This window comes from Bacillus sp. FJAT-45350 (assembly GCF_002335805.1).
Classification (GTDB): domain Bacteria; phylum Bacillota; class Bacilli; order Bacillales; family NISU01; genus FJAT-45350.
Map to the genome: position 1 here is coordinate 2,447,597 of NZ_NISU01000001.1, position 57,671 is coordinate 2,505,267.

At 36.7% G+C, this 57,671-nt stretch carries 53 protein-coding genes, 1 other RNA gene, 1 pseudogene, 1 riboswitch and 1 other annotated feature (2 of these 57 running past the window's edge); of the genes and pseudogenes, 13 read left to right on the forward strand and 42 right to left on the reverse strand.

Translation table 11 applies throughout. From position 1 onward, the window contains the following. Positions 1–702: the 5' portion of a tRNA threonylcarbamoyladenosine dehydratase gene (locus tag CD003_RS12380; protein ID WP_096201412.1), read on the reverse strand. It extends 60 nt beyond the left edge of the window; 702 of the gene's 762 nt are visible here — the first part of the coding sequence; its start codon is at positions 700–702; the stop codon falls past the left edge of the window. A 274-nt stretch (positions 703–976) separates the two neighbouring features. Here CD003_RS12380 and CD003_RS12385 point away from each other — a divergent pair, with 274 nt between their 5' ends. Beyond that, a complete protein-coding gene (locus tag CD003_RS12385; RefSeq protein ID WP_096201413.1) occupies positions 977–1,156 on the forward strand; it encodes a hypothetical protein in 180 nt (59 codons plus the stop codon). 75 nt (positions 1,157–1,231) lie between these two features. Here CD003_RS12385 and ssrS read toward each other — a convergent pair. Further along, positions 1,232–1,405: non-coding RNA, 6S RNA (gene ssrS / locus CD003_RS12390), on the reverse strand. 148 nt (positions 1,406–1,553) lie between these two features. On the opposite strand from ssrS, the gene CD003_RS12395 reads away from it, so the two are divergent. Next, the gene (locus tag CD003_RS12395) at positions 1,554–1,841 is read left to right on the forward strand and encodes a hypothetical protein (protein WP_096201414.1); all 288 of its coding nucleotides are present in this window, start codon (positions 1,554–1,556) and stop codon (positions 1,839–1,841) included. An 8-nt stretch (positions 1,842–1,849) separates the two neighbouring features. Here CD003_RS12395 and CD003_RS12400 read toward each other — a convergent pair whose 3' ends face one another. From CD003_RS12400 to CD003_RS12460, 14 genes are all read right to left on the reverse strand, one after another. Then, a complete protein-coding gene (locus tag CD003_RS12400; protein WP_096201415.1) occupies positions 1,850–3,088 on the reverse strand; it encodes a homoserine dehydrogenase in 1,239 nt (412 codons plus the stop codon). An 85-nt stretch (positions 3,089–3,173) separates the two neighbouring features. Further along, a riboswitch (SAM riboswitch) is annotated at positions 3,174–3,281 on the reverse strand. 77 nt (positions 3,282–3,358) lie between these two features. Beyond that, positions 3,359–5,149 carry an aspartate--tRNA ligase gene (gene aspS / locus CD003_RS12405; protein WP_096201416.1) on the reverse strand — a complete coding sequence of 597 codons (1,791 nt, stop codon included), beginning with the start codon at positions 5,147–5,149 and terminating at the stop codon, positions 3,359–3,361. 5 nt (positions 5,150–5,154) lie between these two features. Continuing rightward, entirely contained in the window at positions 5,155–6,432 is a 1,278-nt protein-coding gene (gene hisS / locus CD003_RS12410; protein ID WP_096201417.1) for a histidine--tRNA ligase, read from the reverse strand. Positions 6,433–6,595: 163 nt separating this feature from the next. Continuing rightward, positions 6,596–6,827, reverse strand: a binding site (T-box leader). Between the two features lie 94 nt (positions 6,828–6,921). Beyond that, positions 6,922–7,098: a hypothetical protein gene (locus tag CD003_RS21890; protein WP_179295535.1), complete on the reverse strand. Its 177-nt coding sequence runs from the start codon at positions 7,096–7,098 to the stop codon at positions 6,922–6,924. 119 nt (positions 7,099–7,217) lie between these two features. Then, a complete protein-coding gene (gene dtd / locus CD003_RS12415; protein ID WP_096201418.1) occupies positions 7,218–7,658 on the reverse strand; it encodes a D-aminoacyl-tRNA deacylase in 441 nt (146 codons plus the stop codon). 265 nt (positions 7,659–7,923) lie between these two features. Next, positions 7,924–10,110, reverse strand: a complete 2,187-nt coding sequence (locus CD003_RS12420) for a RelA/SpoT family protein (protein ID WP_096201419.1) — start codon at positions 10,108–10,110, stop codon at positions 7,924–7,926. 380 nt (positions 10,111–10,490) lie between these two features. Further along, on the reverse strand, positions 10,491–11,003 hold the full coding sequence (locus CD003_RS12425) for an adenine phosphoribosyltransferase (protein ID WP_096201420.1): 513 nt from the start codon (positions 11,001–11,003) through the stop codon (positions 10,491–10,493). Between the two features lie 4 nt (positions 11,004–11,007). After that, a complete protein-coding gene (gene recJ / locus CD003_RS12430; RefSeq protein ID WP_096201421.1) occupies positions 11,008–13,359 on the reverse strand; it encodes a single-stranded-DNA-specific exonuclease RecJ in 2,352 nt (783 codons plus the stop codon). Positions 13,360–13,436: 77 nt separating this feature from the next. Next, positions 13,437–13,790, reverse strand: a complete 354-nt coding sequence (locus CD003_RS12435) for a LapA family protein (RefSeq protein WP_096201422.1) — start codon at positions 13,788–13,790, stop codon at positions 13,437–13,439. Between the two features lie 33 nt (positions 13,791–13,823). Continuing rightward, positions 13,824–14,738 carry a cation diffusion facilitator family transporter gene (locus CD003_RS12440; RefSeq protein ID WP_179295536.1) on the reverse strand — a complete coding sequence of 305 codons (915 nt, stop codon included), beginning with the start codon at positions 14,736–14,738 and terminating at the stop codon, positions 13,824–13,826. A 293-nt stretch (positions 14,739–15,031) separates the two neighbouring features. Further along, positions 15,032–15,970: a protein translocase subunit SecF gene (secF, locus tag CD003_RS12445; protein WP_096201423.1), complete on the reverse strand. Its 939-nt coding sequence runs from the start codon at positions 15,968–15,970 to the stop codon at positions 15,032–15,034. Beyond that, positions 15,960–17,258: a protein translocase subunit SecD gene (gene secD, locus CD003_RS12450; protein ID WP_096201424.1), complete on the reverse strand. Its 1,299-nt coding sequence runs from the start codon at positions 17,256–17,258 to the stop codon at positions 15,960–15,962. The genes secF and secD overlap by 11 nt, the downstream gene beginning before the upstream one ends. Positions 17,259–17,362: 104 nt before the next feature. Further along, entirely contained in the window at positions 17,363–17,665 is a 303-nt protein-coding gene (locus CD003_RS12455; RefSeq protein ID WP_096201425.1) for a post-transcriptional regulator, read from the reverse strand. Positions 17,666–17,890: 225 nt separating this feature from the next. Continuing rightward, positions 17,891–18,706 carry a DUF368 domain-containing protein gene (locus CD003_RS12460; RefSeq protein ID WP_096201426.1) on the reverse strand — a complete coding sequence of 272 codons (816 nt, stop codon included), beginning with the start codon at positions 18,704–18,706 and terminating at the stop codon, positions 17,891–17,893. A 249-nt stretch (positions 18,707–18,955) separates the two neighbouring features. On the opposite strand from CD003_RS12460, the gene spoVB reads away from it, so the two are divergent. Then, a complete protein-coding gene (spoVB, locus tag CD003_RS12465; RefSeq protein WP_096201427.1) occupies positions 18,956–20,521 on the forward strand; it encodes a stage V sporulation protein B in 1,566 nt (521 codons plus the stop codon). 253 nt (positions 20,522–20,774) lie between these two features. Here the strand turns inward: spoVB and CD003_RS12470 are convergent, their stop codons facing one another. The 3 genes from CD003_RS12470 to CD003_RS12480 all read right to left on the reverse strand — a co-directional run bounded on the left by CD003_RS12470 (position 20,775) and on the right by CD003_RS12480 (position 23,330). Further along, positions 20,775–21,146, reverse strand: coding sequence for a hypothetical protein (locus CD003_RS12470; protein ID WP_179295537.1), 372 nt, complete (start codon positions 21,144–21,146; stop codon positions 20,775–20,777). Positions 21,147–21,241: 95 nt separating this feature from the next. After that, positions 21,242–21,892 (reverse strand): DUF421 domain-containing protein, encoded by a 651-nt coding sequence (locus CD003_RS12475; RefSeq protein ID WP_096201429.1) that lies wholly within the window; start codon positions 21,890–21,892, stop codon positions 21,242–21,244. 148 nt (positions 21,893–22,040) lie between these two features. Next, the gene (locus tag CD003_RS12480) at positions 22,041–23,330 is read right to left on the reverse strand and encodes an ArsB/NhaD family transporter (protein WP_096201430.1); all 1,290 of its coding nucleotides are present in this window, start codon (positions 23,328–23,330) and stop codon (positions 22,041–22,043) included. A 188-nt stretch (positions 23,331–23,518) separates the two neighbouring features. Between CD003_RS12480 and CD003_RS12485 the strand changes: the two genes are divergently transcribed. Continuing rightward, positions 23,519–23,893: a TIGR04086 family membrane protein gene (locus CD003_RS12485; RefSeq protein WP_257008307.1), complete on the forward strand. Its 375-nt coding sequence runs from the start codon at positions 23,519–23,521 to the stop codon at positions 23,891–23,893. 51 nt (positions 23,894–23,944) lie between these two features. Here CD003_RS12485 and yajC read toward each other — a convergent pair whose 3' ends face one another. The 12 genes from yajC to nadB all read right to left on the reverse strand — a co-directional run bounded on the left by yajC (position 23,945) and on the right by nadB (position 35,968). Beyond that, positions 23,945–24,208: a preprotein translocase subunit YajC gene (yajC, locus tag CD003_RS12490; protein WP_096201431.1), complete on the reverse strand. Its 264-nt coding sequence runs from the start codon at positions 24,206–24,208 to the stop codon at positions 23,945–23,947. Between the two features lie 133 nt (positions 24,209–24,341). Beyond that, positions 24,342–25,484, reverse strand: a complete 1,143-nt coding sequence (gene tgt, locus CD003_RS12495; RefSeq protein ID WP_096201432.1) for a tRNA guanosine(34) transglycosylase Tgt — start codon at positions 25,482–25,484, stop codon at positions 24,342–24,344. Beyond that, entirely contained in the window at positions 25,481–26,527 is a 1,047-nt protein-coding gene (gene queA, locus CD003_RS12500; RefSeq protein WP_096201433.1) for a tRNA preQ1(34) S-adenosylmethionine ribosyltransferase-isomerase QueA, read from the reverse strand. Before queA ends, tgt begins: the two co-directional genes overlap by 4 nt. A gap of 165 nt (positions 26,528–26,692) precedes the next feature. Then, a complete protein-coding gene (locus CD003_RS12505) occupies positions 26,693–26,911 on the reverse strand; it encodes a DUF2905 domain-containing protein (protein ID WP_096201434.1) in 219 nt (72 codons plus the stop codon). Next, on the reverse strand, positions 26,908–27,909 hold the full coding sequence (ruvB, locus tag CD003_RS12510) for a Holliday junction branch migration DNA helicase RuvB (RefSeq protein WP_096201435.1): 1,002 nt from the start codon (positions 27,907–27,909) through the stop codon (positions 26,908–26,910). Before ruvB ends, CD003_RS12505 begins: the two co-directional genes overlap by 4 nt. 15 nt (positions 27,910–27,924) lie before the next feature. Beyond that, positions 27,925–28,539 (reverse strand): Holliday junction branch migration protein RuvA, encoded by a 615-nt coding sequence (gene ruvA / locus CD003_RS12515; protein ID WP_096201436.1) that lies wholly within the window; start codon positions 28,537–28,539, stop codon positions 27,925–27,927. Between the two features lie 328 nt (positions 28,540–28,867). Then, entirely contained in the window at positions 28,868–29,449 is a 582-nt protein-coding gene (locus CD003_RS12520) for an intercompartmental signaling factor BofC (protein ID WP_096201437.1), read from the reverse strand. Between the two features lie 195 nt (positions 29,450–29,644). Continuing rightward, entirely contained in the window at positions 29,645–30,745 is a 1,101-nt protein-coding gene (locus CD003_RS12525) for a YhcN/YlaJ family sporulation lipoprotein (RefSeq protein ID WP_096201438.1), read from the reverse strand. A gap of 157 nt (positions 30,746–30,902) precedes the next feature. Next, the gene (gene safA / locus CD003_RS22445) at positions 30,903–32,048 is read right to left on the reverse strand and encodes a SafA/ExsA family spore coat assembly protein (RefSeq protein ID WP_096201439.1); all 1,146 of its coding nucleotides are present in this window, start codon (positions 32,046–32,048) and stop codon (positions 30,903–30,905) included. Positions 32,049–32,427: 379 nt separating this feature from the next. After that, the gene (nadA, locus tag CD003_RS12535) at positions 32,428–33,537 is read right to left on the reverse strand and encodes a quinolinate synthase NadA (RefSeq protein ID WP_096201440.1); all 1,110 of its coding nucleotides are present in this window, start codon (positions 33,535–33,537) and stop codon (positions 32,428–32,430) included. Next, positions 33,537–34,379, reverse strand: a complete 843-nt coding sequence (gene nadC / locus CD003_RS12540; protein WP_096201441.1) for a carboxylating nicotinate-nucleotide diphosphorylase — start codon at positions 34,377–34,379, stop codon at positions 33,537–33,539. The genes nadA and nadC overlap by 1 nt, the downstream gene beginning before the upstream one ends. Before the next feature lie 11 nt (positions 34,380–34,390). Further along, positions 34,391–35,968, reverse strand: coding sequence for an L-aspartate oxidase (gene nadB / locus CD003_RS12545; RefSeq protein ID WP_096201442.1), 1,578 nt, complete (start codon positions 35,966–35,968; stop codon positions 34,391–34,393). Positions 35,969–36,067: 99 nt separating this feature from the next. Between nadB and CD003_RS12550 the strand changes: the two genes are divergently transcribed. Further along, complete coding sequence (locus tag CD003_RS12550; protein ID WP_096201443.1) at positions 36,068–37,195, forward strand: IscS subfamily cysteine desulfurase; 1,128 nt, start codon at positions 36,068–36,070, stop codon at positions 37,193–37,195. Positions 37,196–37,212: 17 nt separating this feature from the next. After that, positions 37,213–37,758 carry a transcription repressor NadR gene (locus tag CD003_RS12555; RefSeq protein WP_096201444.1) on the forward strand — a complete coding sequence of 182 codons (546 nt, stop codon included), beginning with the start codon at positions 37,213–37,215 and terminating at the stop codon, positions 37,756–37,758. A gap of 111 nt (positions 37,759–37,869) precedes the next feature. On the opposite strand, the gene pheA is transcribed toward CD003_RS12555, so the two are convergent. From pheA to CD003_RS12580, 5 genes are all read right to left on the reverse strand, one after another. After that, positions 37,870–38,739, reverse strand: coding sequence for a prephenate dehydratase (pheA, locus tag CD003_RS12560; protein ID WP_096201445.1), 870 nt, complete (start codon positions 38,737–38,739; stop codon positions 37,870–37,872). A 21-nt stretch (positions 38,740–38,760) separates the two neighbouring features. Continuing rightward, positions 38,761–39,210 carry an ACT domain-containing protein gene (locus CD003_RS12565; RefSeq protein WP_096201446.1) on the reverse strand — a complete coding sequence of 150 codons (450 nt, stop codon included), beginning with the start codon at positions 39,208–39,210 and terminating at the stop codon, positions 38,761–38,763. A gap of 339 nt (positions 39,211–39,549) precedes the next feature. Further along, a complete protein-coding gene (gene obgE / locus CD003_RS12570; RefSeq protein WP_096201447.1) occupies positions 39,550–40,833 on the reverse strand; it encodes a GTPase ObgE in 1,284 nt (427 codons plus the stop codon). Between the two features lie 18 nt (positions 40,834–40,851). Beyond that, complete coding sequence (locus tag CD003_RS12575) at positions 40,852–41,388, reverse strand: sporulation initiation phosphotransferase B (RefSeq protein ID WP_096201448.1); 537 nt, start codon at positions 41,386–41,388, stop codon at positions 40,852–40,854. Positions 41,389–41,618: 230 nt separating this feature from the next. Further along, a complete protein-coding gene (locus tag CD003_RS12580) occupies positions 41,619–43,055 on the reverse strand; it encodes a methyl-accepting chemotaxis protein (RefSeq protein ID WP_373558571.1) in 1,437 nt (478 codons plus the stop codon). 363 nt (positions 43,056–43,418) lie between these two features. On the opposite strand from CD003_RS12580, the gene CD003_RS12585 reads away from it, so the two are divergent. The 4 genes from CD003_RS12585 to CD003_RS12600 all read left to right on the forward strand — a co-directional run bounded on the left by CD003_RS12585 (position 43,419) and on the right by CD003_RS12600 (position 46,617). After that, a complete protein-coding gene (locus CD003_RS12585) occupies positions 43,419–43,682 on the forward strand; it encodes a hypothetical protein (RefSeq protein WP_096201450.1) in 264 nt (87 codons plus the stop codon). Between the two features lie 300 nt (positions 43,683–43,982). Beyond that, positions 43,983–44,828, forward strand: a complete 846-nt coding sequence (locus CD003_RS12590) for an ABC transporter ATP-binding protein (protein WP_096201451.1) — start codon at positions 43,983–43,985, stop codon at positions 44,826–44,828. Then, a complete protein-coding gene (locus CD003_RS12595) occupies positions 44,761–45,528 on the forward strand; it encodes an ABC transporter permease (RefSeq protein ID WP_096201452.1) in 768 nt (255 codons plus the stop codon). Before CD003_RS12590 ends, CD003_RS12595 begins: the two co-directional genes overlap by 68 nt. Before the next feature lie 87 nt (positions 45,529–45,615). Next, a complete protein-coding gene (locus CD003_RS12600; RefSeq protein ID WP_096201453.1) occupies positions 45,616–46,617 on the forward strand; it encodes an aliphatic sulfonate ABC transporter substrate-binding protein in 1,002 nt (333 codons plus the stop codon). A 118-nt stretch (positions 46,618–46,735) separates the two neighbouring features. Here the strand turns inward: CD003_RS12600 and hemY are convergent, their stop codons facing one another. From hemY to hemE, 3 genes are read right to left on the reverse strand one after another with little or no spacing between them, the layout of a single operon-like run. Beyond that, positions 46,736–48,151, reverse strand: coding sequence for a protoporphyrinogen oxidase (gene hemY / locus CD003_RS12605; protein WP_096201454.1), 1,416 nt, complete (start codon positions 48,149–48,151; stop codon positions 46,736–46,738). Then, positions 48,151–49,092: a ferrochelatase gene (hemH, locus tag CD003_RS12610; RefSeq protein ID WP_096201455.1), complete on the reverse strand. Its 942-nt coding sequence runs from the start codon at positions 49,090–49,092 to the stop codon at positions 48,151–48,153. Before hemH ends, hemY begins: the two co-directional genes overlap by 1 nt. Positions 49,093–49,112: 20 nt before the next feature. Next, positions 49,113–50,153, reverse strand: coding sequence for a uroporphyrinogen decarboxylase (gene hemE, locus CD003_RS12615; RefSeq protein WP_096201456.1), 1,041 nt, complete (start codon positions 50,151–50,153; stop codon positions 49,113–49,115). 464 nt (positions 50,154–50,617) lie between these two features. Here hemE and CD003_RS12620 point away from each other — a divergent pair, with 464 nt between their 5' ends. From CD003_RS12620 to CD003_RS22840, 3 genes and pseudogenes are all read left to right on the forward strand, one after another. Next, the gene (locus CD003_RS12620; RefSeq protein ID WP_096201457.1) at positions 50,618–51,847 is read left to right on the forward strand and encodes an EAL domain-containing protein; all 1,230 of its coding nucleotides are present in this window, start codon (positions 50,618–50,620) and stop codon (positions 51,845–51,847) included. A gap of 576 nt (positions 51,848–52,423) precedes the next feature. Next, a pseudogene (locus CD003_RS22835) lies at positions 52,424–52,747 on the forward strand (HAMP domain-containing protein); the annotation flags it as partial. A gap of 129 nt (positions 52,748–52,876) precedes the next feature. Continuing rightward, complete coding sequence (locus CD003_RS22840; RefSeq protein ID WP_441296624.1) at positions 52,877–53,686, forward strand: methyl-accepting chemotaxis protein; 810 nt, start codon at positions 52,877–52,879, stop codon at positions 53,684–53,686. A 68-nt stretch (positions 53,687–53,754) separates the two neighbouring features. On the opposite strand, the gene CD003_RS12630 is transcribed toward CD003_RS22840, so the two are convergent. The 3 genes from CD003_RS12630 to CD003_RS12640 all read right to left on the reverse strand — a co-directional run. Beyond that, entirely contained in the window at positions 53,755–54,615 is an 861-nt protein-coding gene (locus CD003_RS12630; protein ID WP_096201459.1) for a hypothetical protein, read from the reverse strand. A 124-nt stretch (positions 54,616–54,739) separates the two neighbouring features. Beyond that, on the reverse strand, positions 54,740–56,899 hold the full coding sequence (locus CD003_RS12635) for a transglycosylase domain-containing protein (protein ID WP_096201460.1): 2,160 nt from the start codon (positions 56,897–56,899) through the stop codon (positions 54,740–54,742). Between the two features lie 201 nt (positions 56,900–57,100). Beyond that, a protein-coding gene (locus CD003_RS12640) for a response regulator transcription factor (protein WP_096201461.1) crosses the window boundary here: on the reverse strand, positions 57,101–57,671 show its 3' portion. The gene runs 62 nt beyond the window's last position; only the last 571 of its 633 coding nucleotides appear in the window; its start codon lies off the right edge, out of view — the gene reads right to left on this strand; it ends in the stop codon at positions 57,101–57,103.

A 57,671-nucleotide genomic window follows, 5' to 3' on the forward strand; every position in this document is an offset into this window, starting at 1 on the left:
GCCTGAAACGGAAGGAACAAAAGCATTTGATGATGGTGGCATTTTTGCCTTTCGAATTGGCCCTTCTTCTGCCTTTTCTGGAACAATTTCTTTGCGAATATCTTCGCGAATTTTAATCGGTTGTTCATCAGAAAACACAACATTAATTCCCTTGTGAATTCTATCTTTTCGAAGCTTTGTACGAATTACCTTTGCAATTGGATCGTAGCTTGTCTTAGAAATATCAGCAATTCTTAGACGTGATGGGTCCATCTTATTTGCCACACCCATACTAGAGATAATTTGAATATCTCGTTTCAAACATTCCTTCATTAAGTGAATTTTATATGTAATCGTATCACTAGCATCTACTACAAAGTCTAAATTATAATCGAAAAATTGCTCATAAGTCTCTTCCGTATAGAACATTTTTAGTGCTACTACCTCACACTCTGGATTGATATCAGCAATTCTCTCCTTCATTACCTCAACCTTTTGGCGACCCACAGTTGAAAGTAGTGCATGAATTTGTCTGTTCACATTCGTTATATCAATATCGTCCTTATCGACTAAAATAAGGCGACCAACACCAGATCTAGCAAGCGCCTCTGCTGAAAATGAACCTACTCCACCTATACCTAACACGGCTACCGTACTGCCTTTTAATATACTTAAACCATCATGTCCAATGGCTAATTCGTTTCTTGAGAACTGATGTAACATGTAAATACCCCTTTCATGCCGTTTACTATAGCTATCTACTCGGAATTGAATATACCATATCAAAATTAAAAAAGGAAGTCAGTTACTTATTGACATTAGTATAAACAACATACGTCGGAGACATGTAGGATTTGAAGGTAATATATTCTTGGCGAAATATTGTCATTTAGGGGTTTAGAGACAATAGAATTGGATAGAACTATAATAAAATGACCTAATGTATGTGAATTTATGAGATAATAGAATTACCCACAATAGAAAGTTGGTATTATATATGAAAAATAAAAACAAATATCAAGTCGATCAAGAAGTATTAATTAAGTCTACTGGTGAGACTGTCACTATTAGTAAGTTCAGTTATGTAGCAAACATGAAACGCTATTCCTATACAGTAAAGGAAAATCCACAAACGTTTTACTTTGAAGAAGAAATCCAGCCTGTTACAAACGAATAACAATTAAATAAAAAAATAAAAGAAGTCTAAGTGGATAATAACTATCCCTTAGACTTCGATAAATGTAAAATTAATAAGAGTCCCAATTGTGCCGTCTCACCTTCGTTTTGAACCTGCTCTCGCAGGGTGGTGCTCTGCTCCATTCTTCATACGTCCTATGAAAGGCATGTATTCCAAACCGAGACTCAAGCTCCGAAAAAAAGGTGTTGGCTCAAAACGTACAGATTCCTACGTACACTTCAGGACTCTTAACTTGTTATATTTATAATATCATCTACGTTTACTTTTTTCAACTATAAAAGAGTATTAATTCTGAAAATTAAAATTGTTGTATCGCTTTTCATACTACTCCTTTCTGTGTTACATTACCGATAAATAAAGCTAATGAGGTGTTTATATGACTATAATAGCCACTCATCCTTGTGTTGAAATAAGACAAGAAATTGGTTGGACAGAAAAACGAGTCGTTGAGGATTGGTATGAACTGGAGCTATACCAGGATAAACTTAGCTATAAAAATAAAGAATTTTGTCTTTCAAAAGTTTTTGACCTTTCTTATCGTCGTACATCCAATTCAATTGGTTTTTTATATTTACATACCGACCATGGTGTTCATTCGTTATATATTAAATCTGAACCAGTTCAATTTATTGAATCATTTCGCCTTCTAAAGAAAGGCTATTAAGATAAATGTTAGACAGATACGATATTCTTGTTCAGTTTAACTATTTCTTCATCCCCAAAGATAGGAAAACAATTAGGAATAGTATCTTGAAAACCTTCTAATTCTACTTCAGATATAGTTATAACCCAAACCAATCTTTCTCCATTACAATAAACTTGTTCTATCTTATGATTAAACTGTTGAAGCTTTTCCTTTAACGGTTTTTCTTCATCTTTATTAGAAAATAAAAGTAATCTCGTCTCGTCAAAATTATTATTTTGTATTGGGGCTTGTAGCTTTACTAAATGACTACTTTTATTGTGAAAGTGAAAAACAAAATCCTCTATCATACTATTCGCCGTTGGCTTCTTTCCTGCACCAGGACCAGTAAAGCTCAAATTGTCGAACCACTCACTAACTACTTGAACAGCATTTGATACACTTTTTATATGTGAAAAACTATGATTCTTCGTTACAAATGCTGGTGCAACACTCCCTTTAATTGTTCCGTTAATCTTCTTGGCTTCCCCAATTAATTTAATCGTAAGCCCTAGTTCCTCTGCAATTGTCACTTTCCATTTTTCGATCTTTGTGATACCAGTGCGTCGTACATTGTATTCCTCAGGCCATTCGCCAAAACAGAGGCGGCTGAGTATTCGAATTTTGTACCAACTGTCAAATCCCTCGATATCATCTGTCGGGTCAGCCTCTGCAAAACCAAGCTCTTGTGCCTCAGTTAAAGCCTCCTCAAACCCTTTTCCCTTTTCATTCATTTCCGTTAGTATGTAATTTGTCGTTCCATTAAGAATTCCTAAAACTTTATGAATAGGGCTCGTAGCTAAATTAGCCTTTAGGGCATTAACAATTGGTATACCTCCAGCAACTGTTGCCTCATATCCTAAAAACGTATCATGTTCATTTGCTAATTCCTCTAATTCCTTCCCATGCTTTGCAACTAACTCTTTATTAGCAGTAATCACAGGAATACCTCTATTTAAAAAACTAGAAACATAGTCCTTTGCTGGTATCGTTCCTCCAATTGCTTCAAATACTAAATCATACTCTTCCTTAAAAAAATCTTCTTCATTATCTGTAAGGAGCGTCTTATCGATAGATAACTCTCTTTCCTTTTCACGATTACTTACTAAGATTTTAGTTATACTAATCTCTTGCTGTAATAAGCTTTCTAACGTCGAACGAGTTTCTTCTATTCTCTCATATACTCCAGTCCCAACTGTTCCAAATCCAATTAAACCTACTGATAACATTATTACTCCTCCTTGATGAACGTGTTTATAGTGTTTCTTGAAAAAAGAAAAAACCTTTCCAGATAAGGAAAGGTTTCTCACGCCTCACTTATCTCTCAGAACTAGATAGCTCTGCTGAAATTAGCACCTTTGTTTGATCCAAACAGGTTGCTGGGCGTCATCGGGTCAGTCCCTCAGCCTCTCTTGATAAGTTCTATATAATTTTTTTAAAACGTCATGTCTTGATGTAGATTATATGTTTTGAAAATTAGAAAGTCAATATTTTTTCAATTATGCGTTAACTTTTTTCTCTTCTTTCCTTGGAACAATTGATAAGTTTAATTCTTTTAATTGAGCTTCACTTACTTCACCTGGTGCATTCGTTAATAAGCAGCTAGCACTTGCTGTTTTAGGGAATGCAATTGTATCACGTAAGTTTGTTTTTCCCGCTAGTAACATAATTAGACGGTCTAAACCTAGTGCAATCCCACCATGTGGAGGTGTACCGTATTCAAATGCATCTAGAAGGAATCCAAATTGCTCTTTTGCCTCTTCAGGAGTAAATCCTAATGCAGAGAACATTTTTTCTTGTACATCACGTTGATAAATACGTTGTGAACCTCCACCAAGCTCATAACCATTAAGAACAAGGTCATATGCTTCTGCACGAACTTTACCTGGTTCTTTATCTAGTAAATCAAGGTCTTCTACTTTCGGACTTGTGAACGGATGGTGTAGTGCCACATAACGTTTTCCGTCTTCATCATATTCAACAAGTGGGAAGTCTACTACCCAAAGGAAGTTGAATTTGCTGTTATCGATAAGTCCTAGCTCTTTACCAAACTTCAAACGAAGAGCTCCAAGGCTATCCCATACAACTTGCTTCTTATCAGCTCCGAAGAATAATAAATCTCCTGGTTCGGCATTTAGCTCCTTGCGAATCGCAGCTGTCTCTTCTTCGTTAAAGAACTTCGCAATTGGCCCTTTTAGCTCGTCTTCTTCGACTTTTAACCAAGCTAAACCTTTTGCTCCATAAATAGCAACAAAGTCTGCTAACTCATCGATCTCTTTACGAGACATTTTCGTTGCAACACCTTTTACATTTAATCCTTTAACAATTCCGCCGTTTGCAACGGCACTAGTAAACACTTTAAAGTTACTATCTTTGACGATATCAGAGAGCTCCACAAGCTCCATGTCGAAACGAGTATCAGGCTTGTCTGAGCCATAACGGTTCATCGCATCATCGTACGTCAAACGTTGGAATGGAAGCTGTACATCTATACCTTTTGTTTCTTTTAAAACATTTACCATCATTTCTTCCATCATTGAAATTAAATCTTCTTTATCCATGAAAGAAGTTTCGATATCGACTTGAGTGAACTCAGGCTGACGGTCAGCACGTAAATCTTCATCACGGAAACAGCGTACAATTTGATAATAACGCTCAAAGCCTGAAACCATTAATAACTGCTTAAATAGTTGTGGTGATTGAGGCAATGCATAAAACTCTCCATGGTGTACACGACTTGGAACTAAATAATCACGTGCTCCTTCTGGTGTACTTTTTGTTAGCATTGGTGTTTCAATCTCTAGGAAACGATTGTTATCTAAGTAATCACGAATCATTTTTGTTGTTTTATGACGTAGCATAAAAGTTTCCTGCATGTCTGGACGGCGAAGATCTAAATAACGGTATCTTAAACGAATATCTTCCGAAGCATCCGTACCTTCTTCAATTTGGAATGGAAGAGCTTTCGAAGCATTTAAAATTGTAATTTTATTAACATGAACTTCTACCGTTCCTGTTGGAATCTTTTCATTAATTGTCTCATCGTCACGCTTTACAACTGTTCCTTCAACATCTAATACGTACTCACTACGAACACGGTCAGCGATTTTCAATGCCTCTTCAGAAATTTCAGGACTGAATACAACCTGTACAATTCCTGAACGATCACGAAGGTCAATGAAAATTACTTGACCTAAGTCACGACGTGTTCGTACCCATCCTTTTAACTGAACCTTTTCCCCAATTGTTTGTTCCGTAATTTCTCCACAGTTATGAGTTCTTCCTATCATTTTACTTACTCCTCCTCGGCTTTTTCTTTCATATAGTTAGCAAATTGGTCAAGGGATACTTCTTCTTTGTCTCCCGTTCCCATTGATTTCACATTAATTTTATTTGCAGCTAATTCATCGTCTCCAATGACCGCTGTGTACTTTGCTTTTAAACGGTCTGCAGCTTTGAACTGACCTTTAACTTTTCTATCTAAGTAATCCTTTTCCGCCGTTAAACCAGCTTGACGAAGCTCAAATAGTAAACTAGCAGCTCGGTCCTTTGCACTTTCACCCATTGCAACAATATAACAATCGATACTTTGTTCTACTGGAATTTCAACATTCTGTGCTTTTAATGCCATTAGCAATCGTTCAATACTTAATGCAAAGCCGATTCCTGGTGTCTCTGGTCCACCTAGCTCTTCAGCAAGACCATTATAACGACCACCACCACTTAAGGTTGTAATCGCTCCAAAGCCTTCTCCTTCAATCATAATTTCAAAGGCAGTATTATTGTAATAATCTAGTCCCCGTACAAGAGTCGCATCAACTTCAAAAGAAATATTCATATCCGTTAAATACTTTTGTACTTTAGAGAAAAATGCTTTTGAATCTTCATTTAAGTAGTTTAAGATGGAAGGAGCTGTACCCATTAATTCATGGTCTCTGTCCTTTTTACAATCTAATATCCGAAGTGGATTCTTTTCTAATCGACTTTGACAATCAGAGCAGAACTCACCAATTCTTGGCTTAAAGTGGTCAATTAATGCATTACGATGAGCTTGTCTACTTTCATCATCACCTAAGCTATTAATCACAAGCTTTAAATTACTTAAACCTAATTCACGATAAAACTCCATCGCCAGTGCAATAACCTCTGCATCAATAGCAGGGTCGTTACTTCCTAATGCTTCAATTCCAAATTGAACAAATTGACGCATACGTCCTGATTGTGGGCGCTCATAGCGGAACATAGGACCAATATAGTAGAGTTTTATTGGCTGACTTGGAGAACCAAATAGCTTATTCTCTACATACGAACGAACAGTAGAAGCTGTACCTTCTGGACGCAATGTTAAGCTTCTATCTCCTCTATCCGTGAATGTATACATTTCTTTTTGAACAATATCTGTCGTATCCCCAACTCCTCGTTGGAACACTTCTGTATGCTCAAATATTGGCGTACGAATTTCACTGTAATTGTATCGTTTGCACAAATCTCGCGCTTTTCTTTCTATGTATTGCCATAACTCTACATCCCCAGGTAAAATATCTTGTGTTCCCCGTGGTATTTGAATCTTCATCTGTTAACTCCCTTTCGTCAAAGTGCAATTACGAATTGCGAATTATGAATTATGAATTATGAATTACGAATTTAAAACAGGTATCTTCTAATTGCCATTTGCAATTCGCAATAGCAATTAATCATTGTTTTTAAATACAAAAAAACTCCCACCCCTGATCATAGTCAGGGACGAGAGTTATACCCGTGGTGCCACCCTAATTGAAGCTATCAATAGCTTCCTCTTTCAAGTAGTTAACGCCTACTACGCTTCTTCCTACTGAGCATGACTGCATTTCAGAAAAAGACCTACAGGGTGTTCATTCATTAAGTGCAATGTAGAAATGCTTACAGCCAAGGCATTTCCTCTCTAAACATGCGTTTCCTTAATTACTATTCCCTATCAAACGGTTTTACTTTTCATCATTTGTTTTCTATCATACGAATCTTCAATCATACTGTCAATATATTTCGATAAAATATAACAGTCGTAACGCACTTTGATAAAAAATTAATTTCTACCTAACTTTTGCTTCAATTGCTTTACTTCACGTAAAGATAAACCAAATTCATCAGCCATTTCTAAGCTTGTCTTTTGATTTTCTTGCTCAATAAATTCATGAAAATTCACGTGGAATAATTGATGGGATTGACTACCAACTGCCTGCTGTCTAAAACCGGATCGCATGTCTCTCTTCCTTTCTTAATCACATTACGATCTAGCTTACCCAAATTTATAAGATTTCTTTCAAATGTTAAAAAAATGTCTGATAATTTATACACTACTCTACTCAGAAATGTCTTTTATTATTTACTCTCCACAATCAACGACACAGGTCCATGATTTACAAGTGAAACATCCATCATTGCACCAAATTTTCCTGTTTCTACGGTAATTCCTTGCTCACGTAGGAGAGTATTAAACTGGTCATAAAGCTTTTCTGCTTGTTCAGGCTTGGCAGCTGACATAAAGTTCGGCCTTCTCCCTTTTCGACAGTCGCCATATAGAGTAAATTGTGAAACAGATAGTATTTCTCCCTCAACATCAAGAAGAGAGTGATTCATTTTCCCATCCTCATCCTCAAAAATACGAAGATTGATAACTTTATCTGCCACATACTTAATATGCTCAATTGTATCCTCATGAGTAATACCAACCAGTAACATTAACCCATGATTTATTTTACCAACAACATCGTTTCCTACAGTAACCGATGCCTGCTTAACCCTCTGTAAAACAACCCGCACAAAAAACACCTCTTAATTGCTAATTGCTAATTGCTAATTGCTAATTGCTAATTGCTAATTGCTAATTGCTAATTGCTAATTGCTAATTGCTAATTGCTAATTGCTAATTTTTTGGCTGTAAACAGCCAAAAAATTAGCAAGCGCTCGTTCTAGCAAAGCTAGAACATCTTTTCAATTCGCAATTTGCAATTCTGAATTCAATTGACCATTAACCATTAAACAATTCATAAAAATTCATAACTCATAACCCATAATTCATAATTAATCAATGAGTAATCCTTCTTACCGAATATATATCTGAAAGCTGCTTAATCCGCTCTACCACTTTATGAAGGTGGTCGATATTATGAATAGAAATTGTCATATGAATTGATGCTACCTTGTTTCTATGGTCTGAACGACCTGATACTGCATTAATATTTGTTTTTGACTCTGTTACTGCCTGAAGTACTTCATTTAATAAACCTCTTCGGTCAAAGGCAGTTATTTCGATATCCACGTTGTAGCTCTTACTAACTAAATGATCCCCTTCCCACTCTACAGGTAGAAGACGGTCTTTTGCTTCATCCGTTTGAAGGTTTGGACAATCGGCACGATGGACAGAAACTCCTCGCCCTTTTGTAATATATCCTGCGATCTCGTCACCTGGAACTGGATTACAGCATCGAGATAGGCGAATTAGCAGATTGTCGACACCTTTCACTCTCACACCTGTACTCGTTCTCTTTTTAGGCGCGATTGCTTGGATTTCTGCAACAGCTTGAGCTAGTGATTTATTTTCTTGTTCTGACTCATTTTGCTTTCTAAACTTTTCAGTTAATCGTGTAGCAAGCTGTTTTGCACTAATTCCGCTATAACCTACAGCTGCATACATATCTTCTTCACCAGCAAAACTGAATTTGTGTGCAACCTCATCAACATTGTCTGGTGTAATAATTTCTTTCGGATCGAAGCCTAGTGCCTTTACTTCCTTTTCAACTGCTTCTCTTCCTTTTTCAACGTTTTCTTCTCGACGCTCTTTTTTAAACCATTGTCTGATTTTATTTTTTGCATGAGAACTTTGCGTAATTTTTAACCAATCTTGACTCGGACCATATGAATGCTTAGATGTTAATACCTCAATGATATCACCAGTGTTCAACTGATGATCGAGAGGAACCATCTTTCCATTTACCTTTGCCCCAATACATCTATTCCCAATTTCAGAGTGAATTCGATAAGCGAAATCTAAAGGTACTGATCCTCTAGGTAACTCAATTACATCTCCTTTTGGAGTAAAAACGAATACCATGTCAGAGAATAAATCAATTTTTAATGATTCCATAAACTCTTGAGCATCGTTAGCATCATTTTGCCATTCAATTATTTCTCGGAACCAAGTAAGCTTGTCTTCTAATGACTTCTTATCATTAGCAACTTCTTTTCCCTCTTTATATGCCCAATGAGCTGCAACCCCGTATTCTGCAATTCTATGCATTTCTTCTGAACGAATTTGCACTTCAAGAGGATCACCATTTGGACCAATAACCGTTGTATGAAGGGATTGGTACATATTGGCTTTTGGCATAGCAATATAATCCTTGAAACGACCTGGCATTGGCTTCCAGCAGGTATGGATTACACCTAAAACTGCATAGCAATCCTTAATGTTCTTCACAATAATTCGAACAGCGAGTAAATCATAGATCTCGTTAAATTGCTTATTTTGTAAAGCCATTTTTCTATAAATACTGTATATATGCTTTGGGCGTCCTGAAATATCAGCATTTACAAGGATATCGGATAAGTTATTTTGTATTTTTGAAATAACTTCATGAATGTATTGCTCTCGTTCTGTTCGCTTGCGTTTCATTAAATTAACAATTCGATAGTATTGTTGAGGATCTAAATAGCGTAGAGCAGTATCCTCAAGCTCCCATTTAATTGTTGATATCCCTAGTCGGTGAGCAAGCGGTGCAAAAATTTCTAATGTTTCATTTGAAATTCTACGTTGCTTTTCTGGAGGTAAATGCTTTAACGTTCTCATATTGTGGAGGCGATCAGCTAACTTAATTAAAATCACTCGAATATCTTTCGCCATTGCGACAAACATTTTACGATGATTCTCTGCCTGTTGTTCTTCTTTTGATTTGTATTTAATCTTACCTAGCTTTGTTACACCATCAACTAGCATCGCAACTTCTGCATTAAAGGCATCACTAATCTCCTCTAATGTAATGTCAGTATCCTCTACGACATCATGTAGAAAAGCAGCTGCAATAGTATCTGGATCCATCTCAAGCTCGACTAAAATTCCTGCTACTTGAATTGGATGCAATATATACGGTTCACCGGATTTGCGATATTGTTCGCTATGAGCCTCTTCTGCAAAATTGTACGCTTTGTCCAAAAAGGCTAAATCCTTGTCAGAAAGATATTTACTTGCTTTTTCTAACACTTGCTCAACTGTCATGGAATCACCTTTTATACTTTCTAATCAGGTACATACTACCCTTTTATATTAGATTTATCTATATTTTTTTACTCATTATAAACATGAGAAGCTTGTACAATATCAACTAACGGAAATACTATGATGTACATAGTTTTACACAAACTCATTAAGATATTTCTTTCTATTATCGTTAAGTTTGGCATCGATGTAAAGGGAATAGGCAGAAAATGTCGATAAAAACAAGTGAAAGGGCTTTCATAGAATAATTATCATTTATCTTTTCCTTTTAAAAGGCTCCCAACCAAATTTTGGACCTCTTTCTTTACCTTATAAAAGAAGGACACTGAAAAAAGATACGATATCCTTTTTCAGTGCCCTCTATCAACTACTCGTACACTTTAGTATTTCATTAATGAAAAAATGTCATGGCCTTTCAGACGTTCACGACCATCTAAATACGTTAACTCGATTAAAAAGGCAATACCGACTACCTCTCCACCTAATTCTTCAACCATCTTTATCGTTGCTTCAATTGTTCCACCCGTTGCAAGTAAATCATCAGCAATAACAACACGCTGGCCTTTTTGAATTGCATCACGATGCATTGTTAAGCTGTCTTTTCCGTATTCTAAGCCGTAATCAACACTTAATACTTCACGAGGTAACTTTCCTGCTTTACGAACAGGAATAAAGCCCTTTTCTAATGAATAAGCAATTGGACAACCAATTACGAATCCACGCGCTTCAGGTCCAACGATTAAATCAGCATTTTTGCTTTTCGCATATTGTGCCATTTCGTCAATAGCAGCCTTATATACCTTACCATCTTGCATAAGTGTTGAGATATCCTTAAAGAGAATTCCTTCTTTTGGATAGTCCTCAACAATTGTAATATGATTTTTAAAATCCATTAGTTCACGTCTCCTTGATTTTTTCCTTTGTTAACACTCGCTCAAACCATTGCTGAAGTTGCTGGTAGGATGAGTATACAAATTCATTTTCTAAGTTAGATTGCTCTGATTTTCTACGATATGTTTTTGAGTCAACTAAATCTTTTTTCTCAGGCTTTTCATTTAGAGTGATTAATCCATTCTCTATTCTAACAAAATCTAATTCAAAAAACACCTTCGTCATAAAATCGACCGTATTTTTGGACCATCCTTTATGTTTTGCCAATTGATGTCCAAATTGGTCTATATTAAAGCTCCCTTTCTTCTTTAAGAACCCATAATACCATTTAAAATTCTCCCTTGTAGGCGCTGTTGAAAAGAAATGTGATTCATTTTGATAAAAAACAGTATATATACGCTCAGGCTTTCTATCATACTCTAGTAAAGACTCTAAACCGCTTGCAGCATCTGGGAGATCTAATAATACCAAATAACGGTCTTCTATGTCTAAATTAGGATATCCTTCATCACCATTAATAATAAGAATCTCATCTTTATATACTTGAAGCATTAGCTGGTCAATCGATTCTTCATGAAAAGCAATAATAACTCTCTTTTCTTTTGGAAGTAGCTCAAGTCGCTCATGTATCCTTTGAACATTTCTCCAATCAAATAGCTGCCACTCATCGACACCCACATCTTCAATCATTAGCTGTGGCTTACAATGTCCATTCCATTCATTGATTGATAGTTTACCAATTGCTGACACTTTAGCAATTGAAGTCACTTCTTCAAACAAATATCCTAAGTGAAATCCAATTCCATCTAATAATGAACCATCCTGTTCAAATGCCACCTTTAAATGATTTTCATCGCTACCGATTCTTCTTATTTGATTTAGTCCAACCTTTTCAATTAGAACCTTAGGTGTTGGGTTACTTACTCCAAACGGTGCTAGCTTGCCCATTTGTTCAATAACATCAATTGATACCTCTTCGATTGGTGTCACTAAATCGACCTTTTGAATCGGAATAAAGTCTTCTTCTGTTAACTTCTCATCTGCTTGGCGATTTAATCTTATACGTAGCTCTTCGATATGTTCGAGCTTCATCGTAAGGCCTGCAGCCATTGGATGTCCTCCAAAATGAGGCAGAATATCCCTACTTTCCGAAAGGTTCTCAAACATATCAAAGCCTTCAATACTTCTAGCAGAGCCTTTAGCTAATCCTTTTTCACTGTCAATGCTCATAACGATTGTTGGTCGATAATATCTCTCAACAAGCCTTGAAGCAACAATTCCGATAACACCAGCATTCCATCCTTCTTTTGCAATTATTAACACATTGTTCTTGTCAGGTGGATAATACTCTTCTACTTCTTGGATTGCTTCTTCAGCCATTTTATTTACTAGACCTTGACGGCTCTTATTTAAGTCGTCAATAAGAGCCGCTATTTCTTCTGCTTCCTCTATACTCTCTGTTGTCAGTAACTCTACAGCTGGATCAGCAGAATCTAAACGACCCGCTGCATTAATACGTGGTCCGATTGCAAAGCCCACATGCTCTTCATTCAGTTGACCATCAATTCCGCAAATCTTTTTCAAAGCACGTATACCTGGCTTAGTTGAAAGATGCAAAGCTTGTACCCCTTTTTTTGCAAATAAGCGATTTTCATCAACTAATGGAACAAGGTCAGCAATTGTACCGATTGCCACAATGTCTAGTAATTCTTCAGGTGGCTTCCCTAATAAAGCATGAGCTAATTTAAAAGCCACTCCAACACCAGCTAGTCCTTTGAATGGGTATGGACAATTAGGCTTTTTCGGATTCACAATCGCATACGCATCTGGCAGAACGGGAGGTGCCTCATGGTGATCAGTTACGATAAAATCTAGCCCAATTTCTTTTGCCACTGACGCTTCGTGCACAGCAGAAATACCCGTATCAACAGTGACAACAAGATTGAAGCCTTCTTCCTTTGCCCACCTTAATGCTGGTTCGTTCGGTCCATACCCCTCCGTAAATCGATTAGGAATATAATATTGAAAATCAGCTCCAAGTTGTTTCATTGTATAAATTAAAACAGACGTGCTACTAACTCCATCTGCATCGTAATCACCAAAAATTAAAATTTTCTCTTGAGTAGCAATACTTTGTTCTATACGTTCTACAGCTTCCTTCATTCCATCAAGTAAAAATGGATCATGATAGCCTGTTTTTTCAATTTCTAAAAATGTTCTCGCTTCTTCTATTGAATTAATACCACGATTTAGTAACAACTTAGCTACAAGTGGCGACAATTGTAATCCTTCTGTTAATTCAACAACCTTTTCTTCATTCGATTGCTGAACTCTCCATCTAGCTTTTGGTTTTAGCATAATAAAAACACCCCTGACCAATCTATTATACTAAAGGCCAACGGGGTGAGCAAAGGTCGATTTTTACCTTTTTTTCTTTATTCTTTTGGTTTTGTTTCTTCTTTGTTATTTGTATCTATCGGTGCTTTTGTTTGACTAGCTAAAGACTTATCAGTTTTATTGTTATCATCTAAGTTAGAATGAGCCTTTTTATCTGCTGACCCCTTCTTCAAACGCTTAATCTCCTGTTGAAGCTGGTAGACCTTCACCATTCCTACAGCACCAACAATTATTCCACCCATTAATACTGAACCTAAAATAACTAAAATTAATGGCCAGTCAGAAACGCCAAACATATAGTTGACACGAACAGGCTCAACATTAATAACGGCAAAAATAGCGATAACTAAAGCTACTACTATTCCAAGAATCAATCCCCATTGTCCTCTCATCGCCAGTTCCTCCTCTTATCCCATCTAAATTTTTTATTCCCTTTTTTTCTCTAAGTAAGGATTAATATGTACACGAACATCCTGTACTAAATTTTCTTCCAATAGCTTTTCCTTTACACGTTTTCCTATTGAATGACCTTCTTGTACAGTTATCATTGGATCGACAGCTACTTTTATATCGATAATAACATAATGCCCATGCTCACGTGCTAAAAACTCATCGACATTGTATACACCTTCAACTGAAGCTGCTACTTTCTTCATCTCAATTGTGTCCTCTTCATGCATCACATGGTCAAGAGTATTATGGATAGAATCTTTTCCAAGCTTATAAGCCATTTTCATAATTAAGACTGCAACAAAAAGTCCAGCAACAGGATCTGCATAGACAAGCCATGGTATTCCGATACTACCACCAATTACTGCTCCACCAATACCTAAAAGAGCTGCAAAAGAAGAAAAAACATCAGATCGATGATGCCAAGCATCTGTCATTAACGCATCACTTTTATACCTTTTACCCAAATTGTACTTATAACGAAACATTAATTCTTTCACAATCATCGAAAAAATTACTGCATAAATAGCAATAACCTTTGGAACTAAAATAGGTTCAAAAAAAGATTTAAAGGCGTTGAGAGCAATCTCAAAACCAACAACAAATAAAATGACTGCTACAATAATTGCCGTTACATTCTCTGCCTTTCCGTGACCATAAGGGTGATCCTCATCTGGTGGCATTTTTGCTGCCCGTACACCGATTAACACGGCAACTGATCCTACAACATCAGAAGCAGAGTGAACCGCATCAGCTATAAGAGCTCTACTATTAGACATAAAGCCTATGACACCTTTGATAATAGCTAAAATAATATTACCTATAATTCCAACCCATGCACCAAAACGAACTTTACGATAGCGTATTTCTTTTTCGTCTAATTCAACCAATAGTCCTCAGCCCCATTTCATTAAATTTGAAATGTTAACCACTAACACCTTTACTACTTTATATTACCCGAGCCATATTGGAATATTCTCGTTATTATATGTATTGGTCTTAAGAACAAAACCGCAAAAGCGGTATTTGTTTGATGCAATGTGCGGAGCCATTACTGTGTGTTAAGCGTGTAGTGTGCGCAGCTATTGCTCTTCTTTGGTTATCCACATAAATGTATTTTATAGTTTCTAAACCACAAAAGAAAAACAGCTCCTCTAATCTATTCTAGAGGAGCTGTTTCATATTATGCCTCTCCCTCAGCTTGAGGTTGAGCATTAAATTTCTTTTTTTCAAGCTGTTTCGATTTCCACACAAGCCAAAGCTGAGAAGCTAAGAACAAGGAAGAATACGTACCAGCTATTAAACCAAGTAGCAATGCAAAGGCAAATGGACGAATAGCTTCTCCACCGAATACCATAATTGCTGCCGCAGCAAACACTACTGTAAGAACCGTATTAATTGAGCGAGCTAAAGTTTGTACTAAACTTCTATTTACAATTTCTGCCAAATCATTAAAATCCTTAACCCTCTTAGACAATTTTACATTTTCCCTAATTCGGTCAAAGGTTACAATCGTGTCATTTATCGAATAACCGACTATCGTTAGGACCGCTGCAATAAATGGAACATTAACCTCCATTTGAACAATACTAAAGACCGTAATGATAAAGAACGCATCGTGAAGTAATGCAACAATTGCCGCAACACCATATAAAAATTCAAAACGAATCGTTACATAAATGATAATCCCCACTGAAGCAATCGCAACTGAAATTAATGCGTTACGCGCAAGCTCTGTCCCGACTGTAGGTGATACAGTACTTATATTTGGTTCAGCACCATATTTTTCAACGAAATAACTTTGTATCTCAGAGATTTGGTCAGGACTTAACACACCGATAAAGCGAGCATAACCTAATTGACTTTGGTCTCCTGCTAATGTTATGTCATCAGGTGTATACCCCTCACCAATTGCTGAAAAATCTTCTATGACCTGTTCTGTCGTTAATGGCTCAGGTGACATAACTTCCACCCTAGAACCACTTTCAAAGTCAATTCCTAGATTCAAACCGACTGTAGATAACAAAATAATACCTAAAAGAGTGAAAATAGCAGAGAACATGAAAAACTTTTTACGATGCTTAACAAAGTCTATGTTCTTATTTTTAAAATTAAAGCTCATCTATTTCACTCTCCTTTACACCAAATACACGAGGCTTCTTATTAAAGATACGACTGTTCACCCATAAGCCTAATAGTAACCTTGAGCCATAAACCGCCGTTAAGAAGCTTGTTAAAATACTGACAATAAGCATTACCGCAAACCCTTGTACTGAGCTCGTCCCATAATAGAATAGTACACTTGCAGCAAGTATCGTTGTAATATTCGCATCTAAAATCGTTGAAAGGGAACGACGACTACCCGCTTTAAATGCTGACATAATTGATTTACCTGAACGGATTTCTTCTTTCACACGCTCATAAGTAATAATATTCGCATCCACTGCCATACCAACCCCTAAAATAAGGGCAGCAATACCCGGTAGTGTTAATACTGCATTCATCCAATTAAATACGACTAATACAATATAAATGTACGCTGATAGGGTGATAACTGCAATGACACCCATGAATCGGTAGTAAAATAGCATGTAAAGGAAAATTAAAGCTACTCCAATAAAACCAGCGTATACAGTTTTCTCCATAGCCTGCTCACCTAAAGCAGCCCCTACAGAGTTCGAATACATTTCTTCAAGCTGTACAGGTAGTGCACCAGCATTTAATACTTCAGCTAGGAACCTAGTTTCCTCTACAGTAAAGTTTCCTTCAATAACAACATTACGTGTATTTAGCGTTTCTCTTACACGTGGTGCTGATAGAAACTTAGGATTTTCCTTCATCATTTCTTCTCTAAAGGAATCTCCCTCTTCATAGTCAAGCCAGATAACAAGAAGGTTGTCACCTTCTCCACGTTGAGAGATATCCCTCGTAACATCTGCAAATTGACGCGCATCCTTTAACGTTAAAGCAACAAGTGGATTATTGTACTCATCAAATGAAGAACGTTGTCCACCTTCTTGTAAATCCGCACCATCTAACATTAAGTTATCATCAACATCACGGAACGATAAATTAGCTTCTGTAGCTAACAGGTCACGAGCCGTTTGTTGGTCTTCAACACCAGCTAACTGTACTCTAATTCGGTCTGTTCCCTCGATTGATATGTAAGGCTCCGATACACCTAATACGTTTACACGCTGGTTTAATGCACTTACTGTTGCATTTAAGACTTCATTATCAATAACGTCTCCTTCTTCAGCGGGTTTTACTTCATACAGTATCTCAAACCCACCCTGAAGGTCTAATCCTAGCTTTATTTCCTTTGCTACACCCATAGCAGTTTGTCCAATTAACGCTGCTAATAGAATGACGATTAGGAAAAAAGCAAATAAACGACCTTTTTTCACCATGACTTTCTTATTCCTCCTTAACCGTGCCTATGCTTGTCCACAATATTTCAATTATAGCGATTAATGTTTTTTCCTGTCAATTTACATTTGAACTTTCGGAAGATTCATTTAATATCGTTTGCCAATTCTTCTAAGGAATTTTCCTCATTCGAGAACCAATCACCCGCCGTATAAGCAGCAATAGTTAGCCAGTTCATATAATCACTTACTCGTAATGTCAAGATAACACTTACAAATTCATGAATATGAATAAATTCCTTCTTCTTTCGCAATTTATAGAGAACGCAATCCCACACCTGATTACAGTCTGTTTTATCGTAGCCTAGCATTTGAAATTCATCTACTTTACTAGCTAAAGCAGGATATACATCTTCACGCCATACTTCAAATTGCTGCTTCCCCGTCATTAAATATCTCTCCTCTCAATCACTCTATTATAAACTTCAAAGGCGGAAACTTCCACAGGTGACTTTTGTATGAATGTAAACTCCACGGAATCTTCATAAAAACGGCTTCTTCAATCCACATATAAGTAAAAAAATACCTCAATGATGGTAGCTGTGTGGAAAACAATCCCATGATAGCATCAAAAAAAGCAGGGAAAAAGAGAAATGACTCTTTTCCCCTGCTTTTTACATTTCGCGCTTTCCAACAAGTGAAGCAAAATAGAAACCAACGATAAAAGTTAAAATACTAATCACTAATAATAAGATATTACTTTCAATTCCTGGGAAGATAACAAATACTGAACCGATAACCATTCCAATAATTAAAGCATACGTAAACACTGGCATTGTACTTAGTAACACGCGAATGATTTTACTACTAACAATGAAACCTACCATAATCCCCATTCCTACTACTAAGATAATTGGTATGTTAATAGTAGCTAACGCATTAATAACGGTGGCATATGCACCAAGTAATAGAAGAACAAAAGAACCACTAATCCCTGGCAGAAGCATTGCCATACTAGCTGCCCAGCCAGAAAGGAATAATGTAATACCAGTAGTAGCGTTAATTGATTCAATTAGTGGTGGCTCAACTCCATCACGTAATAAACCTGTAGAAGCTATTGCAATAATTGCGATTACTAACACTACATAATGTGTTGCTTTAAAGTTAGTTTTATAGTCTATCTTTCTAAATAAATAGGGTAATATACCTGCTATAAGTCCGAGAAAAAAGAAATAAGTCGGTTGTGGATAATATTCTAATAGCCATTTAATAACATGACTTAAAAGAAAAATGGCAAGAACAGCACCAATCCCTAATGGAATTAAAAATCCAAGATGTTTCTTCCAGTCACGGCTAAAAAAGCCACTAATTGCTTCTATTAAACGATCATAAATTCCGAGAATAACTCCAATCGTTCCTCCACTGACACCAGGAACTAAATCACTTGCACCAATCATCATTCCTCGAAATATATTTTTCCATTCAAACATAGTCGGTCTCCTTTTGATTTTTGTTTTAATTGACTATATATACTTGTTATTGGTATCTATGGATTTCTAGCAATCGCTCCTCATACTGCGTGTACGTTCTGAGAAACCCACTCATAGCTTATCATAATCGAATAAAGTAAATACGCTTTTTTCGATTATGATAAAACAACTTGTCATGCTTGACCCCCTACTAAGCATATAAATAATTGTGGAAAATATCCATTATTTTTTTAGAAAGTAGGGGCGTCCATGTCAAAACAAACCTTTCTTAAAGGTACTTTAATTCTTATCATCGCAGGACTCATAACGCGCTTCCTTGGATTTGTAAATAAAATTGTTGTTGCACGTATTATGGGAGCTGAGGGTGTTGGCCTCTACACGATGGCAGTTCCTACCTTATTGCTAGTTATCGCTATTACACAACTTGGGTTACCAGTTGCAATATCAAAACTAGTTGCTGAAGCAGAAGCCGTTTCTGATCGAAGAAAGATTAAGCGAATACTTATTGTCTCTCTAACTATTACAGGAATACTTAGCCTGATCTTCACAGTTGGTATGATTGCCTTTGCCCCTTTCATTGCTTCTACCTTGTTAACAGATGAAAGAGCGTATTATCCTCTAATAGCAATTGCACCAATCGTTCCCATTGTAGCATTATCATCTGTTTTAAGGGGTTATTTCCAAGGTCGTCAAAACATGAAACCTACAGCATTTTCACAAGTCATCGAACAAGTAGTTCGAATAACACTCGTTGCTGTTCTAACAAGTGCATTCCTACCATATGGTGTGGAATATGCTGCAGCAGGAGCAATGATTTCAGTAGTTATTGGTGAACTTGCTTCACTTATTTACATGGTCTTTATGTTCAAAACAAAAAAACGAATTAAAATTCGACGTGGGTTTGGTAGCTACTTGAAGAACGGAAAGAAAACGTTCAGTGAATTAATGTCAATTGCATTACCAACAACAGGGAGTCGTATGATTGGTTCCATCGCCTTCTTCTTTGAACCAATTGTTGTCGCACAAAGCTTAGCAATAGCTGGTGTTGCAACAGCTGTCGCCACTCGTCAATATGGTGAACTTGCTGGGTTAGCTATCCCACTATTAATGTTACCGACTTTCATTACGTATTCATTATCCGTTTCACTAGTCCCTGCCATTAGTGAAGCATCAGCACAAAAACAATATAGCCTTATTCATCATCGACTCGGTCAGGCTCTAAGAATCGCCTTAATATCTGGTGGTATCTCAGTAGTCATTCTTTATGTATTTGCTATACCAATCATGAATTTGATGTATAACGAACCAACTGTAGCAACCTACTTGAAAGTCATGGCACCTTTTAGTATTTTCTTATACTTCCAAGGTCCACTTCAGGCGACACTACAAGCATTGAACTTAGCGAAAGCAGCCATGATGAATAGCTTATTTGGAGCAGTTGTCAAAATTGCTGTTATCTTTGTATTAGCTTCTAGACCTGAACTAGGAATTATGGGAGCAGCATTAGCCATTGTAATTGGTTTTGTTCTCGTGACATTACTACATTTTGCAACGATTGTAAAAACAATTAGCTTTACACTTCATGTAAAGGACTTAGTAAAAGCATTATCAGTTATGGCTATTACTGCTGTCGTTGGTTATATTCTTTACGAATTTGCCTTCCTAAACATGAGCCTGTTATTCAAAACATTACTATCAATTAGTATAGTTACAATCCTATATAGTGTACTACTCATACTATTTTCTCTCATAAAGAAAGACGAAATGCAACGTGTTCCATTTATAGGAAACTACTTAGCTAATTTTGTTAGATAAGGGAATTAACACTATACGTTTTTTACAAGCTATGTAGGATGCCCTATCAATCTAGGGCACTGAAAAAGTACCAAATAGATGATTCAAAAGAAGCGGTAACGGCCCGCACGTTGCGCGTCTGCTGCGAGAAACCACTCGTTGCAAGCTTTTTTAAAGAGGCAACGGCTACATGCATTACTTTAAGGAGACTGAAAAAGTGAAAATCACACTTTTCCAGTCCCCTCTATAATCAGGCATCCCTTCTGTCGTTATATTACCAGAAGAACGCGCTACCTAAAGCAAAACCACCAATAGCCGCTAGAGCTACTGGTACACCAAATCCACCACCAAATCCACCGTAACCTGCTCCGTACCCATGGTGGCCATATCCAGCTCCATAAGCACCATGTCCATAACCATGACCGTGTCCGTGACCGAAACCACCATAGCCTACACCAGGTCCAAAGCCAGGTCCAAAAGATCCGTAACCATAGCCACCAAACTCCCTACGATGACTATTTGTTTCAAGGTAAACGTATTGCTGGTCAACATTTACTATTTTACCGTAGTGTTCAACACCACTTTTTTCTCGTATTTTTACTACCTGCCCTACGTGACGTTGACATAAATCAAAATATTGATTCAAAGGAAAACCCCCTTTCTTATACATAATCATCCTATTACTGTATAAGAAGGATTGACTGTACACTTGTCACGAAGAACAAAAATAAAAGCTAGTGCCTACTCCTCATCCTTAATATCAACAAAAAAAGTATTGTTGTCATGATAAGCACAATATGAAATTTTCTTAACGTCACGATAGCCAAGCTTTCTTAATTCCTGGCGTAACCAAAGCTCTGTTTGATTTATTTTTTCTAAATGTTCTTTTTGTATATGTCCGTCTAAAATAAGGGGCATTGGAAGTTCCTTTTTACTACCATCCTTATTCTTTTCAATAACGGATAATTCTCCAGATGGTTCAAGAATAGCAAATTCAACATCTGAAACTTTACTAATTTTATTTTGACGTAATTGAATTAATAAATCGTCGAAATTATAACGCTGTTTACGCATTTCATGTTCATCAATTTTACCTTGACTAATTATCACAGAGGGCTTGCCATCAACTAATTTACGTAGCTTTTCACTCTTTAACGATACGAAGGCAAGACAGATTTGAATAACTGATAATACAACGATTGGAACAATTGTATGTAACATTGGGATACGAGTATCTTCAATTGAAACAACGGCTAACTCAGCTATCATAATCGATACAACAAAGTCTAACACTGTAAGTTCTCCAATCTCTCGCTTACCCATAAAGCGAAGAACAAAAAGAATGATGAAATAAATTAAGATTGTCCGTAATATAATCGTCGAATACTCCATCTTTTTCTTCGCCCCCTATTTATTACCTATAACTGTACACTTATCATCAATTACTAGTATGACCTAGATAAGAACATTCATTAATTGAAGCATTTGGTAACAAACAGAAAAATGCCCCGAAGCTAATAGCTTTGGGACAGTGATAATATTAATGAAAATGTATTAAGTATCGAAAATATAAATAAACCGTAGAAATGATAAAAGAAACAATAGCAACCGGAAACCCTATCTTTAAGAACTCAAGATAACTGAATCCCTGCTTAGCTTTCATCGCTAACCCTGCGACTATCACATTTGCAGTTGCTCCAATTAATGTTCCATTACCTCCTAAGCATGCACCTAATGCTAGCGCCCACCATAGAGGGTCCAAGTTTGTCATACCATAATTTTGAAACTCTAGAATAACAGGTATCATCGCAGCAACAAATGGGATGTTATCAACAAAACCTGATAACAAACCTGCCCCCCATAAAATAAATATAGCTGTTTTTGGCAAGTCACCGTCAGTATAATAAATAATCGATTTCGCTATTTCATCAATTAAGCCTACCTCTTTTAAACCACCAACAAGCATAAACAGTCCAACAAAGAAGAACAACGTGACCCACTCCACAGAACGAAATACTTCCTCCACATCCTGTTGGTCATGAGTAAGTAACATTAAAAGCAAAGCACCTGCAATTGCAATACTTGTTATTTCTACATTTAAAATAGGTTGAATAATGAAACCAAACGTTGTTAGCACTAAAACTGTTAGTGATTTTAAGAGAAGATTTTTATTCTTTAAATATGATTTTGGGTCTAACGCAAAAAGCTTATCCTGGTCTTCCTTTGTTACCTTTAAGGAATTTCGATAATAATACAGTAATCCTACCATTACAACAATAAATACAATTAAAACGGGCGGACCTAGATTAATTAAAAAATCATTAAATGTTAAATGATCAACTGCTTGCCCAATCATTAGGTTAGGTGGGTCACCAATTAATGTGGCAGTCCCACCTATGTTCGCTGCTAAAATAATCGACATTAAAAATGGGATTGCGTTCATTTTGAGCAATTTCGTTAATGTCAGGACAATCGGAACAATTAATAAAACTGTTGTTACATTGTTCAAAAAAGCCGATCCTACTGCCGTTAACAAAGAGATAACGAGCAAGAGAGGAATAGGCTTACCATTTACTTTCTTGGCAACATTTATAGCAATATATTCAAAAAAGCCACTTTGACTTGTTATTGATACTAAAATCATCATTGCCAAAAGTAGTGTAATTGTATGCCAATCAATATGTTGAAAAAAGGCCGTATCTAAATCAAATACACCAACAAAAAGCATAGCAGTACCACCAATGCAAGCAACTAATGCACGGTTCAGCTTTTCGCTAATTATTAGTATGTAGCTGATTATAAAAATGATAAAGGCCAGAGTAACTTCCATATGTTTGGGTCTCCTCTCCTTCCATTTCTACCATCTTATGAAAGGGATGTCCTAAACATGTTAGTAGCTGGACAAATTTTGTTACGCTTATCCATTTAAAACATGAAAATCAGTATTCTATTCATGTCCAAGCCCGAATAAGCTTTAGTAACAACTTATATAGAATTTAATAGAAAGGGGAGTTCATATTGACTTACCGTGGTATGTTACCTGCTGTAATGTTTGGTCTCATCACTGTTTTAGCAATAGCACTGTCATTTAGCTTTGTTGTCTCTCTGATCCTAATGTTTAGTTCTTTTACTGAAGCATCTTTTTCATGGATTATTATGGCTGTTTCATTTCTATCATTATTTATTGGTGGCGTTATGTCAGGTGGAAAGGCAAAGGAAAAAGGTTGGCTTGCTGGGGGATTAACGGGGATTCTGTTCACACTTATCACTTTCCTTGTACAATACTTAGGGTATAATGCAGGATTCTCACCAGAGCAATACATGTTCCATGGCGGATATATCCTAGCTGCAGCATTCGGTGGAATAATTGGGGTTAACTTAGCTAGCAAATAAGAGCAGAAAAAAACGCAGTACCTATATAAGGTTCTGCGTTTTTTATGTACATCAATCTGGATTAACGACTTCACGTACTGCTGAACGATCGAAAGTTAGTTTACGATTGTCATTAACTAAGATAACCATTGTATCTTCGTCAATTGAATCAATCGTACCATGCATTCCACCGATTGTAATGATTTTGTCTCCTCTTTGTAAAGCTTCGTGCATTTGACGTATTGCTTTTTGTCGTTTTTGTTGCGGTCTAATTAGTAGAAACCAAAAAATCGCAAACATTAGCAACAAAGGTAAAATAGTACCAAACATTTCCATTCTTTTCCCCTCCTTTCTAGAATAAAATCATATGTAGAAAAGGCTTTCAAGAAGTTAGCATTTACTTACATGCTACACACCTTACTAGGAATCAACACCCTCAGTATGGTGTGTAACGACTGTAAACATATTGCTAAAAGTTCTTAGGGTTCGGTTTATTCAAACCATACATCTCGAAGAACTCTTCTTTAAAATCAAGCAAACGGTCTTCTCTTATTGCTTGCCTAACTTGCTCCATTAATTTTAACAAGAAATAAAGATTATGATAAGAGGTTAATCTAAATCCGAATGTTTCATCACATTTAACAAGGTGACGGATATACGCTCTTGTATAGTTTTTACATACATGACAATCACACTTTTCATCTAGTGGCCTGAAATCACGTGCGTACTTTGCATTTCTAACAACTAACCGTCCAGAGCTTGTCATACATGTCCCATTTCTAGCAATTCTCGTAGGTAATACACAATCAAACATGTCTACACCACGAATTGCACCATCAATAAGAGCATCTGGTGATCCTACTCCCATCAAATAACGGGCTTTATTGTCAGGAAGAAGCGGTGTCGTAAATTCTAACACGCGGTTCATCACATCTTTAGGCTCCCCTACTGAAAGTCCACCAATTGCATAGCCTGGAAAGTCTAATGATACTAAATCTTTCGCGCTTTGCTTTCGTAGTTCTTCGTACTCCCCACCTTGAACAATTCCAAAGAGAGCTTGGTCTTCCTTTCTACTGTGGGCTTCTAAGCAACGTTCAGCCCATCGGCTTGTCCGTTCAACAGAGCTTTTCATATAATCATATTCAGCAGGATACGGCGGACATTCATCAAATGCCATCATAATATCTGAACCTAAGGCATTTTGAATCTCCATAGCCCCTTCAGGACTTAAGAAAAGCTTTTCTCCACTTAAATGATTTCTGAAATGTACACCCTCTTCTTCAATCTTACGCAACGCACTTAAACTAAATACCTGAAAACCACCAGAATCCGTTAAAATAGGTTTATCCCAGTTCATAAATTTGTGAAGACCACCTGCTTCTTTCACAATATCATGTCCTGGACGTAACCATAAATGATATGTGTTACTCAGAATAATTTGTGAACCAATTTCTTTTAACTCTTCTGGGCTCATTGTCTTTACAGTTGCTAATGTACCAACAGGCATGAAAATCGGAGTCTCTATTACACCGTGTGGGGTATGAAGTCTACCTAACCTTGCACCTGATTGCTTACATGTTTTTATTAACTCATACCTTACTGCTGCAGTCATTTATCGAGTCCTCCTTCTGTAATGAACATAGCATCGCCAAAACTGAAGAAACGATACTTTTCTCTAACTGCATGTTCATACGCATTTATTATATTGTCTCTACTAGCTAAAGCACTTACTAGCATAACGAGAGTAGACTTCGGTAAATGAAAATTCGTAATTAGTGAATCAATCCCTTTATACTTATAACCAGGATAAATAAAGATATCTGTCCAACCAGATGAAGGTACAAACTTTCCATCGTTAGCAGAAGCAATTGTTTCAAGTGTACGGGCTGAAGTTGTCCCAACTCCGATAATCTTCCCTCCACTATCTCTTACCTGATTCAACAGTTCAGCAGTTCCTTCTGTTAACTGATAAAACTCTGCGTGCATCTCATGTTCTTCAATTTTATCCACACTTACAGGTCGAAACGTTCCTAAACCAACATGTAATGTAATAAAAGCAATATGAGCACCTTTATCAGCAATTTTCTTTAATAGTTCTTCTGTAAAGTGTAAACCTGCAGTCGGAGCTGCCGCTGAGCCACGATGCTTTGCAAAGACGGTTTGATATCTTTCCTTATCATCTAATTGTTCCTTAATATAAGGTGGTAGTGGCATTTCTCCCAACCTATCTAGTACCTCATGGAATACACCTGTAAAGTCAAATTCAATAATTCGCCCACCGTGGTCTTTTTCTGAGATACATCGTCCCGTTAACTCACCATTGCCAAACGTAATTTCCGTTCCAACCTTCACTCTTTTAGCAGGCTTAACTAACGTTTCCCACTTGTCTCCCTCTATTTGCTTCAACAGAAGTAATTCAATATTTGCATTTGTATCAGATTTCTGACCGTAAAGCCTAGCAGGTAATACTCTTGTATCATTAAGTACTAAACAATCACCTTTATTTATATAGTCCAAAATATGTTTAAACTGGTCATCCTTTATTTCACCAGTTTCTTTATCTAATACTAAAAGTCTAGAAGCTGCTCTCTCTTTAAGCGGAGTCTGAGCAATTAATTCTTCAGGAAGATGAAAGTCAAATTCATTTACATCCATTAAATTGTTCACCTTTTCATTATTGATTTTTGCTCAATCTAATCTAGCATACAAAAACATGACTATGCTGACAAGGATTAAATCGTTATATCATTCTATTTCATTTATTATCTATAGGTAAAACAATAACTGTTTACCTTACTTTGAAGAATTTCGTCTAATTCTTCAGCGAAAACGACCAATAATAAAAAATAGTAATGACAAAATAACACTAATAATTATTGACGTAACAATCGGAAAATAAAATGTTGAATGTTCCTTTTTGATAATAATATCCCCAGGTAGCTTTCCAAGTGATAAGTATTTCCCTCCCACTTGCCATAAAAGTCCAATTACGATAAGAAGTATTCCTACTGTAATAAAGATTTTTGGTATGCTACTCATTGATTAGGCACCTCAATTTGAAAATGATGATAGACAGCCGGGGTAACAATTCTTCCCCTTGGTGTTCTCTGAATAAATCCAATCTGAAGCAAATAAGGCTCGTACACCTCTTCTATTGTCTCAGATTCTTCACCGATGGAAGCTGCGATTGTATCTAACCCAACTGGTCCTCCACGGAACCTTTCTATAATCCCCATGAGCAATTTATGATCGATATGATCCAGCCCAAGACGATCTACTTGTAGTTTCTCTAAAGCACTATGAGCTAATTCAGATGAAATTGTTCCATCTCCTTGTACTTGAGCAAAATCTCGAACCCTTCGTAACAAACGGTTTGCAATTCTAGGAGTTCCCCTTGAGCGTCTTGCTACTTCTAGTGTTGCTTGCTTTTCAATCTCAACGTTAAAAATCTCTGCAGTACGCTTCACAATGACAGATAACTCATCCTCTGTATAATATTCAAGACGAGATAAGATACCGAACCTATCCCGAAGAGGTGCTGTCAACAACCCAGCTCTAGTTGTGGCACCTACTAATGTAAATGGAGGCAAATCAAGTCGTACAGACCTAGCTGTTGGTCCTTTTCCTATAACAATATCTAAGCAAAAATCCTCCATTGCTGGGTAAAGAACTTCTTCTACCATTCGATTTAAACGATGAATTTCATCAATAAACAGAACATCGCCTGGCTCTAATGCGGTTAAAATGGCAGCTAAATCACCTGGTCTCTCAATTGCTGGACCAGATGTTGTTCTCATTTGTACACCCATTTCATTTGCGATAATTTGCGAAAGTGTTGTCTTACCTAACCCAGGAGGACCATAAAGAAGAACGTGGTCTAACGATTCTTCTCTCAGCTTGGCAGCTCCAATAAATACTTTTAAATTCTCTTTTACCTTTTCTTGACCAATGTATTGTTGTAAGTCCTGAGGACGAATACTAAGCTCAAGTGATTCCTCATCAGGATGTGCTTCTGCAGATATCATTCGTTCTTCCATGATACACCTCCCTCATTAATGAGTTAATAGTAATTGTAATGCCTTTTTTATGTATTGGTCTGTAGGCAATTGTTCCTCTGCAAGCTTTGGAATAACCTTCTTAAGTTCCCTATCGACATACCCAAGAGCCTTAAGTGCTTCAATTGCTTCATCTAATTCATGGGAATACGCTGAACCAGTTTGCTTTATCGGTGCTTCTTCTGTAAGCTCATCAAATAACGTAGGAACAAATTCGTCAAGCTTTCCTTTCAAATCTAGAATAATCTGTCTTGCTGTTTTCTTACCTACACCTGGAAATTTCACAAGGAACTTCTCATTTTCTTCCTCAATTGCCGTAACTAACTGTTCAGGCTGACCAGATGCTAGAATCGCTAATGCCCCCTTTGGGCCAATTCCAGATACGTTTAACAACTTTTCAAACATTGAGCGTTCCTTTTTTGTTTTGAAGCCGTACAGACGAATGACATCCTCTCTAACATAGTGATAGCTATACACCTGAACTTCTTCATCTAAATATTTTTGAAAGACAAAAGGATTTGGACAATGCAATTGATATCCAATCCCATGAGTTTCAATCACAATATATTGAGTTTCAACAGAAACTAATTTTCCCCTAATAAAATCAATCAAGCATGCTCGCTCCCTTTCAACTGTACATAAACGATAACCCGTATGATGGGAAATCTTCACTAACTATCATATCATAAACTTAATTACCAATCGCTAATTACTACTTTGAATGTAAAAAAGATAGTAATACTTAAATAAAAAAAGTGAACGGACAATACGTGACTGCTGAAAAGGTCTAATATAGTGGGGGCAGGAAGCAGTAATGGCTCGCACGTTGCGCGCTTGCTTTGAGAGATGCAACGGCTTCGCTTATTACTTAAAAAGGCTGCTGAAAAAGTGTAAAAGTCGCACTTTTTCAGCAGCCTTGACAATACCGTTCACTTTTGTTCTACATTTCCGATATCGCATATTTTTTTAATGCACTAATAACTTCTTGATAATTTTCTCTAGACATTACTGGAATTCCTTCAACTAATTCAGTTTGCTGCTGACTTTTCAATTTCTTAGTATTAATTTGGAAAAATGATTGTATAACCTTTTCTCCTCCAGGCTTTCCTTCATAAATTTTCAAAAAGCCATCATCAGAAATACCAAAATACCCATTAAACTTAAGTAAAGGTGAAATATCATCTACTTTTTGTTGAAATAAAACTTGTTGTTCATTTTGATCAATTAAATCCCAGCCTTCATAATATGCCCAGAAATCTTCCATTGACCAGATTGTTTCAAAAAGTCTTTCCTCACTAATTTCTCCATCTAAGTAGATTCTTTTTAACACAACCTCCACAGTTTTCGGACCCATCACTTCAAACGCTTCCTGCTTTTCATTTACCATTTCCTTCGACTCAATAGGCTCTGCACTATGATACTGTGTAGAAAGGAATGTAATAGACACTGTACTAATGAGAATAAACAGTAATACTAATACTTGAACCTTCTTAAACTTTTGTCCTAATTGGCGAATTTTCATCAAAATCACCACCAGTAATAAAATAAGTTCTATTCATATATTTACCCTTTCCATAAATATTAACTTTTATCCAGATATTTTCAAAATCAATTCAAATTTATGTTTATTGGTATAATAATCCTATTCTTATATGTAAATAAGTAATATAAATAAAGAGCAGAGGAATGCACCTCTACTCAATATTTACTATCTATATTAACGAGAACGTTCAAACGGGCGTTGGGCTGCACGACCTAGGTCACCAAGCATTTCCGTAAAGGTAGCTCCGATTTCCTCAAACGCTGCACCGCCACGTAAACGATCATCCATTGTTCTAATTCGAGTTACCGCATCTTGGTCAGTAACGACATGAACGTCACGACCATCAGCCATACCTTGAACTTGTTTACGAACTTCTTTTTCTACTGCTTGATTTTCACGACCAGTTGTCTCTACACCAACGACTACTGTGTTGTCGTGAATGATGACGCGTCCATCACGAACGTTGTCAATACCTTCAACTCGTTGTTGAATACGTTGAACAGTTTGACCATCATAATCACTATGGTAACGTGCTGTCATTGTACCAGCACCTCTTTGTGTACGGTCTCCTGTTAACGCTCCTGTACCCGCACCTTTTTGACCACGGTTACCTGTTAATGCATTTGTACCTTGTCTAGTACGGTCTCCCCCAAGAACCCCTGTACCACGTTCGCCACGCTGTTCACGTAGAATACCTCGGTCATCAACCATACCAGGACGGTCTCCTACAAGACCTGAGTTCCCCATACCAGGACGATTAGCACCTACTCCTGTAGCACCTCTTGTCCCAGCACCACGCTGGTTGACATCAGTACCAAATCCTCTAATACCCATTCGTTCGTTAGGTCTAGCATGATATCCTGCTGCTTGACCATCCATTAATGGTGAAGTAACACCTGCATTTGCACCACCACGATTTGTTCTACCTGTTGGTCCAATTCGGTCTTGAACACCTAATTGACCTCTATCTGCACCAATTCCTGTTGCTCCTCTTGCTCCCATAGCTCCATCTCTACCAAATCCTGCTGCTCCTGTTTGACCAAAACCTCTACCACGATCTCTAGCATGACGTGCATCTGGTGTCATCATGTCAGTTAGTGGTCCTTCCCCTGTGTAACGAGCACCTGTAAAGGCACCGCCTTGTTCGGCTGTGTGGTACCCAAGATTTTGGTGACCTGCACCACCCATATCTCTTGTTTGGTTGTCTACTCCACAGCCTGCTAAACCACCCATAATCATTGATGCTGCTGTTAATGTGATAGCAAATTTTCGCATTGTATTTTAACCTCCTTTCACCATTTAGAATGGCTTTCGAAGACCTTCTTTACTCTGTTAGATGTAGGAAATTCAGGTAGCTTTAAAATTTCTATAATAACGAATAACAACAAAAAAAGCAAAAGAGACTACATGGTCCCTTTTGCTTTCAAATTTTTTAATCTTCGTAATCATCATTTTCTCTATACTGATTCATTTTCGGCATTTGAAAGCCTGCAGGCATATCACCTTTTCCTGGATAAGTATATGGTGCAGACATTTGTGGTCCAGACATTTGTGGTTTCGGTCCACATCCACAATCATCCTTACCTGCAGTAGTCGGCATCACTTGAGGTGAATAAGGCATTGCTGGTTGTTGCATTTGTTGTGGTTGCATCATCGGCTGTTGCATATATGGTTGATGCAACTGTGGTTGATGCATCTGTGGTGGTTGCATCTGTGGTTGCATCATTGGCTGCTGCATTCCCATTTGACCAAAACCATATGGAGTTTGTTGCCCATATACTGGCTGAGCCATCCCCATTGGATACCCACTTGGTTGCATTTGATATGGCGAAACCATTTGACCTGGCGAAGAACAACCTGACATGACTGGACTTACTGGATAGTATCCTGTTGGAAAGCATGGCATTGGTTGCATAGGTTGTTGCATCATTGGTTGTGTAAAAGGCATTTCTGGCATTTTCGGTGGCGGTGGTGGAGTTGGTGCCACCTGTGGCTTCTCAACTTTCACTTCTTCCTTTAGCTTTGGTGGAACAGGCTTTTTCGCAACTGGTTTCTTTTCAACTGGCTTTTCCTGTACTTTTGGTGGTTCAGGGTAATGTTGCATAGGAACCGACGGGTATACAGGTGCCTGTTGTTGTGGCTGTTTATAAATATTAAAATTCATGATCATTTCTTGCATTTGCTGTTGTGTTGGCATTTGTTGCTGTACTGGTTGCATCATCGGTTGCATTGGCATCTGAACCTGAGGCATTTGAATTTGCGGTTGTGGTTCAGGTGTAACCACTTTTTCTTTAGGCATTGGTTTTTCCTTTGCAATTGGCTTTTCCTTTGGTGGTGCTGGTGGTGGAGCAGGTGCCGGCGGAGTTGGTGCTACTTTCGCTTCTTTCTTTGGCATCGCTTTAGGTGCTTCCTTTTTCACAGGAACACCACCTGTTGGTACTTTGATTTTCATTCCTGGCATAATCATATCCGGATTTGAAAGGTGGGAGTTCACTGATTTTAATTGTTCAAAATCAACGTCATATTTTTTTGATAAATTCCACAGTGTATCCCCTTTTTGTACAATATGAATTTTCACTTTGTATCTACCTCCTAAAACATTCTTTACATCCTATGCGTCACTTGCCTAAAAGTAACTATTGAATAATAAATACAATTCCAAAATGATGACTCTCAGCACAATCTATGCGCAAAATCATATCATTATGACAAAAGGAGGAAAGGGAATTATGAGTTATGGGTTATGAGTTATGAATTTTTAAGTGTGAAGTACGAATTTTGGGCTGTATACAGCCCAAAATTCGTACGAGCTCGTTCTTTATTTGTTTGCAATTTTGAATAAATTGACCATTAACAATTCCCCTCCCCATTCATAATTCATAACTCATCATTCATCATTAAATAAAGCTGTTCCACATCTAGATTCACATCTAGATAATGAAACAGCTTTTTAAAATTTATGCACGTTCTAGCATACGTTCTAAAGCAAGAACTGAATCTTTTGCAATATCTTCTTCTACGATTATTTGATTTTGGATAGTACCTTGTTCGATGGATTCTAAAGACCAAAGTAAATGAGGTAAATCAATACGATTCATCGTTAAACAAGGGCACATATTAGGATTTAGAGAGATAACTGTTTTATCTTTGTGGATGTCACCAAGACGTTTAACTAAGTTCATTTCTGTACCTACAGCCCATTTACTGCCTGCTGGTGCTGCTTTTAATGTTTCGATAATATAATGAGTAGAACCAGCATCATCAGATAATTGTACGACCTCATGGCTACATTCTGGATGGACAATGATTTTCATTTCAGGGTCGTTTTCACGAAGGTCTTTTATGTTTTCTACAGTGAACTTTTCATGCACTGAACAGTGACCTTTCCATAAAATTACTTTAATTTCCTGAACATCTTTTTCTCCATCATATTCAAGCTCATTTGTATCAGGGTTCCATATTGCCATTTCATCTAATGGAATACCTAAATCATAAGCTGTATTTCTCCCTAAATGTTGATCAGGTAAGAAAAGAATACGTTCCTTTTGTGTAAATGCCCATTCTAGCATTTTTTTTGCATTTGAAGAAGTAACAGTTGCTCCACCATTACGTCCACAAAATGCTTTAATTGCCGCTGTACTGTTTACATACGTAAGTGGTAAGATTGTATCGCCAAATAGCTCTTGTAGCGGTACCCATGCACGTTCTGTTTGCTCAATATCAGCCATATCTGCCATAGAACAGCCAGCTCTCATATCAGGTAAGACTACTTTTTGATTCTTTGTAGTTAAAACATCCGCTGTTTCTGCCATGAAATGTACGCCACAGAAAACGATAAAATCTGCATCTTTGTTAGCTGCTGCTTTTTGAGCTAACTGTAATGAATCTCCTGTATCATCAGCAAATTGAATAACTTCATCTCTTTGATAATGATGTCCAGGTATATAAAGTTTTGTACCAAATTTTTCTTTAATTTCCCGTACACGATTTTCCATTTCTTCCACTGACATATTTTTATACTTGTCAGGTAACAATGAACTATTTTCTATCGTCTCTAAAATGCTCATTATTTAGTTCCCCCTTGTACATTAAAGCTAATATCTAATGCTTTAACTGAATGTGTTAGTAATCCTAATGATATATAATGAACCCCTGTGTTGCTATAACCAGCAAGATTCGTTAAATCAATCCCACCTGATGCCTCAGTAATAAACCCTTCAGGTACTAATTTAACAAATTCAGCTACTTGCTCAGGTGTACGATTATCAAACATTATTATATCAGCTTTTGCTTCAATTGCTTCTAAAACCTGCTCTTTCGTTTCTGTTTCTACCTCAACCTTCACCATATGTCCTAATTGCTCTTTTACTTTCTGTACTGCTTCCGTTATGCTTCCTGATGCTGCAATATGATTATCTTTAATCATTACTCCATCATAAAGGCCAATTCGATGATTGAAACCACCACCACAGCGAACAGCATATTTTTCAAACATTCTAAGCCCAGGTGTCGTTTTTCTAGTATCACATACTCTTGTTGTTGCACTATTAAGGGTATCGACTGCTTCCTTCGTTAGAGTCGCAATTCCACTCATTCGCTGTAGTAAATTTAGGATGACACGCTCCCCACTTAACAAGTGACTTATAGGCCCTCTTACTGTCGCAATACAATCACCCTTCTTTACATTGTCTCCATCTATCACATGATTCTGAACAGTTATTTCTTCATCAAAAAGTAAATATGCCTCTTTTATAATATCAATGCCTGAAACTATACCATCCTGTTTTACAATAAATTGACCATCACCAATATCGTCTAAGTTAAAAATGGTATTACTCGTAACATCTCCCTCACCTAAATCTTCCACAAAAAACTGTTGCAGTAGGTGTCTCAGCTTTATTTTATTCATTCTCTTCTCTCCTAAACTGTCATTATCGTTGGCACTTTTGCCTTCGTATACACATCTTTATTAGTAATTGAACAAAATACATTGTATTGTAGCCATTGTTCATTAGAAAGCGGCTTGTCTTCGCGGTAGTGTCCGCCTCTACTCTCATTACGCATTAATGCAGAGGATGTAATTAAATACCCAATCGTCATTAAATTACATATTGTTTTTTGTTCAATAGACAAATCATAATTCCCGTTCTTATAAATAAAGTCCAGATAGTTCTCAAACCATTTCTTCGCTTTTTCTAAGCCTTTATCGTTCCTAACAATCCCAACATATTTTGTCATTATATCCTGAATCTCTTCCTTGGTTGGTAAATCAAAACGTTTCTCTAGTAGGGTTGGTATTTTCATCAAATCTTCTGCTTGTTTCGGATTTTTAATTATTTCTTGAGCTAGTTCATTTGCAAACACAATAGCTTCAAGAAGGGAGTTACTTGCTAAGCGATTGGCACCATGTACACCAGTTTTGGACACTTCCCCTATGGCATATAATCCATTAATTGAAGTCGCTCCCCGTTCATTAGTGGAAACTCCACCCATTATAAAGTGAGCTCCAGGGGCAACCGGTATTCTTCCTTCTTCTAATTGAACTCCTGCTTGTTTGCAAATTTTTGTAATGGAGGGGAATCGTTTTTCAAAATCTTTTATAGTTGAGATATCTAAGTAAAGAAGCTCATCTTCTTCTGTATTCACCCTGTGAATTTCTCTTGCAACCACATCTCTTGGGGCAAGGTCCTTCAATTCATGAACATTCTCCATTATATAATGACCTAAATTAGTTACTAAGCGAGCTCCCTCTCCACGAACAGCCTCTGATATTAAACCATAACCTTTATTGTTCTTTACTAGCATGGTTGGATGAAATTGTACAAATTCCATATCGACCAGCTCTGCTCCTGCTCTATATGCCATTGCCATTCCATCACCAGTTAGACTCTGACAATTGGACGTTACTTTATATAATTGTCCTACCCCCCCAGTAGCTAAAATGGTATGTGGAGCAATTGTTTGAATCATATCACCTGAAAGTGTTTTTGTAGTGACACCTATACATTTATTATTTTGCACGAGTAAATCAAGAGCCATTTCATCTTCGTAAATTGTTACTTTCTTTTCAACTCGATTAATTAACCGCTGCACTAATTCCTTACCAGTAGCATCTCCACCAGCATGAAGAATTCGCCTTCTGCCGTGTGCTCCCTCTTTACCCAAGGAATAATTACCATCATCATCACGGTCAAATTGAACGCCTAATTCAATTAATTTATTTATCATTTCTGGCCCCTTTTGGACCAGTTTTTTTGTCATTTCTTCGTCATTATGATAGCCTCCAGCGACAATTGTATCAAAGAAATGATCACGCCAATCATCATCTTCATCAAATGCTGCTGCAATTCCACCTTGTGCCATCATCGAATTACTGTGTTGGATTTTTGACTTTGTGATTATAATCACATTCTTTTCCACAGATAAAATTTCTGCTGCCATTAACCCAGCTAAGCCGCTTCCAATGATGACCACATCTGCTTTTCTAACCGTCATCATGATGACACTCCTCTCAAAATCCATACACCTGTCTTGACACTTATATTTACATAAATTTAAACTAGTGACAAGACTTTTTTTCATGAAAGTAGTGATAATATGATTTATCTAGACCATTCAGCTACAACACCTATGTCTCAGTATTCCCTAAAAGTCTTCACAAAAGTATCACAAGAATACTTTGGCAACCCTAGTAGCTTACATGATTATGGTTCGATTGCTAACGATTTAGTACAAACCTCTAGACAAACTATTGCTAAAGCTTTTAACGGTGTAGCACGCTCATTATATTTTACAAGTGGAGGTTCAGAAAGTAATTACCTTTCTCTATTATCCATTGCAAGAGCAAATGAATCAAAAGGAAAGCATTTAATCACAACACCGATTGAACATCCTTCGATTATAAATACATTTGAATCATTACGAAAAGAAGGATTTGAAGTAAGCTATATACCAGTAAATAGTTACGGAGAAGTTATTGTAGATGCATTACATGAGTTAATAAGAGAAGATACGATTTTAGCCTCTATTGGACATGCTAATGCAGAACTAGGAACCGTTCAGGACATTAAGAAGATAGGGGAAATTTTAAATAAACATGGCGTTATTTTCCATAGTGACTGTGTTCAATCCTTTGGTAAAATCCCAATAGATGTTCAATCTGCTAAGATTGACTGTCTCAGCTTATCTGCACATAAGATTTATGGACCAAAAGGAATCGGAGCCTGTTATATTAGCCCTTCTGTCAGCTGGAAAGGACTCGTTCCAAATACGACTCATGAACAAGGGTTCAGACAAGGAACTATTAATGTGCCAGGAGCAGCTGCATTTGCAGCTGCTGTAGAAGAAATTATGCCAACAGTAAGAGAAGAATCAGAACGATTAAAACAGCTACGCTTAACGTTTTTATCGTTACTTAATAAAGAGAAGGTTGTTCTTGAGGGACATCCAGATAATCGTCTTCCACATCACTTAGGGTTACGAGTAAAAGGAATTGAAGGCCAATATGTTATGCTTGAATGTAACCGTAAAGGAATTGCTATCTCAACAGGAAGTGCTTGCAAAGTAGGACAATCTGCACCACCAGCGTCTTTACTTGCTGTAGGAAGATCCACTCAAGAAGCACATGAGTTTATACGTTTAACATTTGGAAAAACAACTACCGAACAACATATTGTAAAAACGGTAAATACAATCCATGAAATGATCGATGTATATTTTAGATAAATAGAGAGGAAATAATTATGAGTGTGAAAAAAAAGATTTTAGGGGAAGACCGGAGAAAACTAATATTACAATGGCTTCAAGATAATCAAAAGCCAATTACAGGGAATGAACTTGCTGAAAAAACTAATGTAAGCCGACAAGTGATTGTCCAAGATATCTCAATTTTGAAAGCTAGAAACCATGATATTTTAGCAACATCACAGGGATATATTTATTTGCAAGGTAATCTTGAAAAAGAAAAACATAAAAAAGTAATCGCTTGTAAACATCATCCAGAAGATACAAAAAAAGAGCTGATGATAATTGTCGACCATGGGGTGACAGTTAAGGACGTAACGATTGAACATCCAGTATACGGAGATTTAACCGGCTCACTCATGCTTAGCAATCGTCGTGATGTTGAACAATTTATTCAAAAAATGGAACAAACGAAAGCATCATTACTGTCTGAATTAACAGAAGGAGTACACCTTCACACACTAGAAGCAACAACTAAAGAACAATTAACAGAAGCAGTACTTGCACTTAATAAGGAAGGCTTTTTATTGCAAACGACTAATTAATTGTTAATGGCTAATTGTTAATGGCAAAAGCGTGTATGGATAAATCCACACACGCTTTTGTAAGAGCTTTAAGATTTTTTCAATTAACCATTGACCATTACCAATCGACCATTAATTAGCACTTACTTTCGATATCGCAAAACAAGGATAGCTACCTAACACTCTTACACCACAGCCTAAAGCTTTTAATTCTTCAACTACGCCTGGTATTAAGATTTCATCCATTCGTTGTTCTACGTCAATAACAAAAAAGTAATTTCCTAAGCCTGTTTTCATTGGTCTTGATTCAATTTTTGATAAATTCAGCTTACGCCAAGAAAAGGCCGATAACACTTGATGAAGTGCACCAGAATAATCTGATGGTAATGTTATCATAAATGTTGTTTTTTCACTTACAAGAAGAGATGATGTAATTTCTTCTTGCTCATCTCCATTTTGAAGGATAACAAATCGTGTACGATTATTATCAAAATCATGGATATCCCGTTCGACAATTGATAGCCCGTATTCTTTTGCAGCTAGTTCATTTCCTATTGCAGCTACTGGCTTTTCAGGATTTTTCATCAGCCATTCTGCTGCAGCCCCCGTAGAGTTACTGTACTGTAAGTCTACATTAGGTAACGTATTTCTTAAGAACTCATGACATTGTGCAATTGCATGTGGGTGTGAAAAAACCTTCTCTACATTCGTCCATGCAGATGCATGACTGCTATGAACAAGAAGGTGCTGTTCAATTGGAACAGCAATCTCACCAACAATAGGTAAATTTTGCTTGTGAATTAAGTAATCAAGGGTTAAATTTACCGATCCCTCAATTGCATTCTCTAAAGGTACAACAGCTAACGAGACCTCTTTATTTGTTACCCCGTCCATACATTTCGGAATCGTCGAGTAAGGCTGTCTATTATAGGAAGGAAACATTGCTTTAACAGCCATCTCTGTGAATGTACCTTTAGGTCCTAAGTATCCAACAGTCTTCATCTTTCACAATCCTTTCTTTCGTTAGGAGCCTGATCCTACTAGTTCTACTTTTTCAACAACTTCCATATCCTCTAACTGCCTTACCAATTCACTCAGTTCTATGATTAACGGAGTCGTATCAATAGAGAGAGTAATATTGGCTCTTCCTTGCAATGGAATTGTTTGATTGATTGTTAAAACATTACATTCTGCCTCAGCTACAATCGATAGGAGCTCAGACAAGCTTCCTGAACGATCGACTAAGTTAATAGATAATGTAATTATTTTCTCCTTCACCATAGTATGAAACGGATAGATTGCATCCTTATATTTATAAAATGCACTACGGCTTAGACCAACAGCTTGAACAGCTTCGTTTATCTTCTTTACTTTGCCAGACTCAAGCATCTGCTTTGCCTCTAGCGTTTTCTGCATTGCTTCCGTTAGCATATCTCTTCTTACTAAATAGTATTGTTCGATCCTCTCTGACATGACTTCACCACCGCTGTTAACAATTAAAAGCTATTAATACATTATAAAGTTGTTAGAACTTTTTGACAATGCTAAAAAGTTACTGTTTATACTTGTCTCTATCGACTCGACAATATAAAAAGGACTGTACCAATGCAAAGTAACAGCTACCTCGATATATGCGAGGTGAGCAGTCATTTGTCGGACAGCCCCTTTCTTGTGAAATCAAATATATATTGACAACAAAATTGGAATTTTTTTAATTCAGCTCAAAAAATAATGATAACCACTTGCCATTTTACTAAAAGAAAAAGTAGAGACTCGCATATTGCTCCTAAGAAAACTAGCTATGCCAATTTTCTATTCAACGAACTCGAATTCAAATTTCATTAGACGAACGATATCGCCGTCTTTTGCTCCACGTTCGCGAAGTGCATCATCAATTCCCATTCCACGCATTTGTCTAGAGAAGCGACGAATTGACTCATCTCTTGAGATATCTGTCATCTTGAATAACTTCTCAATTTCTGCACCGGAGATAACAAATGCTCCATCATCATCTCGAGTAATTTTAAATGGCGCTTCTTTTGCCTCATGGCGATAAACTACACGAGCATCAGACTTCTCTTCTTCAAACATTGTAAATTCTGGAGTTTCCTCAACTTTGTCTACTACTGCAAGCAATAAGTCACGAAGACCTTGTTTAGTAATTGCAGAGATAGGGAAGACCGGTACACCATCTTCAAGTTGTTCTTTAAATTGTTTTAAATGTTCTTCTGAATCTGGCATATCCATTTTATTCGCCACTATAATTTGCGGACGTTCTAATAAGCGTAAATTATACTCTCTAAGCTCTTCATTAATTTTAGTATAATCCTCATAAGGATCTCTACCTTCTAACCCTGACATATCGATTACGTGAACTATTACCTTAGTTCTTTCGATATGACGCAAGAACTGATGTCCTAGCCCAACTCCTTGGTGAGCTCCTTCAATTAAACCAGGTAAATCTGCCATGACAAAGCTACGATTATCTTCTGTCTCTACAACTCCAAGATTAGGTGTAATCGTTGTAAAATGATAGTCAGCAATTTTTGGTTTAGCTGCAGATACAACAGATAGTAATGTTGATTTTCCGACACTTGGGAAGCCAACAAGACCAACATCAGCAAGAACCTTTAGCTCTAAAGAAACATACCGTTCCTTTCCAGGTTCACCGTTTTCTGCAATTTCCGGTGCTGGATTTACTGGTGTCGCAAATCTTGTATTCCCACGACCACCACGGCCACCATTAGCAATAACAGCCTTTTGTCCGTGTCTTGTTAAGTCAGCGATAACCTCTTTAGTATCATCATCTATTACTGTTGTGCCAGGTGGTACTCGAACAATCATACTATCAGCATTTTTCCCATGTTGGTTCTTTGGACGACCATTCTCACCACGAGTGGCCTTAAAATGGCGCTGATAACGGAAATCCATAAGGGTACGTAGACCTTCATCTACTTGAAAGACAACATCTGCTCCTTTACCTCCGTCTCCACCAGCAGGACCACCGTTTGGTACATATTTTTCACGACGGTACGCAACCATTCCGTTACCACCATCTCCACCTTTAACATAAACCTTAACCTTATCTACAAACATGCTTGTTCACCTCTAAATTTACGATAGCGTTAATACAATGAGTATCTCCTGATCATTCAATGTACAATCACTAATTGTAAAACTCTCTTTATTTGTGTTCATTTCTTTTAGCCATTCTTCTATACGAGCAGGATTTGATAATTGACCTTGAAAGTCAAAAATCAATTGATGGGTATCTATTAGTTGAAATGTAACTAAAAGATGATTATCTACACCTTGTTCAAGCGTTTCATCTAATAAATTAAAAAATGTCTGACACCACAAGAGTAATTCGTTATCATTCTTAGATAAATCAGCTGCTTCACCAAGAACTTCAAATTCGATTTTATACAAATGGTTTTCCCAATTAAAAGTTAAAAATTCCTCAGTTAAAAGAGGAATACCCAAGTTAGATAACTTTGTTTCGTTCCTAGCTTGCTGAATTACTGTATTTATAACGTCCTCAACTCGATCTAGACGATTTAAAGCAATATTTCCTTTAATTAGTTGGACGACATTTAACCAATCGTGTCGTGAATGGCGTAATAATTCAATAACATCCCAGCGCTTTTTCATACGTGTACTCCTATTTCAAAGATTCAATAACACTTCTCAAGAGGTATAAGAAAACCTCGAAGCAACGAGCGAAGGCACATTGCATCTCTTAATTGAAGTTACTCTAATAGAAAAAATTACATTTCCTATCTTAACACAACTATTCCTAACATTACCTTCCAAGAGAAAAATTTTTTCTACAACAATAAACATAAGAAAAGGCTTGAGGAGAACCTCAAGCCTTTATTCGATTATCCTAGCTTAAATCGATTCACAATACGATTAAGTGTTTGTGCTTCCTCTGATAATTTAGAAGCATCGTCAGCAAGAGTATTGATACCATCCACTTGTTGATCCATACTTGCCACCGTTTGGACAACCTGATCCGTAAATTGTTCAGCAATTTTATTAATTTCTTCAATTATCTGCTCTAATCGTTCTCCATCTTGAATTAACGAATCTGAATACTCATGGTTACTCATAACTGCATGCTTTGTATGTTCAGACGCTTCATTCAGCTTACGGATTGAGTCACCTGCTAACTTCACTACCTTTACACCGTCACCAATTGTAGAGACGCTAGCTTCAACCTGATTAACCGCTTCTCCTAGTTCCGTTCTCGTATGATGTAACGTACTAAGGATATCAGAAGCAAACGTATTCGTGTCTTCCGCTAATTTACGTACCTCAGAGGCTACTATTGCAAAGCCTTTTCCAGCCTCTCCCGCTCTAGCTGCCTCAATCGATGCATTCAAGGCTAATAAATTTGTTTGTTCAGCAATTTGAGTAATTGATGAAACTTTATTTATTACATTTTCAGCTTCTTCTGCAACTCGCATAATCTTTCTGGCAGATTGAGAGACAGTTTGTTGTATTTGATTCATCTGTTCTTCAGAGGAAAAAACAGCCTTTTCTCCTTCAATTGCAGCAACAGAAGCATCCTCAGACATATCTAGCGTTTGCTTAATCTCTAATTGCATCCCTCTTACACCATTCATCATATTTTGAACCATGGCATGAGCTGATTGCAGTGATGATAATTGATTTTCTGTTCCACTTTGGAATGACTGCATCGTTTCTCCAAATTCATTAAAAGCTGCAGAAAGTCTCTTAGCTTCCATTTCTTGGTCACCACTTACCTTATCAACAGAATGCGCTGACCTATTTAACTCATTAATAATATTCTTTAAACCAAGCACTACTTTATTTATTTCAAATCCAATTTGATGAAACTCTGTTCTTGAACGATTAGCTATTTCCGCAGTCAAATCCCCTGCTGAAATGCTCCTTGTAACGGAATACCAGCTTTGCAGTCCTCTCATAATGTATAAATACAAATATAAACCGATAGCTCCAGCTGTAATTAACGAAACAATAATCATTGTAAGTAATGATGTAAATGGAACATTAAAAACAAAACCTGTCACTCCAATAACAACGCTTGGAAGTAATGATAAGCTCGCTATCATCGGACCTGTGAATTTCTTATGTACTATACGCCCTAATCGTAAATTAAAGCGTTTACCTTTTTCACCTACATAAATGGGACATGATGCATCAATTAACATTTCCCCTGTATTTCTAGGGTAAATCTGCAGTAGGCCATCGTTAGTATTCGCTGCAATTATTCCAACTTCATCTACAAAAGGATATCCTTCTCTTAGCCTATTTGTATGAATATGACTCATTCCATTTTCATCAACTATGAGCAAATATTCATCACGCTTAAGTTCCTCATCTAAGACTTCTCTTAATTTAACATAATTTTTCTCAAGAGAATAATCATCTCTAATGTATGATTGTAATTTTTCAGCTACTCTCTCAACTTTTTTTAACGCATTTTGGGCTGCAGCAGTCTTTATTAGTTTCTCCACCTTGTTTCCCCCCTTTGCCCGTATTCATTACAGCTTGTCTATCTCCATTATATAGAAGTTTAGATACATTTAAAATACAATTTTCTTAATTTTGACACTTTTTCTCTTATGTCTAGGAGAATAATATCATTTTTTCAGTACAACTTATGACCAAAAGCAGTAAAAAGGAGTGATTCCATGCCACAACCCCAAAACGAGCAAGTTCAACAGGCAACATTAATCATTCAAGGTGCTCAACAGGCTATGTTAAATGCAAAAAATGCCCCAGAACAACTACAGCAGTCCAAGGAGAAAATATTAGAACTAAATGACCAATTACAAAAAGCTCAAGCAATGGCATCCAAAGACCAACAACCATCCATACAGCAAGCATTACAACAAGTTCATGAGATGCACCAACAATTACTACAAATTCAGCAACAAGGAAATCGCTTGAATTAATTTTTAATTCATAAAAGATGTGAACCGCAATTACTTTCATCCTACTTTCTAAACCTCATTTCTTTTTATCGACTTAATTACTAACTGGTATTAACAAGAGTCTAACGTTAATACCTCCATCTCTTTTTCAAATACAGAAACTTGCTCTTTTAAAAATGGAAAATGGAAAATTAATTCCTATCAAAAAGCTATGTTTTTTATATTGACAGTTTTCATTATCAGACATATACTAAAAATAATTAAAGCCGACTAAAATGATATGGATTATTATGTTTCGTTGAACTAAGGGGGGGTAATCGCATGGCTGGTATACAAATAGAGAAGGTCAGTAAGACTTTTGAAAATAAAGAAGAAAAAACAACATATACAGTTTTTGAAAACATCGACCTAAATGTGAAAACCGGTGAGTTCGTTTCTCTATTAGGGCCATCTGGTTGTGGAAAATCTACATTACTTAACATTATTGCTGGTTTAGACAGTGCATCTACCGGGACGGTTACAGCAGAAGATAAGATTGTAAAAGCACCTGGTTCAGACCGTGGTGTAGTTTTCCAAGAAGCAGCACTTATGCCATGGATGACAGTACTTGATAATGTTATGTTCGCTTTAAAGAAGAAGCTAAGTAAAGACGAAGCTAAGAAACGTGCAATTGAATATTTAAAACTTGTACATTTAAGTAAATTTATTGATTCTTATCCACACGAATTATCCGGTGGAATGAAACAACGTGTATCGATTGCTCGTGCACTAGCGATGGATCCTAGTATTCTATTAATGGATGAACCTTTTGGAGCACTAGATGAACAAACTCGTTCAACGCTTCATAAGGAAGTTCAATTTATATGGGAAACAACTAGAAAAACGATTGTGTTTGTTACCCATAACATTAGAGAGTCAATTTTACTCTCAGATCGAATTATTTTGATGGGGACTAGACCAGGTGGAATCATTGGTGAATTTACAGTTGATTTGCCTAGACCTAGAAAGCAAGCAAGTCCTGAATTTGTAGAGTTAGAAGAAAAAATTATGTCCCAGTTAGCTGGGGAAATTGAAAAGGTGATGAAGGAGGAAATGGGCGATGACTACAACTCTAAGAAGGCTGCTCTTCTTTACGGGTCTAATCGTAATATGGGAGAGCATATATAGACTAAATCTATCATTAGAATTTCGTTCCACAACGCTCTTTCCATCACCTTTTGGTGCCATAAATGAACTCTACAAAGGATTCTTTGAAACTGGGATCCTCACTAGTGCTTTGTTTACTAGCTTGCAGCGAATCGGTATTGGGTTTGCATTAGCCGTTATTATCGGTACATTACTAGGAATTATATTAGCTCGTTCAAAATTTGCCGATGAAACGTTAGGCTCGCTAGTCATTGCCTTACAATCAGTACCAAGTATCGTTTGGCTTCCTATTGCCCTTATTATCTTCCAAGGTGGCGGTACAGCCATTATCTTTATCATCGTTCTAGGTGGAACATGGGCAATGACAATGAACATGAGAATGGGAATAAAAAATGTTCAACCGATTCTTATCCGAGCTGCAAGAACAATGGGATATAGTGGCTCAGAACTTGTCTGGAAAGTAATGATTCCTGCCTCTATCCCTGCTGCACTGACTGGCGCAAGACTTGCATGGGCATTTGGCTGGCGTGCATTAATGGCCGGGGAACTTCTTGGTACAGGAGGTTTAGGTCGAACATTAATGGATGCTAGAGACTTCTTTAATATGGATTTAGTAGTAGCAATTATGATTATTATCTCTATCACTGGTCTTATTGTAGAATACCTTGTCTTTAATAAAATTGAAAAGAAAGTCATGGCTCGTTGGGGTTATGCGAAATAAATAAGTAAAACACGTAAAGTGTCTTTGACTAAACTTACATCAATTTTTATCTTTTATTATCTATACAATTTAAGGGGGAAACAAAAAATGAAAAAATTTATAAGTGCTTTAACAGTTGGCTTAGTTGCTACAGTACTAACAGCTTGTGGTTCTGGGACAACATCTGGAGGAGGAGACGATGTAACGATTGGTTACTTTCCAAACTTAGACCACGCAGCTGCAATCGTTGGAAAAGAAAAAGGATTTTTCCAAGATGAGCTTGGGGAAACACCAGCAGAATTTCGTAACTTTCCAAATGGAAATGATTTCATGGACGCTTTAGACACAGGAACAATTGATATTGGATATGTTGGACCAGGACCAGCAATTAACTCGTTCTTAGCAGGTGGAGATGTTGTCGTAATAGGGGCTGCAGCCAATGGAGCAACACTTATCGTAGCTCGCGATGGTTCAGGTATTGAAAGTCTTGAAGACTTTGGTGGTAAATCATTCTGTACTCCTGGTAATGGTTGCACACACAATGTTCAATTAGAAATTATGTTAAAGGAACTTGGATTAGAATCTAACCGTGTTGGCGGTACTGTAGAGCACCAATCTCGTATTAATCCAGCAAGTATGATTGGAATGTTTGAACAAGGACAAATTGACGCTGCAGCAGCTCCAGAGCCATGGGGAACATATCTTGTAGAAGAATTAGGTGCTAAAGTAATCGCAGAGTGGGATGATGTTTTCTTAGGTGAAACATTACCAAGTGTTGTCATTGTAACGACTAACAAATATTTAGAAGAAAATCCTGATATTGTAGATGCTGTTTTACGCGGTCACAAATCTTCAGTTAATTTCGCTCATGAGAACACAGATGAAACATTAGAAACGGTTAATGACTTACTCTATAACCTTACTCAAAACCGTTTGCCTGAACAGGTATTACAAAATGCATGGACTAGAATGGCTGTAACAACTGAAACTCATGCAGATGCTTTACAAGCATGGGCTGATGCTTCATATGAACTTAAGTTTATGGATAAAGAACCTAACCTAGATGGTTTCGTCGATACAAGTCGATTAGATGCTATTATGGGTCAGTAAAATGTACTGAAACCGATGGAGAAACTTTCTCTGTCGGTTTCTTTTTACCCTATCGAACTTCTGAAACTTTCGCAAACTCAAAAAGGGATTGACTTTGATTAAGCCAATCCCTTTGAGTTTACTTTAATGATGCTAATATTTGCTCTGTTACCTTCTCGCCTTGGTCAATGCAATCAGGTAATCCAAGTCCTTCATATGGTGCTCCAGCAACATATAATCCTTGTAATTCTGTAGCTACCTTCTTTTTTAAATAGTCTATTTTCTGCTTATGCCCGACCATGTATTGAGGCATCGATTCCTTCCATCTAGTAATACGATAGAATTCAGGTGGTGCCTCAATATTCATCGTTCTCTTTAAGTCATTTAATACTACATGTAAAATCGTTTCATCTGACTCATTTACAATTGCATCATCACCAAAGCGACCTACGTAACATCTAAGTAATGCATAGCCTTCTGGAGTTGAATGTTTCCATTTTTTATGAGTCCATGTACAGGCAGTAATTGAGTAATCACTCTTTTTAGCCACCAAAAATCCAGTACCTGTTACTTCTACATCTAATTTATCTAGTGGAAACGCCAAAGCAACTGTTGCTACTGATGTTGACGGCATTTCTTCTAAATAACTAAGGAAATCATACTCTCGTAACATATTTCTTGTAACATGTTGAGGTGTTGTAACAACTACTCGGTCATAGGTTTCGCTTTCACCATTGGTTAATCGAATTTCAAAGGATTTGTCAGCATTTTGTGTAATTTTTTCTACCCCTAGCCCCTTGTTAACCGAATCTTCATCTAAATGATTTTCGATACTGTCTACGAAAGAACTAAGCCCCCGTTTGAAGGATAAAAACATCCCCTTTGGCTTAGCTGGCTGAACAATTTTAGGAGGTTTTGGTATTGATTTTTTCATACCTAAGATTAAACTTCGATGCTTTTGTTCCACTTGATGAAATTGTGGAAAGGTAGCCATTAAGCTTAATCTATCAATGTCTCCAGCATAGATCCCAGAAAGAAGAGGTTCTATTAAATTATCTACAACCTCGTTACCTAAACGCTTGCGAAAGAAAGATCCTAAAGATTGGTCCTGATTAGGATCCGATGTTCTAGGAATGAAAACATCAGCGGCAGCCCTCACTTTACCAAGAGGAGAAAAAAGCTTTGTCGTTGCAAATGGGCCAATCTTTGTTGGAATACCCATAATTGCACCACCTGGAATCGGATACAGTTCGTTGCCCTTTAACACATATGATTGTCCAGTATCATTATAAACAAGCTCTTTCTCTAACCCTACTTCCTTCGCTAGTTTAGAGGCACTTAATTTTCTAGCTAAAAAAGAATCTGGGCCCTTTTCAATAACAAAGCCCTTAGTATAGTCTGTATCAATCTTACCACCGAGTTTATTATTTAATTCATAAAGGTTATATTCGATAGGAAGACCCTTTGCTAATGTTTCCTTTTGTAAATAATAAGCAATAGTTAATCCTGTAATCCCTCCACCAATAATAGCAACCCGCTTTGATTCCTGGTTCACTAGTTGACACGAACTTTCTCATTCAGTTTTTGCGTAACTACTGTTGCAAGACAATCTATAAACTCTTCCTTTGCATTTGGCATTTCAGGACGTAGGTATTGTAGTCCAAGTTCATCTGTAACAACTTTACATTCATAGTCATTATCATATAGAACCTCTAAATGATCTGCTACAAAACCAACAGGGCAATAAACCATAGTTGTATAGCCTTCCTTTTCATGTAAGTCTCTCGTCAACACTTGTACATCTGGACCTATCCAAGGCTCTGGGGTATTCCCCTCACTTTGCCAGCCAATTGTGTAATGCTTAATATTAGCTTGCTTAGCTACAAGGTCTGCTGTTTCCTTCAGTTGCTCTGGGTACGGATCTCCAGCAGCAATGATTTTCTCAGGTAAACTATGAGCAGAGAAGATAAATACCGCTTTCTCTTCAACCTCTATTTTCTTCATTGTTTCTTTTACCTGATTTACCCAATAATCTATAAACTTCGGCTCATCATACCAACTATCAATACTATGAATAACTGGTCCACCAATCTTTTCAGACTCTTCCTTCGCACGGCCATTGTAAGACTTCACACTAAACGTAGAGAAGTGAGGTGCTAAAACAATACTAATTGCTTCCTCAATACCGTCCTCCTTCATTTGATGTACAGCATCCTCAATAAATGGGTCAATATGCTTTAAACCAAGATACATTTTAAATGTAACATCATCATACTCTTTATTTAATTTAGCTTCTAAGCCTTCAGCTTGTGCTAATGTAATTTTAGCAAGGGGGCTAATTCCGCCTATTGCTTCGTACCTTTCTGTAAGTTCATCTAATGCTTCTTGAGACGGCTTTCGCCCGCGGCGTATATGTGTATAATAAGGCTCAACTTCCTCTAAACTTCTAGGAGTACCATATGCCATAACAAGAAGTCCGATTGTTTTCTTTGCCATTTTACCACTCCACTCCGTTCTTATTTTTGAGATGTATATTCATGTACAAATGCTGTTAATCTTTTCAATGTATCAGGTTTAACTTCTGGGAATACCCCATGCCCAAGATTAAAGATAAAACTACCATCTGACTGTAATCCCTGGTCTAAAATTGCTTTCGCTCTTTCTTCAATAACTTCCCACGGTGCCATAAGAATTGTCGGGTCTAGGTTACCTTGTACCGTTTTCGTTATACCTTTTGCTCTTGCTTCTTGAATCGGCAAACGCCAGTCAAGTCCTACAACATCTAATGGGAGGTCATGCCATTCATTGACTAAGTGACTTGCTCCTACACCGAACATAATTAATGGCACTCCTTCACCTTTTAATGCAGTGAAGATCTTCGTCATACATGGTTTAACAAATGTGCGATAATCTTGTACATTTAAAGTCCCTACCCATGAATCAAAGATTTGAATTGCTTGCGCGCCAGCTGCAATTTGTGATTTTACATATGTAATCGTTGTATCAGCTAGCTTGTCCATTAATAAATGCCAAGCTTCTGGCTCTGAATACATAAATGCCTTAGTTTTATGATAATTTCTTGATGGACCGCCTTCAATCATATAGCTTGCTAATGTGAAAGGTGCACCACCAAAGCTAATTAAAGGTACAGTTAACTGCTCACGAAGAAGCTTGATCGTATCTAGTACATACGGTACATCTTGTTCAGGGTTAATTTCACCTAATTTCTCAACATCAGCTTTTGAACGAATTGGATTATCGATGACAGGACCAATGCCTGATTTAATCTCTACATCAACGCCGATTGCTGGAAGTGGTGTCATAATGTCTTTATAAAGAATTGCTGCATCATTATTATATTGGTCAACTGGTAGCTTTGTTACATAAGCACAAAGCTCAGGTTGATGTGTAATTTCAAATAGAGAATATTTCTCTTTAATTTTACGGTATTCTGGTTGAGAACGTCCTGCTTGCCTCATATACCACACTGGAGTATGACTAACGCTCTCCCCTCTACATGCTCTCAAAAAGTTATCATTAAATACTTGATTACTCATCCCTACACACCTTTCTTCATTCACTCTATAATCTCTACATGTTAATCTTTCATATCAAATAAATATAGCATTCCATCATTCATTAGTTATTGTAAACCAATCAATTAAAAAAATCATTTTCTTACACTCTCTTCTACTATAATCGGCAGTGAATTTAAAGTATATACAACGACGTAAAGTGTCATAAAATTGATGAATTCAAAAATAACTCCATATTTATTGAGAGCATTGAAAATGTCCATAATAGACGATTAAAGAAGTGATAATGGCTTCGTATATTACTTTAGCCCACTAAAAAAGTGAAAACCACACTTTTTCAGTGGGCTGTGCTTTTTAAGTATCAAGTTCAAACCAAAAAAGCCTGTAAGATTATTTAACAATATTTTCAAGTGCTAATTTCATACATGGTACGATAACTAACAAGAGATGTTAGCTATATAGCGTCAACAAAGGGGTGTATTTACATGAAGGCAAAAACAAAAGCGAACACAAGAAGCAGAAAACAAATACCTTTTGATGATTTGTACCCTTTCTTTCAACCTATTATCGGTGCTGACCAAAGAGCAATTGCAGGCTATGAAATATTGGGAAGAAGAAAGACTAGAGACACCCTCTCTAGTCTTGGTCCCTATTTCAATGATCCTAATATAGCTGTTCCAGAAAAAATTAGAGTCGATTCAATTATAAGAAAGAAGGCATTACAAACAATCACACAACAAAAAATGAAAGAGAATTGCCTTTATTTTTTTAATATTAATCCTCTACTCTTTACAGAAGAATTTGATGAAGAATTTTATTTATCATTGCTGAATAGCGAAAGAAAAGGGATAAATTACTCACAAATTGTTATAGAAATAACTGAGGATTCTTTTGCTGAAAATGAGAGAAGGATTAAAAAACAGCTAAATAAATACCGTGAATTAGGTTGTAAAATAGCAATCGATGATGTTGGAAAAGGATTTAGTAACTTGGAAAGAATCGCTTCAATTAATCCGAATATACTGAAAATAGACCTACTTCTTGTACAAAGAAGTACAAATTCTAGCTCCTATCGAAATGTGCTACACGCCCTTTCCGTGCTCTCACAAAAACTAGGTGCCTCTCTATTATTTGAAGGAATTGAAACATTAGAAAATGTAAAGAATGCGTGGAAGAATGGAGCCCAATATTATCAAGGCTATTTTTTTGCCAAGCCACAACCTAGTTTAGTACCAGATATTAGCAATTCAAAAACCTTAAATGCTCAATTAGAATTTATGATTCAAAAAGAAGTTGAACGACTTAATCAGCACTTCTCTTTTGAAGAACATTTTAATGCATTACTTTCGGACAACATCAGCTCTGTCAATTTCGACGACTATGACAAATCAATTCAAAAGATTACTAGATTCTTGCCAGAGAACTGCTACAGAGTATATCTATGTGATCGCCTAGGTTACCAAAAATCAGCCAATCATATAAAAAATCAAACGAAAGATTGGGCTATTGAAAATGAATATCTAAATAAAAATTGGAGCTGGCGTCCATATTTTTTACAAAATATTGTTAGTATGAGTATGAATCAAAAAGGCTATTTGTCTGATTCTTACTGTGATCTTGAAACAAACAAATTAACACAAACATTTTCATATCCAATTGAACAAAACCTATACCTATTTATCGATATTAAAAACACCCATGGAATAAAATCCTAATATAATGTTTGTTTTTCAAAACATATGGTAAAAACCTATAAAACACCCTCCTTTAATTAAAAATTCTAAAAAAAAACACAAGTTAAATTTTTGTGGTAAAATATACTCAAGTTTACTGCGGAATAAATAGCTTACAACATAGCTCATAAGGAGGACATCATGAATTGGAATAAATCAAGTCTACGCTTTAAAATCCTAGGTGCCCTAAGTGCTGTACTAGGATTATTTTTTATTGGTTTCATCATTATTTTTTCTCAGTTTAATATTATTGAAACTGAGACCGAAACATTAGAAAAATCTAGCAATCATGCGATAGAGGTAGTGGAGTTCCAATCACTATTTAACTCGAAGTATATAGACATATTAAACTTAGTGTATCAGGATGAATTTAATAGCGAGGCATACAACCTCAAAAACGAACAATTAAACGAAATTTTATCGAGGTTAGAATTAGCTGTTGATACAGAAGAAGAGCAATGGCTCTATGACACACTTCTTACATATAATAACGAATTCAATAGCCGTGTTGATGGGATTATTGAAGGAAGAGTTTCTATTAATGACTACACAATTCGAATGCTTACAACGTTTACAGATGATACAGAGCAAGTGAGCACGCAACTCGAACAATTATTAAAAGAAGATGCAGAGCATGCCTCAGCTGAAGTTCATTTTGCATTAAACCAATCAGTATTAATTAGTATCATTGCCTTTGTTGCTGCTGCCATTACAGGTGGAATTCTTTTTATTTTCCTTGGCAATTCCATCAATAAATCTGTTCATAATACTCTTCATGTAGCAAACAAAGTGAGTGAAGGTGATTTGACAATTGAGGATATTACAAAACATTCTAATGATGAGCTAGGACAACTTAGTCATTCTATTAATAAGATGACTGCAAATTTGCGTCAACTCGTTTCAGAAATTACACTAGTTTCACAGTCTGTAGCATCTTCTAGTCATGAGCTTGTTGCCTCATCTGAGCAAGTAAACTCAGGTTCACAGCAAGTGGCAGGGTCTCTACAGCAGATGGCAAGTGGTCATGTTGATTTGAATCATTCAATCGAACGTTCTGCATCTACATTTAAAGAAATGGAAGATGAATTAAATAACGTGAAACATGCTACTAGTTCCATTTTATCAGAAGCTAATACATCTAACCTTCATGCTGAAGACGGTGAAAAGAGACTTACAGAATCAATTAACGCGATAACGAATATACGCAAACAAAATGAAGCAAATGTCGCTGTCATTGAAGAACTTGGCGAAAACTCAAAAGAAATTAACAATATTATTAAAATGATTCAAGAAATTTCATCACAAACAAGTTTACTATCACTAAATGCAGCAATTGAAGCAGCACGAGCAGGTGAAGCTGGGAAAGGATTCGCAGTTGTCGCTGACGAGATCAGAAAGCTTTCTTCTCAAAGTGAGAAAGCCACAACGACTATTTCTGAAATCATTACTAATATTTCAATTCAAGTAGAACAATCAGTTTCAAAATCTCGTGAAAGTGCACAGATTATTCAAGATGGTGAACAGTCAATTCTTGAAACAAGTAAAGCCTTTAGTGACATTGTACAATCAGTCGCTCTTGTATTATCTCAAGCAAATGAAATCGACCATCTAGTTAATAATGTAAACAAGAAAAGTATCGATATCTTACATGCAGTAGAAGGAATACGTGAAATTTCAAATCAATCGACAGAATCAACAGAAATGATCTCAGCTACAATGCAAGAACAAGTGTCAACAATGGAAAATGTCACTCAATCTGCTGAAGACTTATCGAAAGTCGCGATTGAATTAGAAGAAAAGATATCTAGTTTTAAAATTTAAAGCTACAAGGGGTGTGCCTAAGGTTGAATATTTACCTTAAGGGACACCCTCTTTTTTGATTATCGACGTTAGTACCAAGAGTTTGCAATGGTTTCGTATTTCATTCCTAAGTTATCAGTAATAATGACTCGTAGTTCAATATTTTCCATATCTACACCATTTTGATTTTCTAGCTTAATAAAGTCGTGATAATATATGCTCTCACTATAAGAATCTGAATGAAAGTTTTGATTTTGCTGTAGTAGATCCAACTCTTGTGCTAGTGTCCCATCGATATAAAGAAAAGCATTGGCACTTTTCATTTTAAAATCATTACTGTTTTTTACAATAAATTCATTTTCTAAACGATTATGAATATCAATGTTCACACTTATTTCTTGATTACCATGGTTCTGTACATCTGCATGAGTCATGATACGCGAATCTAACTGCTCTTTAAACCGTAAATCAAGTAACTTCTCACTTCTTTTGCTCACTTTCGAGGTTGCCATCACCTGTGTTTCATAGTTCCCTTTTAACGGAAGTCTATATTCTAGCGAGTAATTTAATCCATTCGTATTCGTTACTTGTAATTCTGTCCATTCCCTATCATCTTCTTCACGATACAACATAGATAATTGCTCATCAGCCATGAGCTCACGTAAACTCCATTCAATTAACACATCTATCTGGTCCTCTTCCAAATTTACATTGGTTATCTGATAATTCTTCTCTCGTACCCATAACTGCTCTTCTAAGATTTCATCCATTGTCATTTGTACCTCTGTATTTATGCCTTGGACAGAGTGATTGATATTCTGAACTTCATATTGTAGGTTGCTTATGTTGTGCATTCTTTGTTGAATATCGTTGATTTTGTTAAAACTAGCTATATTCAAAATAATAAGAACCATAATAGCAGCACTAAAAATAATCTCCCGCCTTTTCAATTCCTCACCTCCACATTACAGTTTATCAGGGATTATTTAACTTCGCTCTGAAATTTCTAAAAGAAAAGCGCAAAAAACGAGTACAAGCCAAATAGCCTATACTCGTTTCTTATATTTTACCAAATTAAAAACCAAACCCCATACTAACATCCGCGACATTAGATAGCTCTCCTGTTTGGTCAGTTAGTGGGTCGTACGGAACAACGACGTAGTTCTTTAATGAAAATAAATTAACAGGTGACACAATATAGTGCCCTTCCCCGATACTCGTACCGACTTTTCTTACATCGTTATTGCTGGTTACTTCGTATATATGATAATGGACCCTCTCATCTTCCGAAGGCTTCCAATTTAACTCTACACCTAAAAACGAACGTCCACCTAGCGTTATTGAAGCGGATAAGTCATTTATAGTCATAAGACGGATCGGTGGTTCTAGGTCAGATACTCCTCTAGGTGGTTCAAACGCTAGCTGTTGATAGCTTGATGGCAACTCATTCAAAATATCTTTAAATAAAGCTGTTGGATAAGAGCTACCCCCTTTTAAATATTGGTCAACCGTTGTTACATCATGCCCCATCCAAACGGTCCCGACAACTTTTGGTGTGTAGCCAACAAACCAAGCATCTCTTGTACCCCCAGTAACTTCAGTAAAAGAGGTTGTTCCTGTCTTTCCTGCAAGTGCTTGTATACTACTCCCTCTACTTGCTGTCCCATCTGTCACGACAGACTCTAGCATCCTCGTCATATACCAAACAGTTTGTGGGGAAAATACCTGTTGTTCCTCGTTTGAAACTTGACCTATTAAATTACCGTCCTTATTGTAAATTCGTTCAATGAAATAATGGTCCGTATAGCTCCCATCTTTTGCAAAAGGACGATAAGCTTTTGTAATTTCTAAAGGAGACAAACCTTCTAATAATCCACCTAATGCAATTGATAAGCCATCATCAGGTAACTCTACATTCATCTTAGTTAAATAATCCTTAGATAAATCAATGCCAAGCTCATTTAATAACCATACAGCTGGAGCGTTTGCAGAATGTGTAATTGCATCATACATACTGACTTGCCCTTGATACTGTCGATTAAAATTTCTAGGCGTGTAACCGTCGTAATCTAATAGCTCATCTCGTAGCATCGAATATGGTTCATAAACTCCCTCTTCTAATGCTGGAGCATAAACAGCTAACGGCTTCATAGTGGAGCCTGGCTGACGTTTGACATTAACCCTATTTAACCCTTGCCTTACATAATTTCTTCCCCCGTGTACAGCAAGAATCCCTCCTGTTTCAACATCCATTAGGACAAATGCACTCTCAACACTCTCTTCATGACCGGGTAAATATGCTTCATTTTTTATCGCTTTAAAGGAAACTTCTTGAGCTTCTCTATCCATTGGAACGACAATTGTATATCCACCAGTTAATACCTCTTCATTAGAAAGCTGATACTTTTCTTCTACTTCATCAAGAACCATATCAACATACGTTGTATACGCATCATTTTGACTAAAGCGAGACACATCTAAATTTACTGTTCTTCCTTGATAACGAACTGCTTCTTCAGGAGTAAGATATCCTTGTCTTTCCATCACACTTAAGACTAAATCACGTCGCATCTTACTTCTCTCTATGTTATTTATTGGAGAATAGCTATTTGGTGCCTTAGGCATACCCGCTAATAACGCTCCTTCTTCAATCGTTAACTCAGAAACATTTTTATTAAAATATAGCTTCGATGCAGATTGAATACCATGAGCACCATGACCAAAGTAAATTCGATTCAAGTACATTTCAAGTAGCTCAAGCTTACTGTATCTTCTCTCTAGATTCATAGCAATTAGAACTTCTTTTGTCTTTCTTAGCCACGTTTTATCATGAGAGAGAAACGTATTTTTTGCTAGCTGTTGCGTTATCGTACTTCCTCCCTCAACTTTAGAGCCAGCCAGTATATCACGATACAGTGCGCGACCAATCGCTCGAATGTCTATACCTTGATGTGTATAGAAACGATTATCCTCAATTGCAACAAAAGCATCTTGAACATGCTGGGGTATATCTTGAATTTCTACTAGCTCTCTATTTTCCACGAAAAGCTGTGTAATTAGCTCACCATTTTGATCTACGATATATGACGATGAATTCATAACTAATTTTTTATTATCTATTACATAGTTACCAGCGAATATAATGAATAAGTAAATGATAAGTCCTACTATTAGTGTTCCACTAAAAATTACAGTACCAAGAAGTAATCGTTTTTTAGTAAGATAACTACCCATAAAACAACTCCCAATTTTAAGTTTCAATTGCCAATTTTCAAATGGCTAATCGTTAATTACATTCAAACAAAACCAATGACATATACTTACGTTCTATGGTAAACCAACCTTTGGTCCATATAAAAAAATCCTCATCTACTATTAGATGAGGTTATTTTATCTATTATATTATAGACCATTCGACAAAACTAGCCAAAAGTTTTACTTTACGAGTTGATGACGGTGAGCATATATGGCAATTTGCGTACGGTCTTCTACATCCAATTTTGCTAATATATTACTAACATGTGTTTTCACTGTTTTAACACCTATGAATAGTTTATCTGCTATATCCTGATTCGTTTTACCATCACCTATTAAACACAATACTTCTAACTCTCGTGGTGTGAGCTGTTCATGAGGTAGCTTCTGAGACTGCTTTCTCATTCTTTCCATCATCTTGCTCGTTACTTGTGATTCGACAATGGATTCTCCGTTATAGGCTGCTCTTATTGCAGCAGCTATCTCCGTTGCCCTTGATGTTTTTAATAAATAACTAAAAGCTCCCGCTTCTATAACTGGATACACTTTTTCATCATCAATAAAGCTAGTTAACACAATTACTTTCGTAGTCGGAAAGCTTGATACAATCTGTTTTGTCGCTTCAATCCCACCGATTCCTTCCATCACTAAATCCATTAACACAACATCAGGTTTGTATTTATGTGCCAAAGTGATTCCTTCTTCCCCACTTGAGGCTTCTCCTACAACATCTAAATCTTCTTCTGTCGCT

What these genes read in the sequence shown, in the direction of transcription:
- CD003_RS12385 (WP_096201413.1), top strand. Translation starts at nt 977, where the DNA reads ATGAAAAATAAAAACAAATATCAAGTCGATCAAGAAGTATTAATTAAG.
- CD003_RS12395 (WP_096201414.1), top strand. Translation starts at nt 1,554, where the DNA reads ATGACTATAATAGCCACTCATCCTTGTGTTGAAATAAGACAAGAAATT.
- CD003_RS12400 (WP_096201415.1), bottom strand. Translation starts at nt 3,088, where the DNA reads ATGTTATCAGTAGGTTTAATTGGATTTGGAACAGTTGGGACTGGAGTA.
- aspS (WP_096201416.1), bottom strand. Translation starts at nt 5,149, where the DNA reads ATGATAGGAAGAACTCATAACTGTGGAGAAATTACGGAACAAACAATT.
- hisS (WP_096201417.1), bottom strand. Translation starts at nt 6,432, where the DNA reads ATGAAGATTCAAATACCACGGGGAACACAAGATATTTTACCTGGGGAT.
- CD003_RS21890 (WP_179295535.1), bottom strand. Translation starts at nt 7,098, where the DNA reads ATGCGATCCGGTTTTAGACAGCAGGCAGTTGGTAGTCAATCCCATCAA.
- CD003_RS12420 (WP_096201419.1), bottom strand. Translation starts at nt 10,110, where the DNA reads ATGACAGTTGAGCAAGTGTTAGAAAAAGCAAGTAAATATCTTTCTGAC.
- CD003_RS12425 (WP_096201420.1), bottom strand. Translation starts at nt 11,003, where the DNA reads ATGGATTTTAAAAATCATATTACAATTGTTGAGGACTATCCAAAAGAA.
- recJ (WP_096201421.1), bottom strand. Translation starts at nt 13,359, where the DNA reads ATGCTAAAACCAAAAGCTAGATGGAGAGTTCAGCAATCGAATGAAGAA.
- CD003_RS12435 (WP_096201422.1), bottom strand. Translation starts at nt 13,790, where the DNA reads ATGAGAGGACAATGGGGATTGATTCTTGGAATAGTAGTAGCTTTAGTT.
- secF (WP_096201423.1), bottom strand. Translation starts at nt 15,970, where the DNA reads ATGAGCTTTAATTTTAAAAATAAGAACATAGACTTTGTTAAGCATCGT.
- secD (WP_096201424.1), bottom strand. Translation starts at nt 17,258, where the DNA reads ATGGTGAAAAAAGGTCGTTTATTTGCTTTTTTCCTAATCGTCATTCTA.
- CD003_RS12455 (WP_096201425.1), bottom strand. Translation starts at nt 17,665, where the DNA reads ATGACGGGGAAGCAGCAATTTGAAGTATGGCGTGAAGATGTATATCCT.
- CD003_RS12460 (WP_096201426.1), bottom strand. Translation starts at nt 18,706, where the DNA reads ATGTTTGAATGGAAAAATATATTTCGAGGAATGATGATTGGTGCAAGT.
- spoVB (WP_096201427.1), top strand. Translation starts at nt 18,956, where the DNA reads ATGTCAAAACAAACCTTTCTTAAAGGTACTTTAATTCTTATCATCGCA.
- CD003_RS12475 (WP_096201429.1), bottom strand. Translation starts at nt 21,892, where the DNA reads ATGGAGTATTCGACGATTATATTACGGACAATCTTAATTTATTTCATC.
- CD003_RS12480 (WP_096201430.1), bottom strand. Translation starts at nt 23,330, where the DNA reads ATGGAAGTTACTCTGGCCTTTATCATTTTTATAATCAGCTACATACTA.
- yajC (WP_096201431.1), bottom strand. Translation starts at nt 24,208, where the DNA reads ATGGAAATGTTTGGTACTATTTTACCTTTGTTGCTAATGTTTGCGATT.
- tgt (WP_096201432.1), bottom strand. Translation starts at nt 25,484, where the DNA reads ATGACTGCAGCAGTAAGGTATGAGTTAATAAAAACATGTAAGCAATCA.
- queA (WP_096201433.1), bottom strand. Translation starts at nt 26,527, where the DNA reads ATGGATGTAAATGAATTTGACTTTCATCTTCCTGAAGAATTAATTGCT.
- CD003_RS12505 (WP_096201434.1), bottom strand. Translation starts at nt 26,911, where the DNA reads ATGAGTAGCATACCAAAAATCTTTATTACAGTAGGAATACTTCTTATC.
- ruvB (WP_096201435.1), bottom strand. Translation starts at nt 27,909, where the DNA reads ATGGAAGAACGAATGATATCTGCAGAAGCACATCCTGATGAGGAATCA.
- CD003_RS12520 (WP_096201437.1), bottom strand. Translation starts at nt 29,449, where the DNA reads ATGAAAATTCGCCAATTAGGACAAAAGTTTAAGAAGGTTCAAGTATTA.
- CD003_RS12525 (WP_096201438.1), bottom strand. Translation starts at nt 30,745, where the DNA reads ATGCGAAAATTTGCTATCACATTAACAGCAGCATCAATGATTATGGGT.
- nadA (WP_096201440.1), bottom strand. Translation starts at nt 33,537, where the DNA reads ATGAGCATTTTAGAGACGATAGAAAATAGTTCATTGTTACCTGACAAG.
- nadC (WP_096201441.1), bottom strand. Translation starts at nt 34,379, where the DNA reads ATGAATAAAATAAAGCTGAGACACCTACTGCAACAGTTTTTTGTGGAA.
- nadB (WP_096201442.1), bottom strand. Translation starts at nt 35,968, where the DNA reads ATGATGACGGTTAGAAAAGCAGATGTGGTCATCATTGGAAGCGGCTTA.
- CD003_RS12550 (WP_096201443.1), top strand. Translation starts at nt 36,068, where the DNA reads ATGATTTATCTAGACCATTCAGCTACAACACCTATGTCTCAGTATTCC.
- CD003_RS12555 (WP_096201444.1), top strand. Translation starts at nt 37,213, where the DNA reads ATGAGTGTGAAAAAAAAGATTTTAGGGGAAGACCGGAGAAAACTAATA.
- pheA (WP_096201445.1), bottom strand. Translation starts at nt 38,739, where the DNA reads ATGAAGACTGTTGGATACTTAGGACCTAAAGGTACATTCACAGAGATG.
- CD003_RS12565 (WP_096201446.1), bottom strand. Translation starts at nt 39,210, where the DNA reads ATGTCAGAGAGGATCGAACAATACTATTTAGTAAGAAGAGATATGCTA.
- obgE (WP_096201447.1), bottom strand. Translation starts at nt 40,833, where the DNA reads ATGTTTGTAGATAAGGTTAAGGTTTATGTTAAAGGTGGAGATGGTGGT.
- CD003_RS12575 (WP_096201448.1), bottom strand. Translation starts at nt 41,388, where the DNA reads ATGAAAAAGCGCTGGGATGTTATTGAATTATTACGCCATTCACGACAC.
- CD003_RS12580 (WP_373558571.1), bottom strand. Translation starts at nt 43,055, where the DNA reads ATGAGTCATATTCATACAAATAGGCTAAGAGAAGGATATCCTTTTGTA.
- CD003_RS12585 (WP_096201450.1), top strand. Translation starts at nt 43,419, where the DNA reads ATGCCACAACCCCAAAACGAGCAAGTTCAACAGGCAACATTAATCATT.
- CD003_RS12590 (WP_096201451.1), top strand. Translation starts at nt 43,983, where the DNA reads ATGGCTGGTATACAAATAGAGAAGGTCAGTAAGACTTTTGAAAATAAA.
- CD003_RS12595 (WP_096201452.1), top strand. Translation starts at nt 44,761, where the DNA reads ATGACTACAACTCTAAGAAGGCTGCTCTTCTTTACGGGTCTAATCGTA.
- CD003_RS12600 (WP_096201453.1), top strand. Translation starts at nt 45,616, where the DNA reads ATGAAAAAATTTATAAGTGCTTTAACAGTTGGCTTAGTTGCTACAGTA.
- hemH (WP_096201455.1), bottom strand. Translation starts at nt 49,092, where the DNA reads ATGGCAAAGAAAACAATCGGACTTCTTGTTATGGCATATGGTACTCCT.
- hemE (WP_096201456.1), bottom strand. Translation starts at nt 50,153, where the DNA reads ATGAGTAATCAAGTATTTAATGATAACTTTTTGAGAGCATGTAGAGGG.
- CD003_RS12620 (WP_096201457.1), top strand. Translation starts at nt 50,618, where the DNA reads ATGAAGGCAAAAACAAAAGCGAACACAAGAAGCAGAAAACAAATACCT.
- CD003_RS22840 (WP_441296624.1), top strand. Translation starts at nt 52,877, where the DNA reads ATGGCAAGTGGTCATGTTGATTTGAATCATTCAATCGAACGTTCTGCA.
- CD003_RS12635 (WP_096201460.1), bottom strand. Translation starts at nt 56,899, where the DNA reads ATGGGTAGTTATCTTACTAAAAAACGATTACTTCTTGGTACTGTAATT.